The sequence below is a fragment of the Streptomyces sp. SS8 genome (genome assembly GCF_054072955.1).
The window spans coordinates 111,738-153,045 of the sequence record NZ_JBSVCZ010000016.1; the positions used below are offsets into that span (position 1 = coordinate 111,738).

Below are 41,308 nucleotides of genomic sequence, written 5' to 3' on the forward strand. Positions count from 1 at the left end.
GGCCAGCGCGGCCCGCGCCGCGTCCCGGGCGCTGTCGGCCAGCTCGCCCGGGGAGACGATCCGGCCGTCGCGGCCCAGCCGCAGGGCCAGGCGGCGCAGGGAGGCCGGATCGGGGGCGCGCAGCGTGATGCGCAGACCGCCCTCGGGCAGCTCCTCGGCACTGTCGTGCGGGTAGTACTCGGCCACCCAGCGCCCGCCCGGCCCCACCTCGATCACCACCTGCGGGTCCTCGGCGGAGGGCTGGACCAGCCCCTCCGACAGGTCGCGCAGCTCCACCGGCGGCGGGTCGGAGGGCTCGTCCAGCAGCCTGATCTCGGCCACCCGGTCCAGCCGGAAGGTGCGGTGCGCCTCGGACAGACGGCACCAGGCCTCGACGTAGGTGTGGCCGACGGCGAACAGCCGGATCGGGTCGATCTCCCGCTCGGTCAGCGTGTCGCGCGTCGGCGAGTAGTAGCGGATCCACAGCCTGCGGCGCTCGGAGATGGCCCGGTCGACGTCCGCGAAGACCCCGCCCTCGGACTCGAAGCTGACCGACAGCCGGGAACTGGCCCCGGCACTCTCGCCCGCCGCCGCCTCGATCTTGGCGGTGGCGCGCTGGAGGGCCTCGCGGTCGCTCTCGCGCAGCCCCGGCAGGGTGGCGACGGCCCGCGCGGCCACCAGCAGCGCGGTGGCCTCGTCGGCGGCCAGCCGCAGCGGCTCGCCGGTGCTGGAGCCCACCGCGTCGGCGTTGTGCCACCAGATGCGCTCGCCGTCGGTGTCGATGTCCAGCAGGTCCCCGCCGCGGAAGCTGGTGCCGCACATCGGCAGGACGTGGAGGTCGGAGATCAGCTCGTCGGTGGTGATGCCGAAGGCGCGGGCGACGTCCTCGACGCGGGCGCCGGGCCGCTCGCGCAGATACGTCACCAGGGACAGCATCCGGCGGGTCTGGTCGATGGCGTTGGTGGCCATGTCGGTGGTGCCTCTTCCCCTGAGTTCCCTCAAGCCCTCGCCGGCCCCGTGCCGGGCCGGCCGGTCCTGTGCGGCCCCTTGCCGGGGCCGGTCATCCCTTGGCCACGGCGCGCAGCCGGTCCACCACGTCGGTCCGCAGCTCGGCGGGCTCAAGCACGACCACGTCCGGCCCGAACTCCACCAGCCAGGCGTCCAGCCCGTGGCCGTAGGGGATCTCCAGCTCGTCCCAGCCGTCCCCGGCCTCGCGCGTGTGCAGGGCCCTGGCCCGCAGCGGGTAGCCCGCGCCCTGCCGAAGCCGGATGCGGGCGGTGGCGGTGGCGATCTCCCCGGCCCACCGCTCGACGGTCTCGCGGACGGTGACGTGGTCGGGCACCTCGGCGGTGTAGGCCCCGGCGCGGGAGCGGACCGGCCCGGTGATGCGGGAGAGCCGGAAGACCCGCTCGGCGCCCCGGTCGCGGTCATGGCCGGCCAGGTACCAGTGACCTCGCCAGCACTCCAGCGTCCACGGCTCCACGTGCCGGGTCTCGGGGCGGGCGGCGTTGGACTTGCGGTAGGCGAAGGTGACCGGGCGCCGGTCGCGGCAGGCGAGCATCAGCGGTTCGAAGGCGGCCTCGCGCACGGGGATGCGCGGCTCCAGGGCGCTGTGGCCGCCGTACGGGTCCTCCGTGCCGGTGTCGGCCAGCGGCATCCCGGCGGCGCGCAGCTTCTGCAGGGCGCCGCTGGCGGCCCCGGCCAGACGGGCCTGCTGCCAGACCTTGGCGGCCAGGGTGAGGGCGGCGGCCTCCTCGGCGTCCAGGGCGACGGGCGGGAGGCGGTTGCTGTCGCGGCGGGCCTGGTAGGCGATCTCGCCCTCCAGGTTCTCCACCGTCTCGATCACCAGGCCGAGCTCGCGCAGATCGTCCTTGTCCCGCTCGAACATCCGGTTGAAGGCGTCCTCGCCGCCCCTGCCCGGGCCCCCGCCGACCTCCAGGTACGCCTCGATCGAGGCCCGCAGCTCGCGCTTGGTCAGCGGGCGCCGCGTCCCCAGCAGGCACAGCGCCAGATTCATCAGCCGCTCGGCCTTGGCAATGGCCATCGACGCCCTCTCTCGTACTTGTCCCGATCGTCGACCGTACCGCTCCGGACGTGCCCGGTACAAAGCCCGGGCCCCCGCCGTACGGCGGGGGCCCGGGCGGGTGCTCGACCGGTCTCAGACGGAGACCAGGTCGCAGACGAAGATGAGCGTCTCGCCCGGCTTGATCCGGCCACCGGCGCCGCGGTCGCCGTACGCCATGTGCGGCGGGATGATCAGCTGGCGGCGTCCGCCGACCTTCATGCCCTGCACGCCCTGGTCCCAGCCGGAGATGACCTGGCCGACACCGAGCTGGAAGCTCAGCGGGGTGCCGCGGTTCCAGCTGGCGTCGAACTCCTCGCCGGTGGAGAAGGCGACGCCCACGTAGTGCACGGAGACGGTGTCGCCGGCCTTGGCGACCGGTCCGTCACCCTCCCAGATGTCCTTGATCTCCAGGTCGGCCGGGGGCTCGCCGCCCGGGAAGTCGATCTCGGGCTTGTCGATGCTCACGAAGTTGCTCCTACGAACGTTTCCATCGGTCAACCGGGACAGTCTCGCAGACCCGGCGGACCGCCGGCGAGGAAGATCGTCAGACCTTGCCGACGATGTCCACGACGAACACCAGCGTGTTCTCGGCCAGCTCCGACTGCGGATTGCTCGCGTAGGCGAGGTCCGGCGGGATGACCAGGAGGACACGGTCCCCGACCTTCTTGCCGACCAGGGCGTCGTCCCAGCCCTTGACGACCTTGCCGGTGCCGATCTGGAAGGCGGTGGCGCCACCGTGGTCCCAGGAGGAGTCGAACTTCTTCCCGTCCTCCCACTTGACCCCGGTGTACTGGGCGATCAGTCCGTCGCCGGCCTCCACCTCGGGCCCGTCGCCCTCGATCAGCACCTGCTCCTTCAGCTTCCCTGGAGCCTTCTCGCCCTTGGGGACGGTGATGGTGGCGGCCTTCTGCTTGTTGGCCTTCACCTCGGGCATGCCCTCGCCGGTGGCCTCCTGCTCGCCGCTGGCCTCGGCCTTGGCATCGGTCTTGGCGGAGGCGACCGCGTCGACCACCCAGACCATGCTGTCGGCTCCGTCGATCCCCAGCTGCGGGTTGATCGAGTCGCCCATGATCGCCTCGGCGGTGCCCTCGATCAGGACGCGGCTGCCGGCCCGCTCCCCGATCAGGGACTGGGCGACCGGCTCGGGGAGCCCCTGGGCCTCACCGAGACGGAGGACCTCCTGGCGGCGGGCGTCACCCTCGGAGGCGCCCTCCGGCTGCTGCTTCCAGGTGTTGATCAGCTCCTGGCCGTTGCTGGTCATCAGGATGTCGATGCGGACGAAGTCGCCCTCGGCGAGCTTGTCGCCCTTGCCCTCGGTGACGGTCCGCACCGCGGCCTCGTCGGGGGCCTCGGCGTCCTCGGCGACGGTGACCTTGGGCTCCTCGCCGACCTTGCCGGAGACCTTGGTGGCGGCTTCGGAGGAGCCCTCGGATCCGTCGGAGCCGCACGCCGCGGTGAACAGCACGGCGGGCACGACCAGGGCCGCGGCGACGCGGCGGCCGACCTTCGCCAGGGGGCGGGGGTGTGGGGGGCGTCCCCCTCGAGATTGCAGCATCTGTCCAACTCGTGGTGTAGGAGGTGTCCGGGCGTTCCGGGCGTGCCGGCCACTCTACGGGCCGCCCGGCCCACCTCCCACAACTCGCGGAAGGACCGATTTCGTTCCCGGGCCGGGCGCTGATCCGGTCCCGGGCCGGCGGCCCGCGCCCGGGGCCGCGCCGGTGTGCCGCGGCCCCGGGCGCGCCGCCCGCCGAGCTCACATGCCGGAGATGAGCTTCTCCACACGCTCGTCCACCGAGCGGAACGGGTCCTTGCACAGCACCGTGCGCTGGGCCTGGTCGTTCAGCTTCAGGTGCACCCAGTCCACCGTGAAGTCACGGCGCTGCTCCTGGGCCCGGCGGATGAAGTCGCCGCGCAGCCGGGCACGGGTGGTCTGCGGCGGCACGGTCTTGCCCTCGAAGATCTTCACGTCGTTGCAGATCCGGGCGGCCTGCCCCTTCCGCTCCAGCAGGTAGTACAGCCCCCGGCGGCGGTGGATGTCGTGGTACGCGAGGTCTATCTGGGCGATCCGGGGATGGGACATGGTGATGTTGTTCTTGGCCCGGTACCGCTCGATGAGCTGGTACTTCATCACCCAGTCGATCTCGGTGTTGACCTTGTCGAGCTCCTCGGTGCGGACCGCCTCCAGGGTGCGGCCCCACAGCTCCAGCACCTGGTCCACCACGCCCGTGCGGATACCCCGCCGCTCGCAGAAGTCGGCGGCCTTCTCGTAGTACTCCTGCTGCACCTCCAGCGCGGACGCCTCGCGCCCGTTGGCCAGCCGGACCTTGCGCCGGCCGGTGATGTCGTGGCTGACCTCGCGGATCGCCCGGATCGGGTTCTCCAGGGTGAGGTCGCGCATGACCGTGCCGGCCTCGATCATGCGCAGCACCAGGTCGGTGGCGCCGACCTTGAGCAGCATGGTCGTCTCGGACATGTTGGAGTCGCCGACGATGACGTGGAGACGGCGGTAGCGCTCGGCGTCGGCGTGCGGCTCGTCGCGGGTGTTGATGATCGGCCGGGAGCGGGTGGTGGCGGAGCTGACACCCTCCCAGATGTGCTCGGCGCGCTGGCTGACGCAGTAGACCGCGCCGCGCGGGGTCTGGAGCACCTTGCCGGCGCCGCAGACGAGCTGCCTGGTCACCAGGAACGGGATGAGGACGTCCGCCAGACGCGAGAACTCCCCGTGCCGGGCCACGAGGTAGTTCTCGTGACAGCCGTAGGAGTTGCCCGCCGAGTCGGTGTTGTTCTTGAACAGGTAGACGTCGCCCGCGATGCCCTCCTCGTGGAGGCGTCGCTCGGCGTCGACGAGGAGTCCTTCGAGGATGCGCTCGCCCGCCTTGTCGTGGGTGACCAGCTCGGTCACGTTGTCGCACTCCGGAGTGGCGTACTCCGGGTGCGATCCCACGTCCAGGTAGAGGCGGGCACCGTTACGGAGGAAGACGTTGCTGCTGCGGCCCCATGACACGACACGGCGGAAGAGGTACCGCGCCACTTCGTCAGGAGACAGGCGCCGCTGTCCCCGAAACGTACACGTGACGCCGTACTCGTTCTCCAGCCCGAAGATTCGGCGGTCCATGAATGAACTTTACGCCTGATGCCCGGTTTTGAAACCGGCTCCGGCGCCCCCGTTCCGATCACTTTCCATCCGGGCGACGGCGCCGGAGGGCGGGGCGGAGGGCGGGGTGGGAGCCGGGCGCGTGGTCAGGGCGGGGGCCGTCAGGACACGCCGGGTGGCCAGCAGGACCAGCAGTGCGGCCAGGCCGCCCGCACCGGCCACGAGGAAACCCGCGGGCGCCCCGCCCCGTTCGATGACCGGACCCACCACGGCCGTCCCCGCCGCGGCCCCGACTCCGAAGGACGTCACCAGCCAGGAGAACGCCTCCGTGACCGTGCCGGCCGGTGCGTGCCGGTCCACCACCACGAAGGCGCAGGCCAGTGCGGGGGCCAGGAAGAGGCCCGCGACCCCGGACAGGAAGGTCATCGCCACGGGGCCCGGCGCCAGCGCCAGCGGCAGGTAGCCGGCCGCCAGGGCTGCCACCAGGGCGCGCAGCCGGGCCTCGGGCTCCCCCGCCCAGGTGCGGGCTCCGTAGGCCAGGCCGCCGACCAGGGCTCCGGCGCCCAGTGCCGAGAGCAGATAGCTGGAGATCAGCTCGTCGCCGTGGCCGTCGGCGTAGGCGACCGCGGCCACCGCGATCGTCCCCAGGGCGAGGCCGACGAAGAAGAACGAGCCGAGCAGGGCGAGCAGGCCGCCGGAGCGCAGGGCCCCCAGCCAGTGCGCCTCACGCGGTTCGGAGCGCCAGCGGCGGGAGGGCGGCGAGACCACCACGGACAGGGCGCCGAGCACTCCCAGGGCGTTGATCACCAGCAGGGCCGCGGCCTCGCTCCAGAGGGCCACCAGCACCGTGACGGCCAGCGGCCCCAGGGTGAACATCACCTCCTGGGCCACCGCGTCCAGCGCGTAGGCGGCGTGCACCCGGTCGGGGTGCTTCAGGACGGACGGCCACAGGGCGCGCAGGCCGCCTTCCAGGGGCGGGGTGAACAGGCCGGCGACGGCCGTCGCGGCGTAGGCGACGGGCAGCGGTTCGATGCCGGCGAGAGCGAGGGTGGCCATGCCGAGGCCGGAGAGCAGCGCGGCGGGCAGCATCACCGGCGGCTGGCCCCACAGGTCCGCCGCACGGCCCAGCAGCGGCTGCCCGACGGCGTTGGACAGGCCGTAGACGGCCGACAGCACGCCCGCCAGGGTGTAGCTGCCGCCCTCCGCACGGGTGAACAGCACGATCGCCAGGGCGGCGGTGGCGTTCGGCAGCCGGCCGATCAGGGTGCCGGTGAGCAGCCGCGCGGCGTGTCTTACGCGCAGCAGTTCGGCGTAGCCCGTCGCCATGGATCGGCTCCTCTTCCCCGGATTCCTCCGGCAGCCTGTGGGAGTGTTACGTATAACCCGCTCCGTTATACGTACCATGAGCCCGCCCCCGGGTCCACGCCGGCCCGGGCGCCGCCCGTACCGTCCGTCCACCCCGGGAGCCGGCCAGTGACCACCGACCGACCCCGGCCCACGAGCCGGGACGTGGCGCGTGCCGCAGGTGTCTCCCAGGCGGCCGTCTCCCTGGTGCTGGGCGGCAAGTGGCGCGGCCGGGTCTCGCCGGGCAAGGCCGAGGCGGTGCGGGAGGCGGCACGGGAGCTGGGCTACCGGCCGAACCTGGCCGCGCGCAGTCTGCGGCTGGGGCGCACCCGGACCGCGCTGCTGGTCGTCCCGGCGCTGACCAACGAGTTCTTCGCCCGGCTCCACGCGGGTGCCGCTCGGGTGGCCGCCGAGCACGACTTCGGGGTGGTGCTCTACCCCTCCCCGGAGGGTGTCGGGCCCGCCCGGGACCCCTTCGACTCCGCCGGCGCCGCTCTGGACGGCGTGATCGCCTCCTCCATGGCCTCCGAGGCGCTGGCCGCCCTGCGCTCCGGCGGCGAACTGCCGCTGGTGATGCTCGACAGCGATCCCGAGAACACCCAGGCGGCGGCCACCGTCAACCTCGACATCGCCGACGGCATGCGGCAGGCGGTGGGGCATCTGCTGGAGCTGGGCCACCGCCGGGTGGCCCACATCGCCGCGGCGGTGGACTCCTGGACCTTCGAGGTGCGGGCCGCGGCACTGGCCGAGGCCCTGGACGCGGCCGGCTGCCCCCCACCGTCCACCTGGACGGCCGGCCTGGACGTGGCCGCCGGAGCGCGTGCCGCCGCGCAGGCGCTGGCGGCGGTCCCCCGGCCGACCGCGCTGGTGTGCGACGACGACGTGCTCGCCGCGGGCGCGTGCAAGGCGGTACGGCGGCTGGGGCTGCGGGTGCCGCAGGACGTCTCGGTGACCGGCTTCGACGATCTGGCGCTCGCCCGGGCCGTCGAGCCGGAGCTGACGACGGTGCGGCTGCCCGCCGAGGAGGCGGGGGCGGCCGGGATGCGGAGTCTGCTGGCCGTTCTGGACGGCCGGAAGGAGGGCGCCGTTCCGGACGGCCGGACGCGGGAGGCCGGCGGCTCCGGATCCACCGCCCGGGTGACGACCCTGCCGGTGCGGCTGACCGTACGGGACTCCACCGCCCCGCCCCCGGACGCGCCCGTGGGCCCCGACCGGCGCTGAGCACGGCCGGGGCCCACGGGCGGCCGGCGGGAGCGGCAGGGGTGCGCGCGGGCTACTCCTCGGAGGCGGAGGACTCCCCCGAGGAGGCCCCACCGGACGACTCACCGGACGACTCCCCGGAGGACGCGGACGTACCGTCCTCCTCCAGCAGCCGGGAGAGCTGCCGGCCGAGCACGCGCTTGAACTTGCGCTGCTGGGGCCGGGTGCGGTCCAGGACGGCGACCTCCAGCTGGTCGGCCGTGAGGGTGCGCTCGCCGCCGTTGCTGTCCCGGCTCAGGGACTCCACCGCCAGCTTGAGGGCCTCGGCCAGGGTCATCCCGTCCCGGTGGCGCTGTTCGAGGTAGCTGCCGATCTGGTCGGAGTTGCCGCCGACCGCCACCGAGCCGTGCTCGTCGACGATGGAGCCGTCGTGCGGCAGCCGGTAGATCTGGTCGTCCTCGGGGCCCTCCCCGACCTCGGCGACGATCAGCTCCACCTCGTACGGCTTCTCCGCCGCGCTGGAGAAGATGGTGCCCAGGGTCTGGGCGTAGACGTTGGCCAGGCCCCGCGCGGTGACGTCCGTGCGGGCGTAGGTGTAGCCGCGCAGGTCGGCGTAGCGGACGCCGCCGATGCGCAGGTTCTCGAACTCGTTGTACTTGCCCACCGCCGCGAAGGCGATCCGGTCGTAGATCTCGCTGACCTTGTGCAGTGCCCGAGAGGGGTTCTCGGCGACGAACACGATGCCGTCGGCGTACTGCAACACGACCACGCTGCGGCCGCGCGCGATGCCCTTGCGGGCGTACTCGGCGCGGTCCGCCATGGCCTGCTGGGGTGAGACATAGAACGGCGTCGACACCGGCTATCGGTCCCTTCCTGATCTAGAGCACAGGGGCCTGGGGCCCGTTGGGCGACTGGAGCCGGCCGTCGTGCACCGAGCGGGCGATCTCGGCGACCTCCTCCTCGGTGAGCCTGCGGAAGCCGTCCTCGGTGATCACCGCGACGACTGGGTAGATCCGGCGCACCAGGTCGGGGCCGCCGGTGGCGGAGTCGTCGTCGGCGGCGTCGTAGAGGGCCTGGACGACGGCCGTGACCGCCTGCCGCTCGCCGAGGTCGTCGCGGTGCAGCTTCTTGAGCGAACCGCGCGCGAAGACCGAACCGGAGCCGACCGCCGCGAAGCCCTGCTCCTCGGAGCGCCCGCCGGTCACGTCGTAGGAGAAGACGCGGCCCCTGCCCCGGTCCACGTCGTACCCGGCGAACAGCGGGATCACCGCCAGCCCCTGCATGGCCATGCCGAGATTGCCGCGGATCATCGTGGACAGGCGGTTGGCCTTGCCCTCCAGGGAGAGCTGGGTGCCCTCGACCTTCTCGAAGTGCTCCAGCTCCAGCTGGAAGAGCCTGACCATCTCCACGGCGAGTCCGGCGGTCCCGGCGATGCCGACGGCGCTGTACTCGTCGGCCGGGAAGACCTTCTCGATGTCGCGCTGGGCGATCATGTTGCCCATCGTCGCGCGCCGGTCGCCGGCCAGCACCACGCCGCCGGGGAAGGTGACCGCGACGATCGTCGTGCCGTGCGGCGCCTCGACGGCGCCCTTCACGGGCGGGAGCGGACGGTTGCCGGGGAGCTGCTCGGGCGCGTGCTCGGACAGGAAGTCCATGAACGAGGACGAGCCCGGCGTCAGGAAGGCAGCAGGCAGACGCCCTGTGCTACGGGTGTTGGCTTCCACACGTTTCCTTCCACCAGATCGTGAGACCGGATCTTGAGAATCCTGCACGGACCTTACCCGTGGCGGCGGATGTCATCCGTCCCGCACCCCCGCCGTCGCGGGGGTGCGGGACGGACGGGCACGCCCTACTCGCCGCCCTTCTGCACGAAGGAGCGCACGAAGTCCTCGGCGTTCTCCTCGAGTACGTCGTCGATCTCGTCCAGCACGGAGTCCACCTCGTCCGACAGCGCCTCCTGGCGCTCCTTGAGGTCCTCCGAGACCTGCGCGTCCTGCGCCTGCTCGTCGGTCTCCTCGGTGGTGCGTGCCGCCTTCTGCTGACCGCCGCCGGTGTCCTTGGTCGCCATATACCTCACCCCGCTCGGTTGGACGGTACAAGATCAGACCCTACAAGCCGGGCCTGACATCGGCCCTTCTCCTGCTCTGTGGCACTTCCCGCCATGCCATTGCCATGTCGCCGCCGTGCCACTGCCGTGCCTCTGCCACGCCGCCGGCGTTCAGAAGCCGTCTCCATGATTCCCGCGTCCGCGGGCTTTCAGCCGTCCCCTCTCCCCCGGCTCACTTCCCGGACAGCGCCCTGACCAGCTCCTCCGCCGTGGCGCAGCGGTCGAGCAGATCGCTGACGTGGGCGCGCGTGCCGCGCAGCGGCTCCAGGGTGGGTACCCGCTGGAGGGAGTCCCGACCCGGCAGATCGAAGATCACCGAGTCCCAGGAGGCCGCCGCCACCGCGTCGGCGTACCGCTCCAGGCACTGACCGCGGAAGTAGGCCCGGGTGTCCTCCGGGGGCTGGGAGCGGGCCCGCTCCACCTCCGCCTCGTCCAGCAGCCGCTTCATCCGGCCGCGGGCCGCCAGGCGGTTGTACAGCCCCTTGTCGGGACGCACGTCGGCGTACTGCAGGTCCACCAGGTGCAGCCGGGCCGCGTCCCAGTCCAGACCGTCGCGGCGCCGGTAGCCCTCCATCAGCTCCCGCTTGGCGACCCAGTCCAGCTCGCCCGCCAGGCTCATCGGATCGCCCTCCAGACGCACCAGGACGTCCTCCCAGCGGGCCAGCACGTCCCTGGTCTGCTCGTCCGCGTCCTGCCCCCAGCGCTCCTCCACGTACTTGCGGGCCAGCTCGTAGTACTCCATCTGGAGCTGTACGGCGGTGAGCGTCCGTCCGCTGCGCAGCGTGACCGGCCGGCGCAGCGACGGGTCGTGGCTGACCTGGTGGAGGGTGCGCACGGGCTGGTCGACGGCCAGGTCGACGGCGATGAAGCCGTCCTCGATCATGGACAGCACCAGGGAGGTGGTGCCGAGCTTGAGGTAGGTGGAGATCTCCGAGAGATTGGCGTCTCCGACGATCACATGCAGCCGGCGGTACTTCTCGGCGTCGGCGTGCGGCTCGTCACGGGTGTTGATGATCGGCCGTTTGAGGGTGGTCTCCAGGCCGACCTCCACCTCGAAGTAGTCGGCCCGCTGGCTGATCTGGAAGCCGTGCTCGGAGCCGTCCTGCCCGATCCCGACGCGCCCGGCCCCGGTGACGACCTGGCGGGAGACGAAGAAGGGCGTCAGGTGGCGCACGATCTCCGAGAAGGGGGTCTCCCTCTTCATCAGGTAGTTCTCGTGGCAGCCGTAGGAGGCGCCCTTGTTGTCGGTGTTGTTCTTGTACAGGTGGATCGGCTGGGCGCCGGGCACCTCGGCGGCGCGCCGGGCGGCCTCGGCCATGATCCGCTCACCGGCCTTGTCCCACAGCACGGCGTCCCTGGGGTTGGTGACCTCCGGGGCGCTGTACTCGGGGTGCGCGTGGTCCACGTACAGCCGCGCACCGTTGGTGAGGATCACGTTGGCCAGGCCGATGTCCTCGTCCGTGAGCTGGCTGGAGTCGGCGGCCTCGCGCGCGAGGTCGAAGCCCCGGGCGTCCCGCAGCGGGTTCTCCTCCTCGAAGTCCCAGCGGGCGCGGCGCGCCCGGTGCATCGCCGCCGCGTAGGCGTTGACGACCTGGGACGAGGTGAGCATGGCATTGGCGTTCGGGTGACCGGGGACGGAGATCCCGTACTCCGTCTCGATGCCCATCACTCGCCGTACGGTCATGCGGCCCTCCTTGCCCGGCGGCGGCCCGCCTTTGGGCCACCGCTCAAGTCCCGCTGCGCATCCGGCCCGTTCGCGGCCCCTGGCCTCGCACTCCGCATGGCGGCGGTACGGACGAGCCTAGGGCGGTCGGGCCCCGGTTGGGAGATCACTGCGGACTTCCCGTGTTTCCTCGGTGGAGATCGGTCCGAAAAGATCCGGCTGCGGACACCCGCCCCGCCTCTCGACGGGGACACGGGTATCCGCAGCCGGACGGTGTCTTCTACAGGTACTGACCGGTGTTGGCCACCGTGTCGATGGAGCGTCCGGTGTCCGCGCCCTGCTTTCCGGTGACGAGGGTGCGGATGAAGACGATCCGCTCGCCCTTCTTGCCGGAGATACGGGCCCAGTCGTCGGGGTTGGTGGTGTTGGGCAGGTCCTCGTTCTCCTTGAACTCGTCCACGCACGCGGCGAGCAGATGGGAGACCCGCAGGCCCTTCTGGTTGTGGTCGAGGAAGGCCTTGATCGCCATCTTCTTGGCCCGGTCGACGATGTTCTGGATCATCGCGCCGGAGTTGAAGTCCTTGAAGTACAGGACCTCCTTGTCACCGTTGGCGTAGGTGACCTCCAGGAAGCGGTTCTCCTCGGACTCGGCGTACATCTGCTCGACGACCGACTGGATCATCCCGGCGACGGTGGCCTCGGGGTCCTTGTTGTGTTCCGCGAGGTCGTCCGCGTGCAGGGGGAGGTTCGGGGTCAGGTACTTCGAGAAGATGTCCTTGGCGGCCTCGGCGTCCGGGCGCTCGATCTTGATCTTCACATCGAGGCGTCCCGGCCGCAGGATCGCCGGATCGATCATGTCCTCGCGGTTGGAGGCGCCGATGACGATGACGTTCTCCAGCCCCTCCACACCGTCGATCTCCGACAGCAGCTGCGGGACGATGGTGTTCTCCACGTCCGAGCTGACGCCGGAGCCGCGGGTGCGGAACAGGGAGTCCATCTCGTCGAAGAAGACGATGACGGGCGTGCCCTCGCTCGCCTTCTCCCGGGCCCGCTGGAAGACCAGCCGGATGTGCCGCTCGGTCTCGCCGACGTACTTGTTCAGCAGCTCGGGGCCCTTGATGTTGAGGAAGTAGCTCTTCCCCTGGGGCTGCCCTGTCACCTCGGCGACCTTCTTGGCAAGGGAGTTGGCCACGGCCTTGGCGATGAGGGTCTTGCCGCAGCCGGGCGGGCCGTAGAGCAGGACGCCCTTGGGCGGGCGGAGTTCGTGCTCCTTGAACAGGTCCGGGTAGAGGTAGGGGAGCTCCACCGCGTCGCGGATCAGCTCGATCTGACCGCCCAGGCCACCGATCTTGTTGTAGTCGATGTCCGGGACCTCTTCGAGGACGAGCTCCTCGACCTCGCTCTTGGGCACGACCTCGTAGACGTACCCCGAGCGCGGCTCCAGCAGCAGCGCGTCACCGGCCCGGAGCGTGGCGTTCATAAGGGGCTCGGCGAGCCTGACCACGCGCTCCTCGTCGGTGTGCCCGATCACCAGGGCGCGCTCGCCGTCCTCCAGGACCTCCTTGAGGGTGACGATGTCCCCGGCGCGTTCGAACTCCATGGCCTCGACCACATTGAGCGCCTCGTTCAGCATGACCTCCTGGCCACGCCTGAGCTCACCGAGATCGAGACTGGGGCTGACGTTCACCCGGAGCTTGCGCCCGCCGGTGAAGATGTCGGCCGTGCCGTCCTCGTTCGCCTGCAGAAAAACCCCGAAGCCGGCCGGTGGCTGGGCCAGCCGGTCGACCTCCTCCTTGAGGGCCACGATCTGGTCACGGGCCTCACGGAGGGTGTTGGCGAGCCGCTCGTTCTGTGCGGACACACCGGCCAGATTCGTCTGCAGCTCGACGATCCGCTCCTCGAGAATCCGAGTGTGGCGCGGAGAGTCGGCGAGCTTGCGGCGCAGGACGGCGATCTCCTGCTCGAGATGGGCAACCTGGCCTGCCGGGTCGTCGGAACCCCGTTCGGGCCGGATGCCGCGGTTGATGTCGTCGTCGTGGGCTGCCACGGTCCTCACCTCCTCCAAGGGGAGCTGGACGCTTCCTGACCCTACCTGGACCCGTGGGGGTTGAAACCCCTAGATCACAAACACGGTCGGGGTGTGTCTGATCTTCACCCTTGCGCACTCCCTTACCCCGGGTGAATACCCACCCAACCTCTCCGGAAAGCGGCCGGTTGTATCGTCTGAAGCGTCAACCCCCGTCACGGGTGGCTCTATTCCGCCAAGATCACACCGACAATCCCTCACACGGTCCGGTCACGAGCGCAGGAACGGCAGGCAGCAACATGGGCTCGCACAACGAGCAGACCGCAGAACTGGAAGTCTGGATCGACCAGGAACTCTGCACCGGCGACGGGATCTGCGCGCAGTACGCGCCCGAGGTCTTCGAGCTGGACATCGACGGGCTCGCCTACGTGAAGGGCCCCGCCCCCGCGGGCGAGGAGGCGGAGCTGCGCACCGAGCCGGGCGCCACCGCCCCCGTCCCCCTCCCGCTGCTCGGCGACGTGGTGGATTCGGCCAGGGAGTGTCCGGGCGAGTGCATCCACGTGCGCCGGGCGGCCGACGGCGTCGAGGTGTACGGCCCCGACGCCGGGTAGTACGGCGGCGCCGCGGCCTCCGGCCGCGCCGGGTGTCACGTGACCGCTCAGACACTCCGTGCGGTCGGCGCCGCCTCCAGCACGAACTTCCCGCCCCGCCACTCCCATTCGACGTCCCGCGCCTGGTCGGGACAGCAGCGGGGCACGTCCGGCGACGAGTAGCCCAGCAGCCTGGCGGACACCGTGCGGTCGCGGACGGCCAGGTCCTGCACCGTCATCCCCTCCTCCGGATCCACCAGGGTCTCGGCGATCCGGGGTCCGCCTCCCCCGCTCGCGGGGTGTGCCAGGACGTACACCCCGCTGGGCGGGGTGCCGATCCCCGCGGCGCAGCGGACCACCGCGACGGTCTCGGCGCGGCCGTCGCCGTCGAAGTCCACGGCCGCCCTGTCGATCACCTCGGCCTCCACCGGGCCGCACTCCAGCGGGTAGCGTGCCGTGTCCGCGTCCGGCCCGGGAGCCACCGTGGCGGTCTCCCGCGGCTGGGTGGCGTCGGCGCCGGCGGGCTCCAGCAGCGCGACCGCGCCCAGCAGTGCGCCCAGCGCCGCGGCGGTGGCGAACCAGTGCGGCGCGCGGGTCCGGGTGTGGGCGGGGGCCGCGGGGGAAGGCACGGGGGAGGACGGTGTCCGGCCCGCCCCGAGGGCCTCGGCCGGACCGGGCTGGGGCGGGACGCGGGAGGCGGCGTCCGTCAGGGGCGGGGCGGAGGGAGCGGGCGCAGAGTCTGCCGGAAGCTGCACGCGGGACGACTCCTGTGAGGTGCGGGCGGCCGGGGGTGCCCAGCATCGTGCCATACGTCACACCCCGGTGGAACGGCCGGGTGCGCTTCGCCGCCGCCCCGTCTCCCGCCCGGCCCGCACGGGGCCGCACCCGCACCTGCCGCAGGCCGCTGCCCGGCTCCCGTGGGAGCCGGGCAGCGGCCTGCGGCAGGTGCGGGTCGTGGGTCGCGGATGGCGGAAAAGAGCCGTCTCAGCCGCGGCCGGAGCCGCTGCCCGGACCGCTGTAGTCCTCCCCGTAGGCGCCCTTGGCCGGGCGGCGGCGGCGCATGGGGGGCTCCACCCCGTCGGCGAGCCGGCGGGCGGTGAGCAGGAAGCCGGTGTGCCCGATCATGCGGTGGTCGGGGCGGACGGCCAGGCCCTCGACGTGCCAGGTGCGCACCATGGTCTCCCAGGCGGCCGGCTCGTTGAAGGTGCCGTGCTCGCGGATGGACTCCACGGTGCGGGCGAGCTGGGTGGTGGTGGCGACGTAGGCGCACAGGATGCCGCCGGGGACGAGGGCCTTGGAGACGGCCTCCAGGCACTCCCAGGGGGCGAGCATGTCCAGGATGACCCGGTCGACCTCGGTGTCGGACAGGTTGTCCTGGAGGTCCCCGACGGTCAGCCGCCAGGCCGGGTGCGGGGCGCCGAAGTACCGCTCGACGTTCGCCTGCGCGATCTCGGCGAAGTCGGCGCGGCGCTCGTAGGAGTGCAGCATGCCCTGGTCGCCCACGGCCCGCAGCAGGAAGGTGCTCAGCGAGCCGGAGCCGACGCCCGCCTCGACGACGCGCGCGCCGGGGAAGATGTCGGCCATCGCGAGGATCTGCCCCGCGTCCTTGGGGTAGACGACGGCAGCGCCGCGCGGCATGGACAGGACGTAGTCGGGGAGCAGGGGACGCAGCGCGAGGTAGGCGACGTTTCCCGTGGTACGGACGACCGTGCCCTCGGGAGCACCGATCAGCTCGTCGTGGGGGAAGGCTCCCTTGTGGGTGTGGAAGCTCTTCCCCGCCTCGAGCGTGAAGGTGTAGTGGCGTCCCTTGGGGTCGGTGAGCTGGACCTGGTCCCCGACCTGGAAGGGCCCGCGACGGCGGGCGGCACCGGTCGGTTCGGACATGGGGGCAAGGGTAGTCCAGGCACGCCCTCCGGCCGTAATCGAGGCCCGTCCCTCCTCGCCCCCGCCCCCGGGAGGCCCCGGACGGACGGGCGGGCGGGGCGCGCGGGACCGGGTTCCCTGGAGGTCAGGTGGCGGGCTTGGCCATGGCCGCCACGAAGGCCCGCTCGACGTCGCCGGCCGACAGCACCCCGTAGATCTCGCCGCTCCCCTCCACCACCAGGTACTCGGTGGCGGGGGTGGCGCGCAGGTGTTCCAGCAGTTCCTCACCGGCCAGCTCGGCCCACACCCGCATGCCCTCGGTGAGGTCCTGGGCCAGGGTGCTCACCGCCACCCAGGGGCGCCGGTGCTCGGGCACCCCGGCGATGGCCGCCTCGCGGACGAGGGCGACCGCCTCCCCCTGGCCGTCCACGACCACCAGGGCCCTGGCCCCGGCCTCGTTGGCGCGGCGCAGGCCCTCCGACAGGGGGGTGTCGGAGGAGACGGGGACGGCGCGGCGGGTCAGGGCCCGGGCGCTCAGCTCGGGCAGGCGCTCGCGCAGCCTGGCCATGCGCAGGCTGTTGCCGGCCCCGGTCCAGATGATCGCGGCGAGGATCGCGGCGAGCAGGGCGTCGGTGATGGAGTCCACCCCACCGAAGCCCTCCTCGGCGCCGTAGCCCCCCGCGTAGCTGAGCAGCGGCATCCCGATCAGGACGGCGACGGCGAGCGCACGGCCGGTCCAGGCGGCGGCGACGGTACCGGTCATCGGCTTGCCGCTGATCTTCCACACCACCGCGCGCAGCATCCGGCCGCCGTCCAGAGGCAGGCCCGGCAGCAGGTTGAAGATCGCGACGATGAGGTTGGAGACCATCAGCCCGGCCAGCAGCACCGCGGGCACGGTGCCGGGCTCGACGGCGAACAGCCCCAGGTAGAACACGCCCGACAGCACCAGGGAGAGCAGCGGGCCGACGAAGGCCAGGACGAACTCCCGGCCCGGGGTCTCGCTCTCCTTCTCGATCTCCGACACCCCGCCGAAGAACTGGAGCTGGATGCGGCGCACCGGGAGCTTGAAGCGCAGCGCGGCGACGGTGTGGGCCAGCTCGTGGACCAGCACCGAGGCGTAGAAGGCCACCGCGAAGAACAGGGACACCAGGTAGCGGGCGCCGCCCAGCTCCGGGAGCACGCGCTCCAGCTGCCCCCCGAAGACCCAGGTGATCAGCGCGGCGACGACGAACCAGCTCGGCGCCACGTACACGGGCACGCCGAAGGGGCGGCCCATGAGGATGCCGCCGCCGCTCTCCCGCGGGCGCTTCGGCCTGCCGTCCGCCGATTCACCGGGGCCGGGCCCCGGCCGCCCGCCGTTGTCCGTGTCCGCCACGGGTTCCCCTCGTAGAAGATGCCCTCGCACCCGGTGGTCGGCCCCCGCGGCCTTGTGGTGCGGGGAGGGTGCGAAGGGGTACGCCATCGATGGTAAGCGGCGGTGTGTCGGTGGCGGGCCGTAGGGTCGTGTCCATGGTCTCCCATCCGGCATCCGGCAAGGCGTCCTCGCCCGCCTCGCCGCCCAACTCCCTGTCACCTTCGCGGGCCGCCGACTTCATGCAGTGCCCGCTGCTGTACCGCTTCCGGGTGATCGACAGGCTGCCCGAGAAACCGACGCCCGCGGCCACCCGGGGCACGGTGGTGCACGCGGTGCTGGAGCGGCTGTTCGACTCCCCGGCCGCCGAGCGCAGCGTACGCCGGGCGCGCTCGCTGGTGGTGCGGGAGTGGGAGCGGCTGCTGGCGAAGCGGCCGGAGCTGGCGGAGCTGTTCACGGAGGAGGGCCGGGCGGCCACGGGCGAGGGCGCGGCCGACGGCACCGAGCTGGCGCGGTGGCTGGCCCAGGCGGAGGAGCTGGTCGAGCGGTGGTTCTCCCTGGAGGACCCCACCAGGCTGGAGCCGGCCGAGCGCGAGCTGTTCGTGGAGGCCCGTCTGGAGTCCGGGCTGCGGCTGCGCGGCATCATCGACCGGGTGGACGTGGCGCCCACCGGCGAGGTCCGCATCGTCGACTACAAGACCGGAAAGGCGCCCCGGCCTCAGTACGCGGCCGAGGCGCTGTTCCAGATGAAGTTCTACGCCCTGGTGCTGTGGCGGCTGCGCGGCACGATCCCGCGCCGGCTGCAGCTGGTCTACCTGGGCAGCACCGACGTGCTCACCTATGACCCGGACGAGAACGACCTGCGCGGTGTGGAGCGCAAGCTGCTGGCCCTGTGGGAGGCGATCCGGCAGGCCACCGAGACCGGCGACTGGCGGCCCAGGCCGGGCCCGCTGTGCGGCTGGTGCGCCCACCAGGCGCTGTGCCCGGAGTTCGGGGGCACTCCCCCGCCGTATCCGCTGATGATCCAGCCCCGGCTGCCGCTGGATCCGGACGGCGGCGGGCACGGCGGCACGGACGGTGGCACGGGCGCCGGCGGGAGGTCCTGACGGCGGCGGCCGGCCGGGCCCCCTCCCGGGGGCGGGGGGCGCGGCCGGCTGGGCGAGAATGGGCCTGCCGAGCCCCCGTTCCCGATAGGAGTTCCCGTGGCAATCCGCGTCCTGCTGGTCGACGACCAGCCGCTGCTGCGCACCGGCTTCCGGATGATCCTGGAGGCCGAGGGCGACATCGCCGTGGTGGGCGAGGCCGGGGACGGCCTGCAGGCGCTGGAGCAGGTGCGCGCCCTCCAGCCGGACGTGGTCCTGATGGACATCCGGATGCCGCGGATGGACGGTGTGGAGGCGACCCGGCAGATCACCGGCCCGGAGCGGGACGGCCCCGCCAAGGTGCTGGTGCTCACCACGTTCGACCTGGACGAGTACGTGGTGGAGGCACTGCGCGCGGGCGCGTCCGGCTTCCTCCTCAAGGACGCCCCGGCCGCCGAGCTGGTGCAGGCGATCCGGGTGGTGGCGGCCGGCGAGGCGATGCTCGCCCCCAGCATCACCCGGCGTCTGCTGGACAAGTACGCCGGGAAGCTGCCCTCGGGCGAGGAGGAGGTGCCCGACGCGCTGGGCAGGCTCACCGACCGCGAGGTCGAGGTGCTCAAGCTGGTGGCGCGCGGCCTGTCGAACGCCGAGATCGCCGCGGACCTCTTCGTCAGCGAGACGACGGTGAAGACCCATGTCGGCCATGTGCTGACCAAGCTGAGCCTGCGCGACCGGGTACAGGCCGCCGTCTACGCCTACGAGAGCGGGCTGGTCCGCCCCGGCGACCGGTAAAGGACATCCAGGGCCGGAGACGCCGGAGACGCCGGTGCGCCGCCGGCCGCGGGGAGGCGGCGGGCGGCGCACCGGCGTCGGCGCCGGCCGGAGAGGGAGCGGGTCAGCCCGCGCCGCCCTTGCCGATCTCCCAGAAGCGGAAGACGGTGGAGGCGTCCAGCGTCCACTCCAGCCCGGAGATGTCCTCGTGCGCCACGGCGTACTGCTTGCCCTGCCAGACGGGCAGGATCGGCAGGTCCCGGGCGACGATGTCCTGGATCTCGCCGAAGTCCTCGACGGTGGCGGCGCGGTCGCTCGCCGCGGCCGTGCGCGGCAGCAGCCTGGAGGTGATCCGCCCGGCGTCGTAGCCGTTGCCCAGCACGTTGTCCTCGCCGAAGAAGGGCGCGGTGAAGTTGTCGGCGTCGGGGTAGTCGGGGACCCAGCCCTTGACGTACACCCCGTACTCGCCCGCCTCGACGCCCTTCTCGTACTCCTCCAGCTCCACGCTCTTGACCTTGGCCTCGAACAGGCCGCTGGCGTTGAGCTGCTGGGCGATCTCCTCGAACTCCCGGACGGTGGCGGGGCCGTAGCGCACGGGGGTGGCCCACAGGGTCAGCTCCACCTTCTCCGTGATGCCCTCGGCGCGCAGAGCCGCCTTGGCCTTGGCCGGCTGCGGGCGGCTGCCGTAGACGTCGAAGAAGGCCGTGTTGTGGCCGGTGATCCCGGCGGGCACGATCGAGTACAGCGGCTCGGCGGTGCGCCGGTAGACGTCGCGGATCAGCGTGGAGCGGTCCAGCAGGTGCGCGACGGCCTTGCGCACCCCCGGCTTGCCGGTGACCGGGTGCTCCATGTTGAAGACCAGGTGGTGGACCTCGGCGCTGGTGCCCTCGACGACATCCACCCCGTTCTCGGCGCTCGCCGCCGCGTCCAGGTCGGCGATGTCGTCCATGGCCAGGCCGCGGTAGGCCAGGTCCACCTCGCCGCTGCTCAGAGCCTCCTTCAGCGCCGCCTGGTCGCCGTGGAAGAGCCTCATGGTCATACCGGAGTTCCTCACCTCGGCGGGCCCGACGTAGTCCGGGTTGACGGAGAAGACGGCCTCCTTGTCGCCGTAGGAGTCCAGCCGGTACACGCCCGAGCCGACGGCCTTGCCGTCGGTGCGCAGTTCGTCGGCCGGGTAGGCGCGGTGGTCGACGATCGAGCCCGCACCGGAGGCGATCTTCTGCGGGAAGGTGGCGTCGGGCGAGGAGAGGCGGAAGACGACCGTCCTCGCGTCCGGGGTCTCGATCTTCTCGATGCCCGACAGCATCACGGCCGGGCCGTCGGGGTCGTCGATGCGCAGGGTCCGCTCGAAGGAGAACTTCACGTCCTTCGAGGTGAGCGCGTTGCCGTTGGTGAACTTCAGCCCGTCCTTGAGGACACACCGGAAGACCTGGCTGCCGTCGTCGGTGAACTCGCAGCTCCGCGCGGCCTCCGGCTGGGGTTCGCCTCCGTTCCTGGGGAAGCTGAGCAGCGACTGGAAGACGTTGTTGAAGACCAGCCAGGATCCCGGGTCGTAGCCGGAGGCGGGGTCGACGGCCATGACCTCGTCGGTCATGCCCATCACGATCCGCTCCCCCTGCCCGGCGCTCGTGCCCTGCTCGTCACCGCAGCCGGTGAGCAGTGCGGCGACCAGGGTCGTACCTACCGCAAGCGCCCGGAAACGGGCCCTTTTCCTCACGTTCGCATCCTCATCCGTGGTGTGCCGTTCTCTGAACCCCCGTTCACACAGCTCCGCGCCACCCCCGCGACCGGGGGCGGCGCGGAGGAAGCTCAGTCCTGGACGCTTCTGCCCAGCTCCCACAACTGGAGTACGGAGGAGGAGTTGAGCGCCCACTCCACCCCGGTGACCCCGTCGCGGGCGGCGACGTACTGCTTGCCCTGCCACAGCGGCAGCACGGGCACCTCCTTGGCGACGATGTCCTGGACGCGGACGAAGTCGTCGACCGCCTTGTCGCGCCGCTCCTCGACCCGGGTGCGCGGGATGAGCTGTTCGCGGATCTCGTTGTTCTCGTACGGGGAGCCCAGGAAGTTGTCCTCGGCGAAGAAGGGCGCGACGAAGTTGTCCGGGTCCGGGAAGTCCGGGAACCAGCCCATGCCGTAGACCGCGTACTCCTGCTCGGCCGAGGCGGGCCGGTAGGTCTTCCACGGCACGCCCTTGACCTTCGCCCGGAACAGTCCGGAGTCGTTGAGCTGCTCGGCCAGTACCTCGAACTCCTCGGCGGTGGCGGGGCCGTAGTGGTCGGTGGTGTAGGTGAGCTCCACCTCGACCGGGGTGTCGACGCCGGCGCGTTCGAGGACGGCGCGGGCCGCCTTGACGTCCGGCTCGCCGTAGACGTTGAAGAAGGAGTTGTGGTGGCCGGTCAGCCCGCTGGGGACGATGGAGTACAGGGGCTCGGCGGTCCGTGCGTACACGTCGCGCACCAGCTCGCCGCGGTCGACGGTCCGGGCGATGGCCTGGCGTACGGCCTTGCGGCCGACGACCGGGTCGTCGGTGGCGAAGACGAGGTAGCGGATCTCCTGGCCGGACATCTCGACGACGTCGATGCCGTCGCCCTTGTCGCTCCCGAGCCGGTCGATCTGCTCGGGCGACAGGCTCCGGTTCATCACGTCGATCTCACCGTCGCGCAGGGCTTTCTCCATGGCCTCGGAGTCGTCGAAGAAGCGCAGCTCGACACGGTTGTTCCGCAGCTCCAGGTCGCCCTTGTAGGTCTCGTTGCGGGCGAGGACCGCCCGGCCGCCCTCGGCGTCGAAGGACTCCAGGACGTAGGGGCCGGAGCCGGTGAGCGAGTACCCCTCGTGGAGCTTGTCGGCCGAGTAGGCCTCGCTGTCCAGGATCGCGGCCGCGGGGGTGGCGAGCTTCTGGGGGAAGGTGGCGTCGGGCTTCTTGAGGTGGAAGACCACCTTGTCCCCGGAAGGCGCCTCGACCCGGTCGAGGTTGCTCAGCAGCGACGCGGGGCCGCCGGAGTCGTCGATGCCGAGCATGCGGTTGACGGAGAACACCACGTCCTCGGCCGTCAGCTCGTGCCCGTTGGAGAACGTGAGCCCCTCGCGGAGGGTGCAGCGGTACTGCGTACTGCGCTGGTCGGCGAATCCGCACTCCTGCGCGGCCTCCGGCTCCGGCTGGGTGCCCGCCCGCGGCAGACGCAGCAGGGTCTGGAAGGTGTTGCGGAAGATGTTCCACGTGCTGACGTCGTAGACCGCCGCGGGGTCGAGCGGGGCGGGCGCCTTCGCCGTGGCCTCGATCCGGTCGGTGGTACCGACGACGATCGTTCCGCCGTTTCCGCCGCCGGCACTGTCGTTGCCGCATGCAACGACCAGCGGTGCCAGCAGGCCCGCGAGGGCGGGCAGCAGCAGCGTCTTGCGGTTCATCGGTGACGGTCTCCTCGTCCAGCCGGGTTGTCGCCGAATTCTCCGGCCGGGAGACAGACATTAGTAGCCGCGGGGTCCGTCACTTCCCCGGGCCACCGGCGTGGAATTATCACGCTCCGATAACTCCGTCACGCGATCCGATAACCGGACGCCGGAGCGATCGACGCGAGTAGGCATCAAACGGGACACATGGACGCGCGGAAAACGGGCCAACCGCCCTTGCCGCCACCCGACCCCCCGCCTCGCACCCCGGGTCCGCGTGATGAATGTCACGCGTTCAACCACCAGGCGAAAAGCGGGAATTCGGCCACGGTATTCGTCACTGATAATGAACGGCCCGCTGCTCACGGTTTTCGATGCATTCATCGTGCAGCGAACGGCGCACGCTCAGTACGCGGAAGCGATCAGGGAGTGCAGAAAAGGCAGATCCACTTCCTCCAGGGACGGCACGACCGTGCGCCGGTGCGCGGGCTCGATCCGCGTCACCGACGGCACCGCCACCACATGGCAGCCCGCGGCCTCCGCCGAGGCCACACCGGTCGCGGTGTCCTCCACCACCACGCAGCGCCCCGGGTGCGCCCCCAGCCGCGAGGCGGCCAGCAGATACGGATCCGGGTGCGGCTTGGTCCGCTCCACCTCGTCCCCCGCCAGGGTCAGCGCGAAGTGCTCCGGCCCCAGGGAGACCAGCATCCGGTCGATGACCCGCCGGTGCGAGGCCGACACCAGGGCGGCGGGCACGTCGTGCGCGGCCAGCTCCGTCAGCAGCCGCCGGGCACCGGGCATCAGGGACACCCCGCGCTCGACCCGCTCGATGAACTTGGAGTTGAGCAGCACCGTCAGGTCTCCCAGGGAGATGTCCGCCCCGGTGGCCTGAATCAGATGGGTCGCGCTCCGGGACATCGGCCCGCCGACCACCACCTCACGGTGCTCGTCGGCCAGCGCGTACCCCAGTTCGGCGAACACCTCGACCTCCGTCTCCCACCAGAACCCCTCGGTGTCCACCAGCGTGCCGTCCATGTCCAGCAGGACGGCCTGCAGGCCGGTCGCGGCGGCCCCGGACACGGTGGACGCGGCGGGCGAAGCGGCGCTGGACGCGCCCACCGCGGCCGGTCTCCCCCCTCCGCCCGGGAGCCGTACGGGCGCGGAGACGGGAGCCGGAGCGCTGCCGCCGAAGGCGGGCGGGACCTCGGCGCGGGAAAGGGGACGAGTCATCCGTGTGCCTCCTACGGGGACGCGAAGGCCGGTCGCCCGCATCTGACGGATGCGGACGACCGGCCTGTACCGGACAGATCAGTCTACGTCGGGCTGCGAACTATCGCGCGTTGAAGTATTTGGCCTCGGGGTGGTGGAGGACGATGGCGTCGGTGGACTGCTCGGGATGGAGCTGGAACTCCTCGGACAGCTTCACCCCGATCCGCTCGGGCCGCAGCAGCTCGGCGATCTTGGCGCGGTCGGCCAGGTCCGGGCAGGCCCCGTACCCCAGCGAGAACCGGGCTCCGCGGTACTTCAGGGCGAACATGTCCTCGATCGCGTCGGGGTCGTCGCCGGCGAAACCGAGCTCGGCGCGGACCCGGGCGTGCCAGTACTCGGCCAGCGCCTCGGCCAGCTGCACCGACAGGCCGTGCAGCTCCAGGTAGTCGCGGTAGGCGTCCGCGGCGAACAGCTCCGCGGTGGCCTGGCCGATGCGGGAGCCGACGGTGACCACCTGCAGGCCCACCACGTCCGTCTGGCCGGACTCCCTGGGGCGGAAGAAGTCCGCCAGGCACAGCCGGCGCCCGCGGCGCTGGCGGGGAAAGGTGAACCGGCACCGCTCGGATCCGTCCTCGGCCAGCACCACCAGATCCTCGCCCTCGGCGTGGCAGGGGAAGTAGCCGTAGACCACCGCGGCCTCCAGCAGGTTCTCGGTGTGCAGCCGCTCCAGCCAGCCCCGCAGCCTCGGGCGGCCCTCGCGCTCGACCAGCTCCTCGTAGCCGGGCCCGTCCCCGGTGCGCGGCGCCTTCAGCCCCCACTGGCCCTTGAACAGCGCGCCCTCGTCCAGCCAGGACGCGTACTCCTTCAACGGAATGCCCTTGACCACCCGCGTGCCGAGGAACGGCGGGGCGGGCACCGGGTTGTCGACCGCCACGTCCGAACGCACCGGGCCGGCCTCGGCCGGCTCGGCGACCTGGACGGCCGCCGCCTTGACCCGGCGCTGCTTGAGCTCCGGCAGCTTCGCGCCCGGCACCCCGCGCTTGACGCCCATCAGCGCGTCCATCAGCCGCAGCCCCTCGAAGGCGTCCCGGGCATAGCGGACCTCCCCGTCGTAGAGGGCGTGCAGATCCTGCTCGACGTAGGCGCGGGTCAGCGCGGCCCCGCCCAGGATCACCGGATACCTCGCGGCCAGACCGCGGGCGTTGAGCTCCTGCAGGTTCTCCTTCATGATCACGGTGGACTTCACCAGCAGCCCGGACATGCCGATCACATCCGCCCGGTGCTCCTCGGCCGCCTCCACGATCGCCGCCACCGGCTGCTTGATCCCGAGGTTGACCACGGTGTAGCCGTTGTTGGACAGGATGATGTCGACCAGGTTCTTGCCGATGTCGTGCACGTCTCCGCGCACCGTGGCCAGCACGATCGTGCCCTTGCCCTCCTCGCCCTCGACCTTCTCCATGTGGGGCTCCAGATAGGCCACGGCCGTCTTCATCACCTCGGCCGACTGCAACACGAACGGCAGCTGCATCTGCCCGGAGCCGAACAGCTCCCCGACCACCTTCATGCCCGCCAGCAGGGTGTCGTTGACGATGTCCAGCGCCGGACGCTCGGCCAGCGCCTCATCCAGATCCTTCTCCAGGCCGTTCCGCTCCCCGTCGATGATCCGCCGCTTGAGCCGCTCCTCCAGCGGAAGCGCCGCCAGCTCCTCGGCCCGGGATGCCTGCACACTCCTGGTGTCCACGCCCTCGAACAGCGACAGGAACCGCTGCAGCGGGTCGTAGCCCTCCGCCCGCCGGTCGTAGATCAGATCCAGCGCCACCTGGACCTGCTCGTCCGGGATCCGCACGATGGGCAGGATCTTGGAGGCGTGGACGATCGCCGAGTCCAGGCCGGCCTTGACGCACTCATGCAGGAAGACGGAGTTGAGCACCATCCGCGCGGCCGGGTTCAGACCGAAGGAGATGTTCGACAGCCCCAGCGTGGTCTGCACGGCCGGATGCCGCCGCTTGAGCTCACCGATCGCCTCGATGGTGGCCACCCCGTCCCGCCGGGACTCCTCGGTGCCGGTGCAGATGGTGAACGTCAGACAGTCGATGAGGATGTCCTCCTCCCGAATGCCCCACCTTCCCGTCAGATCCGCGATCAGCCGCTCGGCGACGGCCACCTTGTGCTCCGCGGTGCGGGCCTGCCCGTCCTCGTCGATGGTCAGCGCGATCAGCGCCGCACCATGCTCCCGGGCCAGCGCCGTGATCCGCGCGAACCGGGAGGTGGGCCCGTCGCCGTCCTCGTAGTTCACACTGTTGATCACCGCACGGCCGCCCAGCTTCTCCAGCCCCGCCGCGATGACGGCCGGCTCGGTGGAGTCCAGCACGATCGGCAGCGTGGAGGCCGTCGCCAGCCGCCCGGCCAGCTCGGCCATGTCCGCCACACCGTCACGCCCGACATAGTCCACGCACAGATCCAGCATGTGCGCGCCCTCGCGGATCTGCTCCCGCGCGATCTCCACGCAGTCCTCCCACCGCCCTTCCAGCATGGCGGTGCGGAACTTCTTCGACCCGTTGGCGTTGGTGCGCTCCCCGATCGCCAGATACGAGGTGTCCTGCCGGAACGGCACCGCCTGGTACAGCGACGCCGCCCCCGGCTCCGGCCGCACCTCCCGCCCCGCCGGCGCCGCCCCACGCACCCGCTCGACCACCTGCCGCAGATGCTCCGGCGTCGTCCCGCAGCACCCGCCCACCAGCGACAGCCCGTACTCGGCCACGAACGACTCCTGCGCATCCGCCAGCTCGCCCGGCGTGAGCGGATAGCGCGCACCGTCGGCGGTCAGCTCCGGCAGCCCCGCGTTCGGCATACAGGACAGCGGAACGCGGGAGTGACGGGCCAGATACCGCAGGTGCTCGCTCATCTCCGCCGGACCGGTGGCGCAGTTCAGCCCGATCATGTCGATGCCCAGCGGCTCCAGCGCCGTCAGCGCCGCCCCGATCTCACTGCCCAGCAGCATCGTGCCGGTGGTCTCCACCGTCACCGAGCAGATCACCGGCACCGACCACCCGGCCGCGTCCAGCGCCCGGCGCGCCCCCAGCACCGCCGCCTTGGTCTGCAGCAGGTCCTGGGTGGTCTCCACCAGCAGCGCGTCCGCCCCGCCCGCCAGCAGACCCTCGGCATTGCGCTGATAGGCGTCCCGCAGCGTGCGGTACTCGACATGGCCGAGGGTGGGCAGCTTGGTGCCCGGCCCCATCGCCCCCAGCACCCACCGCTGCCGCCCCGTGCGCTGCGTGAAGGCGTCGGCCACCTCCCGCGCCACCCGGGCCCCGGCCTCGGACAGCTCCCACACCCGGTCGGCGATGTCGTACTCCGCCAGCGCCGCGTGGTTGGCACCGAAGGTGTTGGTCTCCACACAGTCCACACCCACCGCCAGATACGCCTCGTGCACCGAGGCCACGATGTCGGGGCGGGTGACGTTGAGGACCTCGTTGCAGCCCTCCAGCCGCTGGAAGTCCTCCAGCGACGGATCGGCCGCCTGCAGCATCGTGCCCATCGCCCCGTCCGCCACCACCACCCGCGAGGACAACGCCTCACGCAGGGCGTCGGCGCGGGGGGTCTTCGACGTGCCGGCAAGGGCGGGTCCGGCGGTCGGCGTCGGGTCGAGGTCGTGCGGGGTCGGCGAAGCTGCCATGGAAGGGCTCCCAGAGATGCGACGGCTGTCGGCTTTGCGTCTTCCATCGGGAAGCGCACCCGGCCAGGGTATCTGTCGGCACCGTGAGAGCCGCAGGTGTTCCGAGGCGTGGACTTCGGGCATCGGACGGCTACCGCGGCATCGGCATGATCCGATAGCGTTCGGCATTGTCGAATGCCGTCTTCCGGCCCACCGAGAGAAGCGAACAGAGGAGAGGTGCGCGATGGCCCGGACCATCCAGTCGCTGGAGCGGGCGGCGGCGGTGCTGCGACTGCTCGCCGGAGGCGAGCGGCGCCTCGGGCTGTCCGACATCGCCTCCACCCTGGGCCTGGCCAAGGGCACCGCCCACGGCCTGCTGCGCACCCTCCAGCAGGAGGGCTTCGTCGAGCAGGACCCCGCCTCGGGCAGGTACCAGCTGGGTGCGGAGCTGCTGCGGCTGGGCAACAGCTACCTGGACGTCCACGAGCTGCGGGCCCGCGCCCTGGTGTGGACCGACGACCTGGCCCGTTCCAGCGGAGAGAGCGTCTACCTGGGGGTGCTCCACCAGCAGGGCGTGCTGATCGTGCACCACGTCTTCCGCCCCGACGACAGCCGGCAGGTACTGGAGGTGGGTGCGATGCAGCCACTGCACAGCACCGCGCTGGGCAAGGTGCTGGCGGCGTACGACCCGGTGGCCCACAGCGAGGCGATGGACTCCGGGCGCGAGGCGCTGACCGCGCACACGATCACCGATCCGGAGCCGTTCGAGGAGGTCCTGGAGCTGACCCGGTCCCGCGGCTGGGCCGCCGACGTCGAGGAGACCTGGGAGGGGGTCGCCTCCATCGCCGCCCCCGTGCACGACCGGCGGCGGATGCCGGTGGGCGCCGTGGCCGTCACCGGCGCGGTGGAGCGGGTGTGCGCGGACGGGGAGATACAGCCGCGGCTGGTGGCGGCCGTACGGGACTGCGCGCGGGCGGTCTCGCGCGACCTGGGCGCGGGCCGTTTCTGACCCGTCGCTCCCCACGTCGTTCCGCCCGCACCGGCCCGCCCCGTTCGTACCGGCCCGTCGACACCGGAAGTCCGTTCATCTACTTGGCACATTATTTGTTCGATTCGGAACTCCGCCCGGTTCGGAGCGGTCACCCATGGGCAGTGTCCGGGGGCGCCCCGCACCCAACCTCGCCCACCCGGTCCCGTCCGGTCGCTTTCGCACGGTTTCGGCCGTGTGACCCGTGCCCGCCGTCACGATCCGCCGCCCACGCCCTTGACGAGATGTTCGACTGAGGTAAAACTGCCGTTCGGCGGTCGACAATGTCGAACAGCGAACGGAACTCGGTCCGCCTCCCCCACTTCTTCCATCTGGCTCCCTCCGGACAAGAGCAAAGGAGTCGCGGGTGTCCAGCTCCGACATATTCCTGGGCGAGGTCATCGGCACCGCCGTCCTGATCCTGCTGGGTGGCGGCGTCTGCGCCGCCGTCACGCTCAGAAGATCCAAGGCCGCCGGCGCCGGCTGGGTCGCCATCACCTTCGGCTGGGGATTCGCCGTCCTCACCGCCGCCTACATCTCCCTGGGCCTCTCCGGCGCCCACCTCAACCCGGCGGTCACCGTGGGCATCGCCGTGCAGAGCGGGGAGTGGGGCAAGGTGCCCGTCTACTTCGCCGGCCAGCTGCTCGGCGCCATGGCCGGCGCCGCCCTGGTGTGGATCTCCTACTACGGCCAGTTCCTGGCGCATCTGACCGACCGCGAGGTCGTCGGCGGCCCCGGCGCCCAGACCACGGCCGCCGCCGACCGGCAGCGCTCCGACGCTCCCGGCCCGGTGCTCGGGATCTTCTCCACCGCCCCCGAGATCCGCAGCCCTGTGCAGAACACGGCCACCGAGGCCATCGCCACCGCCGTACTGGTCCTGGCCATCCTCACCCAGGGCCTCACCGAGGGGCTGGCCCTGTCCGGCACCGGCGTCCTCGTCACCGCCCTGGTCGTCGTCGGCATCGGCCTCTCCCTGGGCGGCCCGACCGGATACGCGATCAACCCCGCCCGCGACCTCGGACCGCGCATCGTGCACGCCCTGCTCCCACTGCCCAACAAGGGCGGGTCCGACTGGGGCTACGCCTGGGTCCCGGTGGCGGGCCCCCTGCTGGGCGGAGCGCTCGCGGGCCTCCTCTACCGGCTCGCGTTCGCCTGACGTCCTCCCCGCCCCCACTCCCCTCGATCCCCCGGCGCCATCCCGCCGCCCATCCTTGGAGCACCCCGACATGAGCGACATCCGCCGCGAGTTCATCGCCGCCATCGACCAGGGCACCACCTCCAGCCGCTGCATCGTCTTCGACCGGGACGGCCGCATCGTCTCGGTCGGCCAGAAGGAGCACGAGCAGATCTTCCCCGAGCCCGGCCGGGTCGAGCACGACGCCGCCGAGATCTGGGCCAACGTCCAGGAGGTGATCGCCGAGGCCCTGGACAGGGCGGGCATCACGCGCGAGGACGTACGGGCACTGGGCATCACCAACCAGCGCGAGACGACGCTGCTGTGGGACAGGGCCACCGGCGAGCCGGTGCACAACGCCATCGTCTGGCAGGACACCCGCACCGACGCGCTCTGCCGGGAACTGGGCCGCAACGTCGGACAGGACCGCTTCCGCCGCGAGACCGGCCTGCCGCTCGCCTCCTACTTCGCGGGCCCGAAGATCCGCTGGCTGCTGGACAACGTCGAAGGGCTGCGCGAACGCGCCGAGGCCGGCGAGATCCTCTTCGGCACGATGGACTCCTGGGTGATCTGGAACCTCACCGGTGGTACGGACGGCGGCGTGCACGTCACGGACGTCACCAACGCCTCCCGCACCCTGCTGATGAATCTGCGCACCCTGGACTGGGACCCGCGCATCTGCGAGTCCATCGGCGTGCCCATGGCGGTGCTGCCCGAGATCCGCTCCTCAGCCGAGGTCTACGGCGAGGCCCGCGGAGCACTGGCGGGCGTGCCGGTGGCCTCCGCGCTGGGCGACCAGCAGGCCGCGCTGTTCGGCCAGACCTGCTTCTCGCCGGGCGAGGCCAAGTCGACGTACGGAACCGGTACGTTCCTGCTGCTCAACACCGGCTCCGAGGCCGTCAACTCCTACAACGGCCTGCTGACCACCGTCGGGTACCGCATCGGCGACCAGGACCCGGTGTACGCGCTGGAGGGATCGATCGCGGTCACCGGTTCGCTGGTTCAGTGGATGCGCGACCAGATGGGCCTGATCAACAGCGCCGCCGAGATCGAGACGCTGGCCAGCTCGGTCGAGGACAACGGCGGCGCCTACTTCGTCCCCGCCTTCTCCGGGCTGTTCGCCCCCTACTGGCGCTCCGACGCCCGGGGCGTCATAGCGGGCCTGACCCGCTACGTCACCAAGGCGCACATCGCCCGCGCGGTGCTGGAGGCGACGGCCTGGCAGACCCGCGAGATCGTCGACGCGATGGAGAAGGACTCCCGCGTCGAGCTGACCGCCCTGAGAGTGGACGGCGGCATGACCAGCAACAACCTGCTGATGCAGTGCATCTCCGATGTCCTGGACGCCCCGGTCGTCCGGCCGATGGTCGCCGAGACCACCTGCCTGGGCGCCGCCTACGCGGCCGGCCTGGCCGTCGGCTTCTGGCCGGACACCGAGGCCCTGCGCGCCAACTGGCGGCGGGCCGCGGAGTGGACGCCCCGGATGGAGGCCGACGTACGCGAACGCGAGTACAAGAACTGGCTCAAGGCCGTGGAACGGACCATGGGCTGGCTCGAAGAGGAGAACTGATCCGTATGAACACCCTCAAAAGCGCCCCCACCCTCGGGGCGCACCCGGCCGCCGGCCCGGACCCGGGCCGTGCCGAGAGGCGGGAGGTGCTGAACGGCGCGGTCTTCGACCTGCTGGTCGTCGGCGGCGGCATCCTGGGGACCTCGGTCGCCTGGCACGCGGCGCAGTCGGGGCTGCGGGTGGCGATGGTGGACGCCGGCGACTTCGCCGGCGCCACCTCCTCCGCCTCCTCCAAGCTGGTCCACGGCGGGCTGCGCTACCTGCAGACCGGCGCGGTGAGGCTGGTCGCCGAGAACCACCACGAGCGGCGGGTGCTGGCCAAGGACGTGGCCCCGCACCTGGTCAACCCGCTCACCTTCCACCTGCCGGTCTACCGGGGCGGCCCGCACGGCGCGGCCAAGCTCGGCGCCGGCGTCTTCGCCTACTCCGCCCTGTCCGCCTTCGGCGACGGGGTGGGCCGGCTGATCTCCCCGGCGAAGGCCGCCGCCGACAACCCGGCGCTGCGCACCGAGGGCCTCAAGGCGGTCGCGGTCTACGGCGACCACCAGATGAACGACTCCCGGGTGGCGGTGATGACCGTCCGCGCCGCCGTGGACTCCGGCTCGGTCGTCCTCAACCACGCCGAGGTCACCGGTCTGCGCTTCACCCACGGCCGGGTCACCGGCGCGGAGCTGAAGGACCGGCTGGACGGCACGGAGTTCAAGGTGGACGCCCGGCTGGTGCTCAACGCCACCGGACCGTGGGTGGACCACCTGCGGCGGATGGAGTACGCGGGCGCGGCGCCCAGCGTCCGGCTGTCCAAGGGCGCGCACCTGGTGCTGAGGCGTACGGCGCCGTGGCGGGCGGCGCTGGCCACGCCCGTCGACAGGTACCGCATCACCTTCGCCCTCCCCTGGGAGGACCACCTGCTGCTGGGCACCACCGACGAGGCCTACGAGGGCGACCCGGCCCAGGTGTCGGCCACCGACGCCGACGTCCGGCAGATCCTGGACGAGGCCGCCTTCTCCGTACGCGACGAGCAGCTCTCGCCGGATCTGGTGACCTACGCCTTCGCGGGCCTGCGGGTGCTGCCCGGCGGTCCGGGCGGTGTGGAGTCGGCCAGGCGGGAGACGGTCCTCACCGAGGGCCGCGGCGGGATGCTCTCGGTCGCGGGCGGCAAGTGGACCACCTACCGGCACATCGGCCGCACCGTCCTGCGGAAGCTGGCGGCGCTGCCGGGCACCGCGCGGACGGGTTTCGCCGAGGACGCCGTGCCGGTCTCCGAGCTGGTGCGGCGGGTGCCGCTGCCGGGGGTGGCCAATCCGGACGCGGTCGCCCACCGGCTGCTGGTGGACCGCGAGCCGGGCACCCGGCTCGACCCGCTGACCGCCAGGCACCTGGCGACCCACTACGGGGCGCTGGCGTTCGACATCGCCCGCCTGGTGCACGAGGACCCGGCGCTGGGCCAGCGCGTCCATCCGGACGCCCCGGAGATCTGGGCGCAGGTCGTCTACGCCCGCGACCGTGAGTGGGCCGCGACGGCGGACGACGTGCTGCGCCGCCGCACCACGCTGACCGTCCGCGGTCTGGACACCGAGGAGGTCCGCGCCAAGGTCGCGAAGGTGCTGGAGGGGCGCCGGTCCTGATCCCCGCGCCCCGGTGCTCCGCGGGCCCGTACGGCGCGGCCTGCCGCCCGCCGTACGGGCCCGCGCGCCGTGGTGGCTGCGGCGGTATCCGGACGGATCACCGCCGCACGGCCCGGGAAGGAGTGCCATGGCTGCGGCGCGGGCACGGTCACGCCGTAGGCTGGGCCCGCACGGTAATGGAACGTCAGCCGGTACGGAGCGAGTGCTCCGGTCGGCCGGAAGGAGGCACTGGGTGATCGAGCTCGAGGGAGTTCCCGAGCTGGTCGACCCGGTCATGGTGGCCGCGTTCGAAGGCTGGAACGACGCCGGTGACGCCGCCTCCGCCGCGGTCGCGCATCTGGAGCGGGAGTGGAAGGGCGAGGTGTTCGCGGCGCTGGACGCCGAGGACTACTACGACTTCCAGGTCAACCGCCCCCAGGTGTGGCTGGAGGGCGGTGTGCGCAGGATCACCTGGCCGACGACCCGCCTGTCGGTGGTACGGGTCGGCGACGCCGACGGCCGGGGCCGCGCCCGTGATCTGGTGCTGGTGCGCGGTATCGAGCCGAGCATGCGCTGGAGGTCCTTCTGCAACGAGATCCTGGGGTTCGCCCACGAGCTGGGCGTGGAGATGGTCGTCGTGCTCGGCGCGCTGCTCGGGGACACCCCGCACACCCGGCCGGTCCCGGTCACGGGCGTCACCTCCGACCCGGACCTGGCCCGCACGATGGATCTGGAGGAGTCCCGGTACGAGGGCCCCACCGGCATCGTCGGCATCCTCCAGGAGGCGTGCGGCCACGCGGGCGTACCGGCGGTGAGCCTGTGGGCCGCGGTGCCGCACTACGTCTCGCAGCCGCCCAACCCGAAGGCGACCCTCTCCCTGCTCAACCGTCTGGAGGACCTGCTGGACGTGCGGATCCCGCTGGGCGAGCTGCCGGAGGACGCCCGGGCCTGGCAGCTGGGCGTGGACCAGCTCGCCGCCGAGGACAGTGAGGTGGCCGAGTACGTGCAGTCGCTGGAGGAGGCCCGGGACACCGCGGAGCTGCCGGAGGCGTCGGGCGAGGCGATCGCCAAGGAGTTCGAGCGCTATCTGCGGCGGCGGGACGGCCAGCCCGGCGGCCACGCCGGGGGCGGTACGGCCGCCGAGGGCGGTACGTATCTGCGCGACACCTCGGCCGGGGGGCGCACCCGTCCGGCCAGGTCGCCGGAGCCGCCGGAGGGCGGCCCGGAGCACGGTACGCAGGGCCCCGAGGACGGGGGCGGCGGCCCGGAGGGCGGCTCGGAAGGCGGGGACGGCGGAGAGGGCGGCCCTCAGGGCCCGGAGAAGAGCGGCTGAGCGGACAGCGCACGGCGGCACGGTACGAGGCGTCGGAGGCGCCCGCCGTTCGGCGGGCGCCTCCGACGCCTTCCGTCACGCGGCCGGACGTTCAGAGCGCGACGCCCAGCAGGGCGTCCACGGCCCGTGACACCAGGCCGGGCGCGCCGGTGTCCGTACCGCCCTCCGCGTTCTGGCGCTCGGCCCAGCGGTCGACCGCGGCCAGCGCGGCGGGGGCGTCGAGGTCGTCGGCGAGGGCGGCGCGGATCTCCTCCACCAGCGCGTCGGCCGGCGGACCGTCGGGCCGGGAGACGGCCGCCCGCCAGCGCCCGAGCCGGGCCACCGCCTCGTCGAGGACGGCGTCCGTCCACTCCCAGTCGGCGCGGTAGTGGTGGGCCAGCAGGGCCAGGCGGATGGCGGCCGGGTCGGTGCCGTCGCGGCGCAGCGCGCTGACGAAGACCAGGTTCCCCTTGGACTTGGACATCTTCTCGCCGTGGAGGGCGACCATCCCGGCGTGGACGTAGGCGCGGGCGAAGGGGTGCTGACCGGTGAGCGCCTGCGCGTGCGAGGCGCCCATCTCGTGGTGGGGGAAGGCCAGGTCGGAGCCGCCGCCCTGGACGTCGAAGCCCATGCCCAGGTGGTCCAGGGCGATGGCGACGCACTCGACGTGCCAGCCGGGGCGGCCGGGGCCGAGCGAGCCGCCGTCCCAGGAGGGCTCGCCCTCGCGGGCGGCCATCCACAGCAGCGGGTCGAGCGGGTTCTTCTTGCCGGGGCGGTCCGGGTCGCCGCCGCGCTCGGCCGACAGGTGCCGCATCGTCTCGGCGTCCAGACCGGAGACCTCGCCGAAGTGGGGGTCGGCGGCGACGGAGAAGTAGACGTCGCCGTCGAGGTCGTAGGCGGCGCCGGTCTCCCGCAGCCGCTCGATGACGGGGACGATCCCGGGTATGGACTCCACGGCCCCGATGTAGTGCCTGGGCGGAAGCATCCGCAGGGCGGTCATGTCCTCGCGGAAGAGGGCCGTCTCGCGCTCGGCCAGCGCCGTCCAGTCCTCACCGGTGGCGACGGCCCGCTCCAGCAGCGGGTCGTCGATGTCGGTGACGTTCTGCACGTAGTGGACCTGCCGCTTGGTGTCGAGCCACACGCGCTGCACGAGGTCGAACGCGTTGTAGGTCGCCGCGTGCCCGATGTGGGTCGCGTCGTACGGCGTGATGCCGCAGACGTAGATGCGGGCGACGGGACCGGGGGCGAGGGTCACCCGTCCGCCGGTCGCGGTGTCGTGGAGGCTGAGGTCTCGGCCCTGACCTGGCAGGGCGGGCACCTCGGAAGCGGGCCAGGCATGCATGGTCATGAGCGTAACCGGCACGCTGTGCCCTCCACGAACGGGATGCGCTCAATGGCCTGAACCGGATGCCGCGGCCAGTGTGGCCCGCTTGACGGGGCGTCGCCGGTCCGATCTCCGCACGGGCGGCCGGGCGGAGGGACGGACCGGACAGAGGGAACGGGCGGACCGGACGGGCGGATCAGACGGGCGGCCAGGGGATCGCGGGCCAGTCGCCGCCGGGCAGCGGGTGGCGGCCGGCTGCGATCAGGGCGTCGGTCCGCTTGCGCAGGGCGTCCAGCTCGGCGGGAGTGATCAGTTCGGTCAGCCGGGTGGCGAGCGGCCCGCCGCCGGCCAGTGCGGCGGACAGGCCGCGCAGCGCTTCCAGCGCCTCCCCGGGCAGCGGCTCGCCCGCCCAGCCCCACAGCAGGGTGCGCAGCTTGTCGTCGGTGTGGAAGGTCACACCGTGGTCGATGCCGTACAGCTCCCCGTCCGCGCCGGTCAGCAGGTGCCCGCCCTTGCGGTCGGCGTTGTTGATCACCGCGTCCAGGACGGCCAGCCGGCGCAGGCGGGGATCGTCGGCGTGCACCAGCAGCGCGGTGCGGTCCCCGCCCGCGCCGACCGGGACGACGGGTTTCCAGCCCGGCCCCGGCTCCCCCTCCTCCACGAGCGCGAGCAGTTCCGCGGTGGCGGGCCCGCCACCGCCTTCCGGCTCCTCCCGCCCGTCCTGCTCGTGTGCCCCGTCCTGTTCCTGTGTTCCGTGCGGCTCCTGCGCCCCGTCCGGTCGGGGCCCGATCCACAGCTGGCACATGCCCTCGCCGTACGGGCCGTCGCGCAGCACGGTCGGCGGCACCAGATGCCAGCCCAGGGCCTCGCAGACCTCGTAGGCGGCCACCTCGCGCCGGGCGAGACAGCCGTCGGGGAAGTCCCACAGCGGGCGCTCCCCGCGCACCGGTTTGTAGACGCAGGGCACCTCCCGCCCGCCGTCCCCGCCCGCCTCGGCGACCGTGCAGTACAGCACCGTGTTGGAGGCGCCGCCGAGGCGTCCGCGCACCGTCAGCTCACCGCGGGCCAGCAGTTCGGCCGGCGGTGCGCCGCCGAGGTCCGCCTCCGGCCTCACAGGCCGCGGCGGTATCCGTTCTGGCGCGGGCATACGTGTCCCTCCGGGTCGAGCGGCAGACTGCACAGCGGGCACGGCGGCCGGCCGGCCTTGACGACCTCCATGGCGCGTTTGGCGAAGGCCCGGGCCATGGTGCCGCTGATCCTCACGCGCAGCACCGGCGGGCCGTTCTCGTCGTCCCTCAGCAGCCTCTCCTCGGCCTCGGCCAGGTCCTCGTCGGAGTCGGCCTCGATCTCGACGAGGGCCTGCGCCTCCACGATCACGCACTCGTCCTCGCCGTCCCAGGCCAGCGCCATGGTGCCGACCCGGAACTCCTCCTCCACCGGAGTCCGCAGAGGGGCGTTGTCGGCCGTCTCGGCGGGCGCGACGGCCGGGACCGGGGCGCTGCCGCCGGTACGCCGCACGACCTCGTCCAGGAGTTCGTCTATGCGCTCGGCCAACGCCTCGACCTGCGCCTTCTCCAGGGCGACGCTGGTGGTGCGGCCGGCCGCGGACGCCTGGAGGAAGAACGTCCGGCGGCCAGGCAGCCCGACCGTGCCGGCCACGAAGCGTTCCGGGGGGTCGTAGAGGAACACCTGACGGGACACGTTCCTGCTCCATCGGTCGACTGCTGGGACACTGGCACCCTACTGCGCCCGGCGATCACCGTGCCGACCACCGCACCCGCCACCGTGTCAGGCGCCGCCCCCGACGACCGCCCCGCCGTCGCCGCCCGCCTGCGGCGTGCCGTGCGCGGCGTCCGCCTCGCGCGGGGCGAGCGAGGCGAGGTCGCCGGTGTCGCCCAGCCGCAGCAGGAAGGGGCGCAACGGGGTGTAGCGGATGGCGGTGACCGAGCAGGGCTCGACGTGGAGGCGCTGGAAGAGGTCCAGATGCATGCCGAGGGCGTCGGCGACCAGCGACTTGATGATGTCGCCGTGCGAGCACACCAGATAGGTGGCGTCCGGCCCGTGCTCCCGCTCGATCCGCTCGTTCCACTCCCGCACGGCCTCCACCGCCCGGGCCTGCATACCGCGCATCGTCTCGCCGCCGGGGAAGGCCGCGGCCGAGGGGTGCTGCTGGACGGTGGCCATCAGCGGCTCCTCGTTCAGCTCGGCGAGCTTGCGGCCGGTCCAGTCGCCGTAGTCGCACTCGCCGACGCGCTCCTCGGTATGCAGCGGCAGATCCGGCCTGGCGGCGGCCAGCGGCGCCAGGGTCTGTCGGCAGCGCTCCAGCGGGCTGTGGACGGCGGCGGCCAGCGGGAGCGCCGCCAGGCGCGCGGGGAGGGCGGCGGCCTGGGCGGCGCCGAGCTCGTCCAGCTCGACGCCGGGGGTGCGCCCGGCCAGCAGTCCGGAGGTGTTGGCGGTGGACCGGCCGTGCCGGACGAGGAGCAGCGTGGGCATGGCAGCCAGCGTAGGCGAGGGCGGCGGGACCGAGTAGGGGCGGGGCCCGGAGGCCGGCCGGGCGGCCGCCGGGCCGGCGGGGGAGAATCGTGGGTGTGATTGTGGACTGTGCGATCTACCGGGACGGGCGCCGCACCGGGGACCCGTCCGGTCTCGCCGAGGCCTTCCGGGCGGCCCGCGTGGACCGCGACGCCTTCGTGTGGATCGGGCTGCACGAGCCCACCGAGGAGGAGTTCGGCCAGGTCTCCCGGGAGTTCGGGCTGCACCCGCTGGCGGTGGAGGACGCCCTGTCGGCCCACCAGCGGCCCAAGCTGGAGGTCTACGAGGACTCGCTGTTCCTGGTGCTCAAGCCGGTGGACTACGACGAGGCGGCCGGCACGGTGGCCACCGGGGAGCTGATGCTGTTCCTCGGCGACTCCTTCGTGGTGTCGGTGCGGCACGGCGCGACCAACCCGCTGGGCTCGGTGCGCGAACGGCTGGAGCGCGACCCGGGGGTGCTGCAGCACGGTCCGACGGCCGTGATGTACGCGGTGAGCGACGCGGTGGTCGACCACTACATGGAGGTGGCCGCCGAGTTGCAGGCCGACCTGGAGGAGCTGGAGGAGGAGGTCTTCACCCCCGGCGGGACCGCGCGCGGCACCACGGCGGGCCGCATCTACGCCTTCAAGCGCCAGGTGCTGGAGTTCCGCCGGGCCACCGGGCCGCTGGCGGAGCCGATGGAGCGGCTGGCGGGCATCGGCGTACCGTTCGTACACGACGACTCGCGCCCGTTCTTCCGCGACGTCAGCGACCATCTGACCCGGGCGAACGAGCAGGTGGAGGCGTTGGACCGGCTGCTGTCGGACATCCTGTCGGCCCACCTGGCGCAGGTGGGCGTCCGGCAGAACGACGACATGCGCAAGATCTCGGCGTGGGCGGCCATGGCGGCGGTGCCCACCATGATCGCCGGGGTGTACGGCATGAACTTCGACCACATGCCCGAGCTGGCCCACCCGCTGGGTTATCCGGGGGTGGTGGTGCTGATGGTCACGGTGAGCGCCGGCCTCTACCGGCTCTTCAAGCGCCGGGGCTGGCTGTAGCCGCGTCCCCGGACGGGGTACGCGTCCCGGTCCCGGGCTCCGCGTCGTTTCCGGACTCCGCGCCGGGCCCGGCGCCCGGGTCGTCCCGCACCGTTTCGCGCCGGGGCCCGGGTTCCGGTCCGGTCCGCATTTCCGACAGTCCAGGCAGCTCGGGCAGCGGGTCCAGGCGCACGGCACGGCGCCGGGCGACCAGCCGCTCGCGGACGTACCGGGCCTGGACACCTCCCTCCAGCACCACCGACCTGGCCATGCTCCAGTCCAGCAGATGACCGGTGCGGGCCAGGACGGCGAGGGCGGCGTCGCGATGGGCACGGGCCTCCGCCAGCGCGTTCTCCCTGAGCACCAGCTCGACGGCGGCGACATGGCCGGCGCGGGCGAAGCCCAGCATCCCCTCCCGGCACCAGGCCAGGTACTCCCGTTCGGCGCAGAAGACCTCCCGGACCGCCTCGCCGACCCCGGGGCGGACAAAGGCGTGCCCGGCAAGACGGGCGAGCCAGGCGGTGGCACGGGCCGAGGCCGCGTGCCCGTGGGCGAGGTGGGCCAGGACGTCCCGCTCGCTCAGTGGCTGCCCGCACCTCATCCGGGCGTGTGCCGTGCAGCTCCCCCGCCGCTCCAGGAGGGCGGCGTGGTCCGCCTCGGGGGGCACCTCGGCCGGTTCCAGACCGCAGGCGGCCAGCAACCCGGTCAGCAGCCGGGCGTGCCGCTCCTGAATCTCGCCGTACCGGGCCATGGCGGGGGCGAGGCCGCGGCGGCCCTGGGGGACGAGGGCGGCGATCCGGCGGTTCTCCCGGCCGTTGCGCGCCTGGGCCGCGACGGCCAGCGAGCACAGCAGCCGGAAGGACGCGTCGTCGTCGAGGACCTCCCGCACCGGGTCCCTTCTGCGCAGCATGGCCCGACACCTTCCGTGGACGTATCCGCAGAGGTCCGAGTCAACCGGTGCGGGCGGGCGGCGGCAACAGCTCACCCCCTCCCCTGCGCCGAACGGACGTGTCCGCCGCGCCGGGCGTAACCCCGGCGGCTCCGCGCCGTTGTGCCGGGGGACGGCCGTGGCGGGGAGGACCCCCGAGCCCCCACCACGGCCGTGGACACGCCCCGGCGCGGGGTGCGACCGGACCGAGCCGTCCGGTCGCACCCCGCGCGGCGTTCACGGCGGGGGCGGGACAGGCGAAAGCGGACGGGGGACGGCCCCTCAGGAGGCGGCCCCGGACCGCTCCAGGGCCTCCACACCGGCCCGCAGCGCGGCGATGCGCTCCTCCAGGGTGAAGCCGGCCGGCGCCAGCGACAGGGTGGTCACCCCGGCCTCGGCGTAGGCCCGCATCCGGTCGGCGATCCGCTCGACGGGGCCGAGCAGCGTGGTGGAGTCGATGAGCTGCCGGGGCACGGCGGCCGCGGCGCCCTCCTTGTCGCCGGACAGGTACCTGTCCTGGATCTCGGCGGCCTCCTTCTCGTACCCCATGCGCCCGGCGAGCCGGTTGTAGAAGTTCTGCCTGCGGCTGCCCATACCGCCGACGTACAGCGCGGTGTACGGGCGGAAGGTGTCGGCCAGGGCGTCGATGTCGTCGCCGACGGCCAGCGGCACGGTGGGCACCACGTCGAAGCCCTCCATGGTCAGGCCCGCCTTCTCGCGTCCGGCCCGCAGGGCGCCGAGCGTGGTCTCCTCGGCGTGCTCGGGGGCGAAGAAGATCAGCAGGGCGCCGTCGGCGATCTCGCCGGTCTGCTCCAGGTTCTTCGGGCCGATGGCGGCGATGTACAGCGGGATCCGCTCGCGGACGGGGTGGACGGTCAGCTTCAGCGGCTTGCCGGGGCCGTCGGGCAGCGGCAGCGTCCAGTGCTCACCGGAGTGGGTCAGCCGCTCGCGGGACATCGCCTTGCGGACGATCTCCACGTACTCGCGGGTGCGGGCGAGCGGCTTGTCGAACCGCACCCCGTACCAGCCCTCGGACACCTGCGGTCCGGAGACGCCCAGACCCAGGCGGAAGCGTCCGCCGGAGAGGGCGTCGAGGGTGGCGGCGGTCATGGCCGTCATGGCGGGGGTGCGGGCGGGGATCTGGAAGATGGCCGAGCCGACGTCGATCCGCTCGGTCTGGGCCGCCACCCAGGCCAGGACGGTGGGGGCGTCCGATCCGTAGGCCTCGGCGGCCCAGCACACGGAGTAGCCCAGCCGGTCGGCCTCCTGGGCGACCGCGAGATTGTCGGCGTCCATCCCGGCGCCCCAGTAACCGAGGTTGATCCCGAGCCTCATCCGCGTCCCCTTACCGATCGGTAACGTGCCCGTCGCCGGGACTCTAGCGCGCGGCCGCAAGTACTCTCAACGCCCGTGACTCCACCCACGCGCA

Annotated in this window: 34 protein-coding genes (1 of these 34 running past the window's edge); 10 read left to right on the forward strand and 24 right to left on the reverse strand. The window is 72.3% G+C overall.

Annotated features, from left to right (window positions below):
- The 6 genes from ACW69E_RS17180 to ACW69E_RS17205 all read right to left on the reverse strand — a co-directional run.
- Positions 1–948: the 5' portion of a helix-turn-helix transcriptional regulator gene (locus ACW69E_RS17180; protein WP_206348165.1), read on the reverse strand. Its footprint begins 15 nt before the window's first position; only the first 948 of its 963 coding nucleotides appear in the window; it begins with the start codon at positions 946–948; its stop codon lies off the left edge, out of view.
- A gap of 91 nt (positions 949–1,039) precedes the next feature.
- On the reverse strand, positions 1,040–2,023 hold the full coding sequence (locus tag ACW69E_RS17185) for a helix-turn-helix transcriptional regulator (RefSeq protein ID WP_457499119.1): 984 nt from the start codon (positions 2,021–2,023) through the stop codon (positions 1,040–1,042).
- A 114-nt stretch (positions 2,024–2,137) separates the two neighbouring features.
- Positions 2,138–2,509 (reverse strand): FKBP-type peptidyl-prolyl cis-trans isomerase, encoded by a 372-nt coding sequence (locus ACW69E_RS17190; protein WP_101257209.1) that lies wholly within the window; start codon positions 2,507–2,509, stop codon positions 2,138–2,140.
- A 79-nt stretch (positions 2,510–2,588) separates the two neighbouring features.
- Positions 2,589–3,599 carry an FKBP-type peptidyl-prolyl cis-trans isomerase gene (locus ACW69E_RS17195; RefSeq protein ID WP_457499120.1) on the reverse strand — a complete coding sequence of 337 codons (1,011 nt, stop codon included), beginning with the start codon at positions 3,597–3,599 and terminating at the stop codon, positions 2,589–2,591.
- Positions 3,600–3,797: 198 nt separating this feature from the next.
- Complete coding sequence (pafA, locus tag ACW69E_RS17200) at positions 3,798–5,159, reverse strand: Pup--protein ligase (protein ID WP_457499121.1); 1,362 nt, start codon at positions 5,157–5,159, stop codon at positions 3,798–3,800.
- A 9-nt stretch (positions 5,160–5,168) separates the two neighbouring features.
- Positions 5,169–6,464 (reverse strand): MFS transporter, encoded by a 1,296-nt coding sequence (locus ACW69E_RS17205; protein ID WP_457499122.1) that lies wholly within the window; start codon positions 6,462–6,464, stop codon positions 5,169–5,171.
- A gap of 147 nt (positions 6,465–6,611) precedes the next feature.
- Here ACW69E_RS17205 and ACW69E_RS17210 point away from each other — a divergent pair, with 147 nt between their 5' ends.
- Complete coding sequence (locus ACW69E_RS17210; protein WP_457499123.1) at positions 6,612–7,703, forward strand: LacI family DNA-binding transcriptional regulator; 1,092 nt, start codon at positions 6,612–6,614, stop codon at positions 7,701–7,703.
- 52 nt (positions 7,704–7,755) lie between these two features.
- Here the strand turns inward: ACW69E_RS17210 and prcA are convergent, their stop codons facing one another.
- From prcA to arc, 5 genes are all read right to left on the reverse strand, one after another.
- Positions 7,756–8,538 (reverse strand): proteasome subunit alpha, encoded by a 783-nt coding sequence (prcA, locus tag ACW69E_RS17215; RefSeq protein WP_457499124.1) that lies wholly within the window; start codon positions 8,536–8,538, stop codon positions 7,756–7,758.
- A 22-nt stretch (positions 8,539–8,560) separates the two neighbouring features.
- On the reverse strand, positions 8,561–9,406 hold the full coding sequence (gene prcB / locus ACW69E_RS17220) for a proteasome subunit beta (protein WP_457499125.1): 846 nt from the start codon (positions 9,404–9,406) through the stop codon (positions 8,561–8,563).
- 125 nt (positions 9,407–9,531) lie between these two features.
- Complete coding sequence (locus ACW69E_RS17225) at positions 9,532–9,750, reverse strand: ubiquitin-like protein Pup (protein WP_457499126.1); 219 nt, start codon at positions 9,748–9,750, stop codon at positions 9,532–9,534.
- Positions 9,751–9,961: 211 nt separating this feature from the next.
- Positions 9,962–11,473: a depupylase/deamidase Dop gene (gene dop / locus ACW69E_RS17230; protein WP_457499127.1), complete on the reverse strand. Its 1,512-nt coding sequence runs from the start codon at positions 11,471–11,473 to the stop codon at positions 9,962–9,964.
- A gap of 259 nt (positions 11,474–11,732) precedes the next feature.
- Positions 11,733–13,499: a proteasome ATPase gene (gene arc / locus ACW69E_RS17235; RefSeq protein WP_457499128.1), complete on the reverse strand. Its 1,767-nt coding sequence runs from the start codon at positions 13,497–13,499 to the stop codon at positions 11,733–11,735.
- Between the two features lie 278 nt (positions 13,500–13,777).
- Here arc and ACW69E_RS17240 point away from each other — a divergent pair, with 278 nt between their 5' ends.
- Entirely contained in the window at positions 13,778–14,089 is a 312-nt protein-coding gene (locus ACW69E_RS17240; RefSeq protein ID WP_457499129.1) for a ferredoxin, read from the forward strand.
- A 47-nt stretch (positions 14,090–14,136) separates the two neighbouring features.
- Here the strand turns inward: ACW69E_RS17240 and ACW69E_RS17245 are convergent, their stop codons facing one another.
- From ACW69E_RS17245 to ACW69E_RS17255, 3 genes are all read right to left on the reverse strand, one after another.
- Positions 14,137–14,697, reverse strand: coding sequence for a hypothetical protein (locus ACW69E_RS17245; protein ID WP_457499130.1), 561 nt, complete (start codon positions 14,695–14,697; stop codon positions 14,137–14,139).
- 355 nt (positions 14,698–15,052) lie between these two features.
- A complete protein-coding gene (locus ACW69E_RS17250) occupies positions 15,053–15,952 on the reverse strand; it encodes a tRNA (adenine-N1)-methyltransferase (protein WP_457499131.1) in 900 nt (299 codons plus the stop codon).
- A gap of 124 nt (positions 15,953–16,076) precedes the next feature.
- Positions 16,077–17,393, reverse strand: a complete 1,317-nt coding sequence (locus ACW69E_RS17255; protein WP_457499132.1) for a site-2 protease family protein — start codon at positions 17,391–17,393, stop codon at positions 16,077–16,079.
- Between the two features lie 2 nt (positions 17,394–17,395).
- Between ACW69E_RS17255 and ACW69E_RS17260 the strand changes: the two genes are divergently transcribed.
- Together ACW69E_RS17260 and ACW69E_RS17265 are read left to right on the forward strand one after the other, a co-directional pair.
- Positions 17,396–18,388 carry a RecB family exonuclease gene (locus ACW69E_RS17260; protein ID WP_457499133.1) on the forward strand — a complete coding sequence of 331 codons (993 nt, stop codon included), beginning with the start codon at positions 17,396–17,398 and terminating at the stop codon, positions 18,386–18,388.
- A gap of 96 nt (positions 18,389–18,484) precedes the next feature.
- The gene (locus ACW69E_RS17265; protein ID WP_457499134.1) at positions 18,485–19,156 is read left to right on the forward strand and encodes a response regulator; all 672 of its coding nucleotides are present in this window, start codon (positions 18,485–18,487) and stop codon (positions 19,154–19,156) included.
- A gap of 103 nt (positions 19,157–19,259) precedes the next feature.
- Here the strand turns inward: ACW69E_RS17265 and ACW69E_RS17270 are convergent, their stop codons facing one another.
- The 4 genes from ACW69E_RS17270 to metH form a co-directional block, all read right to left on the reverse strand.
- A complete protein-coding gene (locus ACW69E_RS17270) occupies positions 19,260–20,852 on the reverse strand; it encodes an ABC transporter substrate-binding protein (protein WP_457499135.1) in 1,593 nt (530 codons plus the stop codon).
- Between the two features lie 92 nt (positions 20,853–20,944).
- Entirely contained in the window at positions 20,945–22,543 is a 1,599-nt protein-coding gene (locus tag ACW69E_RS17275; protein ID WP_457499136.1) for an ABC transporter substrate-binding protein, read from the reverse strand.
- 387 nt (positions 22,544–22,930) lie between these two features.
- Complete coding sequence (locus tag ACW69E_RS17280; protein WP_457499137.1) at positions 22,931–23,755, reverse strand: HAD family hydrolase; 825 nt, start codon at positions 23,753–23,755, stop codon at positions 22,931–22,933.
- A gap of 100 nt (positions 23,756–23,855) precedes the next feature.
- On the reverse strand, positions 23,856–27,410 hold the full coding sequence (gene metH / locus ACW69E_RS17285) for a methionine synthase (RefSeq protein ID WP_457499138.1): 3,555 nt from the start codon (positions 27,408–27,410) through the stop codon (positions 23,856–23,858).
- A 223-nt stretch (positions 27,411–27,633) separates the two neighbouring features.
- Between metH and ACW69E_RS17290 the strand changes: the two genes are divergently transcribed.
- The 5 genes from ACW69E_RS17290 to ACW69E_RS17310 all read left to right on the forward strand — a co-directional run bounded on the left by ACW69E_RS17290 (position 27,634) and on the right by ACW69E_RS17310 (position 34,097).
- Complete coding sequence (locus tag ACW69E_RS17290) at positions 27,634–28,398, forward strand: IclR family transcriptional regulator (protein ID WP_457499139.1); 765 nt, start codon at positions 27,634–27,636, stop codon at positions 28,396–28,398.
- 385 nt (positions 28,399–28,783) lie between these two features.
- A complete protein-coding gene (locus ACW69E_RS17295) occupies positions 28,784–29,572 on the forward strand; it encodes an MIP/aquaporin family protein (RefSeq protein ID WP_457499140.1) in 789 nt (262 codons plus the stop codon).
- A 70-nt stretch (positions 29,573–29,642) separates the two neighbouring features.
- On the forward strand, positions 29,643–31,160 hold the full coding sequence (glpK, locus tag ACW69E_RS17300; protein ID WP_457499141.1) for a glycerol kinase GlpK: 1,518 nt from the start codon (positions 29,643–29,645) through the stop codon (positions 31,158–31,160).
- 5 nt (positions 31,161–31,165) lie between these two features.
- Positions 31,166–32,785, forward strand: a complete 1,620-nt coding sequence (locus ACW69E_RS17305) for an FAD-dependent oxidoreductase (RefSeq protein WP_457499142.1) — start codon at positions 31,166–31,168, stop codon at positions 32,783–32,785.
- A 232-nt stretch (positions 32,786–33,017) separates the two neighbouring features.
- Positions 33,018–34,097, forward strand: a complete 1,080-nt coding sequence (locus ACW69E_RS17310) for a PAC2 family protein (protein ID WP_457499143.1) — start codon at positions 33,018–33,020, stop codon at positions 34,095–34,097.
- Between the two features lie 91 nt (positions 34,098–34,188).
- On the opposite strand, the gene mshC is transcribed toward ACW69E_RS17310, so the two are convergent.
- The 4 genes from mshC to ACW69E_RS17330 all read right to left on the reverse strand — a co-directional run bounded on the left by mshC (position 34,189) and on the right by ACW69E_RS17330 (position 37,893).
- Positions 34,189–35,418 carry a cysteine--1-D-myo-inosityl 2-amino-2-deoxy-alpha-D-glucopyranoside ligase gene (gene mshC / locus ACW69E_RS17315; protein WP_457499144.1) on the reverse strand — a complete coding sequence of 410 codons (1,230 nt, stop codon included), beginning with the start codon at positions 35,416–35,418 and terminating at the stop codon, positions 34,189–34,191.
- Positions 35,419–35,596: 178 nt separating this feature from the next.
- The gene (locus ACW69E_RS17320; protein ID WP_457499145.1) at positions 35,597–36,547 is read right to left on the reverse strand and encodes an SCO1664 family protein; all 951 of its coding nucleotides are present in this window, start codon (positions 36,545–36,547) and stop codon (positions 35,597–35,599) included.
- Positions 36,511–37,101, reverse strand: a complete 591-nt coding sequence (locus ACW69E_RS17325; RefSeq protein ID WP_237881809.1) for a DUF3090 domain-containing protein — start codon at positions 37,099–37,101, stop codon at positions 36,511–36,513. The genes ACW69E_RS17320 and ACW69E_RS17325 overlap by 37 nt, the downstream gene beginning before the upstream one ends.
- An 87-nt stretch (positions 37,102–37,188) precedes the next feature.
- Positions 37,189–37,893, reverse strand: a complete 705-nt coding sequence (locus tag ACW69E_RS17330) for a histidine phosphatase family protein (RefSeq protein WP_457499146.1) — start codon at positions 37,891–37,893, stop codon at positions 37,189–37,191.
- Positions 37,894–37,979: 86 nt separating this feature from the next.
- On the opposite strand from ACW69E_RS17330, the gene corA reads away from it, so the two are divergent.
- A complete protein-coding gene (gene corA, locus ACW69E_RS17335; RefSeq protein WP_457499155.1) occupies positions 37,980–38,972 on the forward strand; it encodes a magnesium/cobalt transporter CorA in 993 nt (330 codons plus the stop codon).
- On the opposite strand, the gene ACW69E_RS17340 is transcribed toward corA, so the two are convergent.
- On the reverse strand, positions 38,950–39,861 hold the full coding sequence (locus ACW69E_RS17340; RefSeq protein WP_457499147.1) for a ferritin-like domain-containing protein: 912 nt from the start codon (positions 39,859–39,861) through the stop codon (positions 38,950–38,952). The two genes, corA and ACW69E_RS17340, sit on opposite strands and share 23 nt — an antisense overlap.
- Positions 39,862–40,161: 300 nt before the next feature.
- Positions 40,162–41,214: an LLM class F420-dependent oxidoreductase gene (locus ACW69E_RS17345; protein WP_457499148.1), complete on the reverse strand. Its 1,053-nt coding sequence runs from the start codon at positions 41,212–41,214 to the stop codon at positions 40,162–40,164.
- Positions 41,215–41,308: the final 94 nt, after the last annotated feature.

Bases quoted from the DNA above. Each gene is read 5' to 3' on its own strand.
- ACW69E_RS17185 (WP_457499119.1), bottom strand. From the start codon at position 2,023: ATGGCCATTGCCAAGGCCGAGCGGCTGATGAATCTGGCGCTGTGCCTG.
- ACW69E_RS17195 (WP_457499120.1), bottom strand. From the start codon at position 3,599: ATGCTGCAATCTCGAGGGGGACGCCCCCCACACCCCCGCCCCCTGGCG.
- pafA (WP_457499121.1), bottom strand. From the start codon at position 5,159: ATGGACCGCCGAATCTTCGGGCTGGAGAACGAGTACGGCGTCACGTGT.
- ACW69E_RS17205 (WP_457499122.1), bottom strand. From the start codon at position 6,464: ATGGCGACGGGCTACGCCGAACTGCTGCGCGTAAGACACGCCGCGCGG.
- ACW69E_RS17225 (WP_457499126.1), bottom strand. From the start codon at position 9,750: ATGGCGACCAAGGACACCGGCGGCGGTCAGCAGAAGGCGGCACGCACC.
- dop (WP_457499127.1), bottom strand. From the start codon at position 11,473: ATGACCGTACGGCGAGTGATGGGCATCGAGACGGAGTACGGGATCTCC.
- ACW69E_RS17240 (WP_457499129.1), top strand. From the start codon at position 13,778: ATGGGCTCGCACAACGAGCAGACCGCAGAACTGGAAGTCTGGATCGAC.
- ACW69E_RS17250 (WP_457499131.1), bottom strand. From the start codon at position 15,952: ATGTCCGAACCGACCGGTGCCGCCCGCCGTCGCGGGCCCTTCCAGGTC.
- ACW69E_RS17255 (WP_457499132.1), bottom strand. From the start codon at position 17,393: ATGGCGTACCCCTTCGCACCCTCCCCGCACCACAAGGCCGCGGGGGCC.
- ACW69E_RS17260 (WP_457499133.1), top strand. From the start codon at position 17,396: ATGGTAAGCGGCGGTGTGTCGGTGGCGGGCCGTAGGGTCGTGTCCATG.
- ACW69E_RS17275 (WP_457499136.1), bottom strand. From the start codon at position 22,543: ATGAACCGCAAGACGCTGCTGCTGCCCGCCCTCGCGGGCCTGCTGGCA.
- ACW69E_RS17280 (WP_457499137.1), bottom strand. From the start codon at position 23,755: ATGACTCGTCCCCTTTCCCGCGCCGAGGTCCCGCCCGCCTTCGGCGGC.
- metH (WP_457499138.1), bottom strand. From the start codon at position 27,410: ATGGCAGCTTCGCCGACCCCGCACGACCTCGACCCGACGCCGACCGCC.
- ACW69E_RS17290 (WP_457499139.1), top strand. From the start codon at position 27,634: ATGGCCCGGACCATCCAGTCGCTGGAGCGGGCGGCGGCGGTGCTGCGA.
- glpK (WP_457499141.1), top strand. From the start codon at position 29,643: ATGAGCGACATCCGCCGCGAGTTCATCGCCGCCATCGACCAGGGCACC.
- ACW69E_RS17305 (WP_457499142.1), top strand. From the start codon at position 31,166: ATGAACACCCTCAAAAGCGCCCCCACCCTCGGGGCGCACCCGGCCGCC.
- mshC (WP_457499144.1), bottom strand. From the start codon at position 35,418: ATGCATGCCTGGCCCGCTTCCGAGGTGCCCGCCCTGCCAGGTCAGGGC.
- ACW69E_RS17320 (WP_457499145.1), bottom strand. From the start codon at position 36,547: ATGCCCGCGCCAGAACGGATACCGCCGCGGCCTGTGAGGCCGGAGGCG.
- ACW69E_RS17330 (WP_457499146.1), bottom strand. From the start codon at position 37,893: ATGCCCACGCTGCTCCTCGTCCGGCACGGCCGGTCCACCGCCAACACC.
- ACW69E_RS17340 (WP_457499147.1), bottom strand. From the start codon at position 39,861: ATGCTGCGCAGAAGGGACCCGGTGCGGGAGGTCCTCGACGACGACGCG.
- ACW69E_RS17345 (WP_457499148.1), bottom strand. From the start codon at position 41,214: ATGAGGCTCGGGATCAACCTCGGTTACTGGGGCGCCGGGATGGACGCC.